The following is a 57,671-nucleotide window of genomic DNA, read 5'->3' on the forward strand; positions in this document are numbered from 1 at the left end:
GTTGGAGTTCGGTTTGCTTTTAAGATTCCCTCTCTGTCCCATCTCTGAAGCGTTTTTACAGAAACACCTAATAATTCCGCAAAATCTTTTGGTTTATAATTTGTGATATTTGATGTGTCCATAATATACCTCCATAAGTATATTTAAACACATTTAATATCTTTTTGCAATATATTTAGTTACTTATATCATCCTCCTCAATATGATGGCGCTTTGCATAGCCGGTAAGCATCAGCGTCAGTGCGCCGTCGCCGGTCACGTTGCATGCAGTTCCGAAGCTGTCCTGCAGTGCAAAGATGGTAAGCATCAATGCAGTGCCGGAGCTGTCGAATTTCAGTATCCCGGTGATGATGCCAAGGGATGCCATGACAGTTCCTCCGGGAACACCGGGAGCTCCGATGGCAAAGATACCCAGAAGAAGGCAGAACAGAACCATGGTACCTGGCGTTGGAACGGAACCGTACAGGATCTTCGAAATCGCCATACAGAAGAAAACCTCTGTCAGGACGGAACCACAGAGATGGATGTTTGCAAACAGAGGAATCCCGAAGCTGACCAGATCCTTGCGGAGAGGTTTTGCTTTGGAGGCACACTGCAGTGCAACGGCCAGGGTGGCTGCAGAGGACATGGTCCCTACGGCAGTCAGATAGGCAGGACCATAATGGCGGACAACCTCCAGAGGATTTTCTCCGGAATAGATTCCTGCAAGGATGTAAAGAAGAGCCATCCAGATAAAATGCCCGGCAAGCACCAGTACGATGATCTTCAGAAAAACAGGCAGCTGTCTGGTGATGGTTCCTTCGTAGGCAAGGCCGCAGAAGGTAGTGCCGATAAATAACGGAAGAATGGGGATGATGATCCGAGCCACCAGAGAAAGAACGATTTTCTGAAATTCATCCAGGAGCCCAGTGATCAGCTTTGCCTTTGTCCAAGTGGCGGCAAGTCCCAGCATCATTGCAAAAACAAGAGCACTCATAACGGACATGATCTGTGGGATCTCCAGCTCAAAGATCACCTCCGGCAGCCGCTTCAGTCCTGCAGCATAGGAATGGATGGACAGATGTGGAATGATGAGAAAGCCAGAGGCTGTGGAAAAAAGCGCTGCGCCAACAGAGGAGCCGTAAGCGAGGACAACCGCAACACCCAGCATCAGCGAAGCATTTTTGCCAAGCCTGGTAATGGACGGAGCGATAAATCCCAGCACGATCAGCGGCACGCAGAAGGTAATGATCTGGCCCAGAATGTACTTGATAGTAACTGTGATATTAAGAACTGCCATGGAGATTCCGTTGGTGCTGTACCGGTTCAGGATAAGCCCGGCTATGATCCCCAGGATTACAGCGACCAGCAGCTTAAATGGCAGACTGTTGAAAAAAGATGTTTTTTTCATTGGAAAACCTCCTCGGATAGTATAAAATAAAGCCAGAGTTTATTATAAAGGTATTTGATAAAAATCACAAGGAGGGTCAAATGATTTATCTGGATAACGCGGCTACAAGCTTTCACAAGCCGGACTGTGTGCCGCGTGCTGTGGTGGAAGCCATGCAGCATGCAGGAAACAGCGGAAGGGGCAGCAGCGGCGAAGCAATGGCAGCCTCAAGGCTTATTTTTAATACAAGATGCCAGATCGCAGAGATGTTTGACGTATGGGGACCGGAATGTGTGGCTTTTACATCCAATGACACGGAAGCGCTCAATATCGCCCTGCAGGGAACACTTCATCCAGAGGAGGGAACTATCCATGCGATCTGTACGGAGATGGATCACAACAGTGTGCTCCGTCCGCTGTACCGCCTGGAAAAAAAAGGCATGAAGCTTACGATCCTGCCGGCAGACCGCAAGGGACGGATCTCCCTTACGGAGCTTGAAGCAGCCATCCGTCCGGAGACGAAGGTGATCGTCTGTACCCACGCCTCCAATCTGACAGGAAATCTCAATGATATCCACGCCATCGGTGAGATCGCACAGAAGCACCAGAAGCTTTTTATTGTGGATGCTGCCCAGACAGCAGGAGTATTTCCGATTTCCATGAAAAAAGATCATATAGATATTCTTTGCTTTTCCGGACATAAGGGCCTTATGGGACCCCAGGGCACAGGCGCCATCTGCGTTCGGCCGGGGGTATCTGTGGAGCCTCTGAAGGTAGGCGGAAGCGGCGTCCTCACCTTTCAGAGAGAGCATCCGCAGGATATGCCGGAGACACTGGAGGCAGGCACCCTGAACAGCCACGGGATCGCAGGTCTTGGCGCAGCCATCAGCTGGATTACCGAAATTGGAACAGAACAGATCCGAAAAAGAGAGCAGCAGCTGATGTGGCGTTTTTATGACCAGGTAAAGGAAATTCCGGGAGTCACCCTGTACGGGGATTTTTCCAGGGAAGAACGCTCCCCTGTGGTGACTCTGAATATTGCAGAGATGGATTCGGCAGAGGTGGCCATGGTCCTTGATGAAGAGTACGGGATCAGTGTAAGAGCCGGCGGCCACTGTGCACCGCTGATGCACAAAGCACTGGGAACCGAAAAAACAGGAGCCGTCCGCTTCAGCTTTTCTTATTTTAATACGGAAGAAGAGGTGGACACTGCTGCCGGGGCGGTAAAGGAGCTTGCCGCGGAATAAACAGCGAAAGACGGACAGAAAGGACACAAAGAATGTATCAGACAATATATGATGTGGTAGAAAAAAGAGGGCGTGTAAAAACAGGGATCCTTCTGAACGGAAAGGATGCCGGGCTGAAATATCTTTTGGAAGAAAGCAGCTTTTTTTATCCGAAGAGAGCAGAAAGAAATAAAGAAGCAGAAGAATTCCTGAAGGCTTCCGTGGAAGCAGCTGTGGAAACCGGCGTTGTGAAAAACGGAGACCGGGAGATATTTGTGGAAACCTACGAGAAGAATCCCAGGCTGATCATACTGGGTGGCGGCCATGTTTCTCTTCCGGTAGCAGAGATCGGCAGGATGCTGGGCTTTCATGTAACAGTCATGGATGATCGGGAGGAATTTGTGACGGATGAAAGATTTCCCATGGCAGATGAGAGGATCTTTGGAGAGTTTGATACCCTGTCCGACAGGATCCCTCCCTATGAAAATGCCTACTATGTAGTGGTGACACGAGGCCATCTGGGAGATTCCGCCTGTGCAAGAGCGATCCTTAAGAGACCCTTTGCATATTTCGGAATGATCGGAAGCAGGACAAAGGTGCGGATCACCAGGGAAAAGCTCCTGAAAGAGGGCTTTACGGAGGAACAGCTGGATCAGATCCATGCCCCCATCGGACTTCCCATCGGAGGACAGATGCCGGCGGAGATCGCCGTGAGCATCATGGCAGAGATCGTGCAGGAAAAGAACCGGCATTTCCGCACCTACTGTGATGAGGAGGTGGAGGCAGCAGTACGCCGCAGGACACCGGGAACCATGGTTACGATCATCGAGAAGAAGGGCTCCTCACCAAGAGGAACCGGGAGCAAGATGTTCGTATTCCGGGACGGAAGCACGGCAGGAAGCATCGGCGGCGGGAAAGTGGAGTTTGAAGCCGGAAAACACGCAGTAAATATCCGAAATACGGAAACAAAGGTTTACGAGCTGGGACAGGGGGCAGGAGATCTGGGGATGATCTGCGGCGGAACTGTCCGGGTGCTTTTTGAGCCGGTAAATATGTGAAAGAACCGGCCAGGACTTGCATAATATTGCAGAATCGTGTATATTGGACGCAGAGAATTTTTTACCGGCGTATAAGGAGGAATCAGATAAAATGAAGAAAAAATGTATTATGGCTTTGATAATAGGCGCGGCTTTCCTTGCACAGGGCTGTGGATATGAGGAAGGAACCGATGCAGTGGTAACAGTAGTAGATTCCACACCGACGCCGGAGCCCACAGAGAAGCCGAAGGCAACTGCAACACCTACACCGGAGGCAGCAGCAGATTCCACAGCAGACGGAGCAGCAGCGGCAGATTCCACCACAGCCGGGGCAGCAGATCCCTCAGCACAGACAGCAGCTACGGAGCAGACCCCAAGCGGCATCAACGTACAGGCTCAGGATGCCACCTACTATGCAGTGGAGGGTGTGAATTTACGTTCTGACGCCAATGCAGAGGCAGAGTTTGTGGCAGGTGTCCTTTCCGGAGAATCCCTGAAGTGTACCGGTGTCTGTGACAATGGATGGATCCGTGTGGATTATAATGGACAGACCTGCTACGCATCCGGTGACTATGTCAGCACAACACCGCCGGTAGGAGCAGTGGCGGCAGATACTACCGCAGAAGATACTACCGCAGAAGCAGCACAGTAGAGCACAGACTACAGGCTTTGACCAGATCAGGGAAATCCTGATCCTGCTTCAATTGCAGATATCTCCTTGATATAATAAAAAACAGGCAGCTGTATCCGATGAAATACATCGATACAGGCAGCCTGTTTTTTTGTTTCGGCATATAGTCCGTTCAGAACACAAGGATCATACCAGCGGATCGTACCCGCAGATCATTCTGGATAAACAAGACGGTCCGGTTTGATATCGTAGAGAACCTCGTTCAGGAATTTCTTTGCCAGATATTTTGCCATGCCAAGGTTCATATCCAGATAATTTCCGCAGTCCTTGGGAGAAGCTCCCGGGATCTCACCCTCAAAATCGCGGATAAATTCAAACATCTCGATCATCAGCGGAACGATATCTCTGGATTCATAATCCCCGTTAAGAAGAAGATAATTTCCGGTACGGCAGCCCATAGGACCCCAGTAAATGACCTTCGGGCCAAACTCCTTATGGTTCCGCAGGAAGGTAGCTGCCAGATGCTCCATGGTGTGAAGCTCGGCTGTGTTCATAACAGGCTCCTCATTGGGAGAAGTCATACGGATATCGAAGGTAGTGATCACCTGATCTCCAACCGGATCCTTACGTGAAACGTATACGCCAGGCTGAAGCTTGATATGGTCAATGGTAAAACTTGTGATCTTTTCCATGTTGATTCCTCACTTTCTTATATGTACGGAGCCCATAATAAGCTCCATACATGATTTTAGCAGAGAACCGGAAGAGATACAAGGCAAAACAAAGGGAATCCTGCACCTGGTTCCGTGCAAAGTTGACTTTATGAAAAGATGATGTTAAACTGAGAAAAGCTTACAGGGGGAGAGTGAAAAGCTCACCTGAAAATGCCGGAACAGGCGTTTTCGGGATCTGATAAGGAGGACTTATAAATATGAAACGTAAGGTTTTAGCCGTATTATTTGCGACAGCTCTTACCGCAGGAATGCTTTCCGGGTGCGGAAGCACAGACAGTACTTCTGACAAAGCAGACCAGAAGGAAGAATCTCTGGAGGAAGAAACCTCAGAAGGACAGACAGGCGTAGATGAAGAGACAGCAGCCAATGCAGTATCCGAAGAGGAGGCTGAGGCGGCAGGCTTTTCAGACCATGAAGAAAGCGCCGATGATCAGGAGACTTCCGGTGATGCAGAGGACACCTCACATGAAACCGAAGCTTCTGCAGACAACTCCGCAGACAGTACAGAGGATACAGACAGCGCAGACGGAGAATTTTCCGATGGTTCCGAGGATGCACAAATGGCAGGAACAACTGTGATCGATACCAGCCAGCAGCTGACAGGAACCCATCATGCTGCCATCACCGTAAAGGATTATGGCGAGATCGATGTAGAGCTGGATGCAGACACCGCACCCATCACAGTCACAAATTTTGTAAAGCTGGTACAGGACAATTTTTATGACGGTCTGACCTTCCACCGGATCATTGACGGATTTATGATCCAGGGCGGAGATCCAAACGGAGACGGAACCGGCGGAGCAGAGGATACCATCAAGGGCGAATTTTCCAGCAATGGAGTGAAAAACGATATTTCTCATGTAAGAGGAACCATTTCCATGGCCCGCAGCACAGATCCGGACAGCGCAAGCTCTCAGTTCTTTATCGTACAGTCCGATTCCACACATCTGGATGGCGACTATGCTGCATTCGGACACGTGACCTCCGGGATGGACATTGTAGATCAGATCTGCAAGGATGCCAAACCGACAGACGGCAACGGAACTATTGCAAAGGATCAGCAGCCGGTGATCGAGAGTATCCGTATGGTTGACTGACAGGAGGGAGAAGGATGCTGAAAGGGAAAACAGTGCTTCTTGGCATCACAGGAAGTATTGCTGCGTACAAGATCGCATATCTGGCAAGTGCATTACATAAGCTTCATGCAGATGTTCATGTACTGATGACAGAGAATGCAACGAACTTTATCAATCCGATCACATTTGAAACACTGACCGGGAATAAATGCCTGGTGGATACCTTTGACCGGAACTTTCAGTTCCAGGTAGAGCACGTATCCATTGCCAAGAAGGCAGATGTTGTGATGATCGCACCAGCCAGTGCAAACGTGATCGGAAAGCTGGCTAATGGCCTTGCGGATGATATGCTCACCACTACGGTAATGGCCTGCAGATGTCAGAAAATTCTTTCACCGGCCATGAATACTGCCATGTATGAGAATCCCGTGGTACAGGACAATATCCGGAAGCTGAAAAACTACGGATATGAGGTGATCACACCGGCCAGCGGCTACCTGGCATGCGGAGACACCGGAGCCGGAAAAATGCCGGAGCCGGAAACCCTTCTGGAATATATCCTGAAGGAAGCCGCCTTCCAGAAAGACCTTGCCGGCAAAAAGCTCCTGGTAACGGCCGGACCTACCCAGGAGGCCATCGACCCGGTCCGCTGTCTCACCAACCATTCATCCGGAAAGATGGGATACGCCATTGCAAAAATGGCCATGCTCAGAGGAGCGGAGGTTACGCTGGTAAGCGGACCTACTGCCATTGAGCCGCCCCTTTTTGTGAAGGTCGTACCTGTGACATCTGCCAGAGATATGTTCGAGGCAGTCACCGGCTTAAGTGATGAACAGGACATCATCATCAAGGCTGCCGCAGTGGCAGACTACCGTCCGAAGCAGGTCAGCGAAGACAAGGTTAAGAAAAAAGACGATCAGGCTTCCATAGAGCTCGAGAGGACAGACGACATTCTGAAATATCTGGGCCAGCACAAAAAGCAGGGCCAGTTCCTCTGCGGATTTTCCATGGAGACCAGAGACATGCTCCGCAATTCCAGAGCCAAGCTTGAGAAGAAAAACCTGGATATGGTGGCAGCCAACAACCTGAAGGTAGAAGGCGCCGGATTCCAGGGAGATACCAATGTCCTGACTCTGATCACACAGGACGAAGAAGTGTCACTCCCGCTTATGAGCAAGGAGGATGCAGCGTTAAAGATCCTGGATAAGATCCTTCTGCTTACCACAAAGGCAGAAGCATAGCTACAGAGCCGGTCAGAGAGCCGGTTTTAACAACGAAAAGCGGAACAAAAAGATCACCGCTTTCCATCACCGTATTGTATCCGCAGAAAACGCCGGGAAATGCTGTATTTCCGGAAATATTCACAGAGCGGAACGGTAACAAGGAGGAGAAGAAATGAAAAACAACAGATTTACAACAGCGCAGCTTACATTACTCGGCCTGATGGCAGCGATCCTTCTGCTGATGGCCTACACACCACTGGGATATCTGAACATCGGGCCACTGGCCATTTCCTTTAACGTGATCCCGGTAGCCATCAGTGCAGTCGTCCTTGGACCTGTAGGAGGAGCCGTGGCAGGTGCGATCTTCGGCCTGACCAGCTTTCTCCAGTGCATCGGAGTAGGCGGCTCCAGTGCAATGGGAGTTGTGCTTTTCGGTATCAATCCGGTATTTGCCTTTATCCAGCGCTTCATCCCACGTCTTCTGGACGGTATCTGCCTCGGATATATTTTTAAAGGCATGCGAAAGGTCAGCAATACCTATGTGGCATGTGCAGTAACCGGATTCTTTTCCGCATTCCTGAATACACTGTTCTTCATGGCAGCACTTGTAGGACTGTTCGGAAATACCGATTATGTAAAAAATCTGATGGGCGGTCATAACATCATCATCGGCTGCTGTCTTATGGTAGGGATCAACGCAGTATGCGAAATGATTTCCTCCACAGTGATCACAGGAGCAGTGGGAGCTGCACTTTCCAAGGCACATCTGATCCCATCTGCACAGATCAGTTGTAAGAAGACAAAAGCATAAAGACGGGGAAAATAAAATTATGATATTAGCAATTGATATTGGAAATACCAACATAGTCGTGGGCTGCATCGATGATCAAAAAACATACTTCATCGAGAGACTTGCTACCGTAAGAACAAAAACAGAACTGGAATATGCCGTAGACCTGAAAACCTTACTGGAAATCTACCACATCAAAAAGGCAGACATAGAAGGCTGTATCATTTCATCTGTAGTCCCGCAGATCACCAACATTGCCAGGCTGGCAGCAGAAAAGATCCTCAAAAAAGAAGTCATGGTCCTGGGACCAGGAGTAAAAACAGGTCTGAACATCATGATGGACAACCCCGGACAGCTGGGCGCGGATCTTGTGGCAGACGCTGTGGCAGGATTAAATGAATATCCGGTTCCGTTTATTGTGATCGATATGGGAACCGCCACTACAGTTTCGGTTGTCAACAGCAAAAAGCAATACATTGGCGGAATGATCCTTCCTGGCATCGGAATATCCCTGGATGCACTGACAGCCAGAGCATCCCAGCTCAGCGGGATCAGCATCGATGCCCCGAAGCATGTGATCGGGCGCAATACCATCGAATGCATGAAAAGCGGCGTGCTCTACAGCAACGCAGCAGCCATCGACGGGATCATAGACCGGGTGGAAGAAGAGCTTGGTGAGAAAACAACCGTGATCGCAACAGGCGGTCTTGCAAAAAAGATCATTTCTCATTGTAAGAAAGAAATCATTCTGGATGAGGACCTTCTGCTCAAAGGACTCCTTGTGATCTACAAAAAAAATAAATAAAAACAAAAAAATCAGCTGCCGGTGCAGGAAACACCTACCGGACAGCTGATTTTTTTATTGTAGAAATGCTCTGCGGAAATCCTCAGGCACAGGTGCCAGGAAACACATAGGCTCCTCGGTGATGGGGTGAGCAAATTCCAGCTGGAAGGAATGCAGGGCCTGGCGTCCGATCCGGTCAAAAACCGGATGATACAGAAAATCCCCCGGCAGCGGACAGCCGATATATTTCATATGCACCCGGATCTGATGAGTCCGCCCCGTATCCAGATGCAGCTCCACAAGAGCATATCCGTTGCTGACTGCAAGACGCTCATAATGAGTCACGGCAGCCTCCCCACGCTCAAAATTAACCTCCCTTGTGATCACAGAAGCATCCATTCTGGCAACAGGGGCGGAGATCGTACCCCTTTCCGGTGGGATCCCGTCAGTAAGTGCAAGATAGGTACGTCGGATCTGACGCTGCTTCATCTGGGCAGAGAGAAGAGCCCCGCTCAGAGGGTTCTTGGCAAGCACCAGCACCCCGGTGGTATCCCTGTCCAGCCGGTTGATGCAACGGTAGACAAAAGCCTTCCCCTGCTGCTTATAATACCAGGCAACACCGTTGGCAAGCGTATTCTCGTAGTTCCCGGCAGAGGGATGCACAGGCATATCAGCAGGCTTGTTTAGCACAAGGATATCCTCATCCTCATACAGGATATCAAGAGGCAGCGGTACCGGAAGGATAGAAGACTCCGATCCCTCCCCGGCTTCCTCCGGAACAAGGATCCGAAGAACATCCCCCTCCCTCAGGACCGTTCTGCCAAAAGCCGGCTGCCCGTTCAGCAGGATCGCCTGCTCCGCCCGCTTCATAGTAGTCAATATATGTTTGGAAAAACCCTTTTTCCGAAGAAACCCAAGAATATTTTCCCCGGACTCCCCGGTTAAGATCGTATAGGTAATAATTCTCTCCATAGAAAAAATCCTTTTCTGAAATTTAGCAGGCCAAAAGCCAGATCAGGCGGCCTGCGGGTATAGTATAGCATTTGGGGAGGAAAATGTCGATTAGGCATAAAAAAAGAGCTGGTACAAGAGGAAACATCCTTGGACAGCTCGTGGATTATGGGAAATGTGTCGCTTATTTATCTTCATTAGTCACAGACCAAAAAAGATATATTTTACAGCCATATATAAGGATACCATTGATATTTTCCTTTGTCAAGGCGTGCCAAAGATATGAAACATGCTAATAATGTCGTTTTTTAAGCATCATATGCAGTCATTTTCTATCAAAAAGTGAATAAACAGTCTGATAATCATCGAAATCTAACATTAGTGGTCACAAAAAGTGGTCACTTTTTTCTTGCGTAAATCCGCGTAAAATCAATACTTTTCAAGCTTTTTTCTTTTTTCTTTTCAATTATTAGTGGTCAAAATCGTGGTCAACTGTGCCGAAAAAAGCAGCATTTAACAGTGTTTCAAGCTCTTTTTCGCTAATGAAGATATTAAGCGATACCTGACAGCAGAAAGAGATGCCATGAAAACAGGATACAGTATCAAAACATGGAAAATGCGGCTCTTTTGTCCGGAAAAGCAGATGATCGAAACAACAGAAGCCCTGTATCGGGAAGCCGTAGCCTTTTACTATGAACTCCTGAAAGAAAGAGAAGAGCTCTGGGCCGAAAATCTGCTGACCATCCAGGGACATCTGGAAAAACTCACTGTTCCCGGAAGAGACGGAAGAGAACCAAAGTACATCCCGCCAGGCGGAAAGCTCCCCGTTTACTTTCGGAGATCTGCCATGAACAAAGCTGCAATGGCAGTAAAGACCGCAGCAAGCGCAGAAAGCTTCCCCGAAAAGATCGATGCTAACATCACCTTTTTCAAGGGAATGTACAGAGACCTGACAGACACCTCCGTAGTGCTGAAGCTCTGGAACGGAAAGAAATGGATCTGGGTACCCTGCGGACTTACAGGACGCCCTTTCCCCAAGGAAGCAGCGATCCTTTCACCGACACTGGTCCATGAGGAAAAATGGCTCATGTTCCATGTCCCTGTCAAGCAGGAAAACTCCGATGCCCGGACAGCAAAGGAACGAATGCAGGAAGGCGCCAGAGTATGCAGCGTCCGCTTTACCAATACGGACAGCTTTGCAGTATGCACAGTTCTGGATGAAGGATCCAGGCAGCTGGCTGTAAAAAACTGCAGAGGCGGAAATGCATACCGACATCATTGCAGAGCTTTGTTGAAAAAAGTAGAAGCATCCAGGGCATTTACCGATAAAGACAACGTCAGTCAGCCAAACAGGAAATATTACATGCATCTCAAGCACCTGAATGAACATTATGCACATCAGGTCAGCAAGGAGATCATAGATTTCTGCAAAGAAAAACACACCGGGATACTGGTACTGCCGGAGTATGATGAAGATTTTTCCAGGATATCCATGTACAGGAGTGGCAACTATTCGCCCCTTCACTTAAGTATCCGCATCCGGAATTATCTGAAATACAAAGCCTGGGCAGAAGGAATCCTGGTACTTGAGCTGCGCGCCGACGGAACAGAAAAGCAATGTTCCATCTGCGGAGCCACCGGAAAAAAACAGGGCAGCATATTCATCTGCCAGAACGGCCATCAGGTCAACCGCTTCCTGAACGGCGCCCGAAATCTGGGCCGCAAATGCCAGGAAAGCTTCCGGAAAAACAACAAACCAAGTTAATAAGCGGCAGGAATGCCTCTTATATATAAATGCTGAGCAATCAGCAAGAGAGGAAGCGCCAGTGACGCCTCCTTTCCGGTTGAATACCGCCAGGCGGCCCAACGCAGGCGTCGCCGAAGAACCACCGGTTTGGAGTGATCCGAAGGATGGGGGTGTATTCGAAGTTATAAGAATTAAGAGTAGTTAAAAATATATTTATGCGTATAACATACGGGTTTGTTGAACTTATATATCTAAAAAGCCTGCAAATGAGAGAGATATTTCTTATATAAATGCTGAGAAGAGAGTTATGAAAAAGAGGTAATACTAAAAAATCTCATTCCGATGTATACATAAATATTTTGAGGGATAAAGGAGCTAGAGAACATGAAAGTATGTTTAGTAGGTTCATCAGGTGGTCATTTAACCCATCTTTATATGTTAAAACCTTTTTGGAAAGATAAAGAGCATTTTTGGGTAACATTTGATAAAGAAGATGCGAGAAGCCTCTTAGAAGGAGAAAAAATGTATCCTTGCTATTATCCAACCAATCGTAGTCTAAGAGCACTTATTAAAAATACAAAAATTGCATGGAAAGTACTTCATAAAGAAAAACCAGATCTAATCATTTCGTGTGGCGCAGCTGTGGCTGTTCCGTTCTTTTATCTTGGAAAGAAGATGGGCGCAAAACTGGTTTACATTGAGGTGTTTGATCGTATTGACAAGCCGACAATGACCGGTAAGATGGTCTATCCCATTGTAGATAAGTTTATTGTGCAGTGGGAAGAACAGAAAAAGGTTTATCCGAAAGCAATTAACCTGGGCAGCATATTTTAGGTAGGGGACGAAAACGATGATTTTTGTGACGGTAGGAACGCATGAACAACCATTTAATCGGTTGCTCCAAAAAATAGACGAATTAAAAAAAGATGGAACGATTCAGGATGATGTGATTATTCAAACGGGATTTAGTACATACAGGCCTCAATATTGCCAGTGGAGTAAATTACTCCCCTATCAGCAGATGGTCAAAAATGTGGCAGATGCTCGTATTGTGATTACCCACGGAGGACCAGCGAGTTTTATTATGCCACTGCAGATTGGCAAGACGCCGATTGTCGTGCCACGGCAGCATCAGTTTAACGAGCATGTCAATGATCACCAAATGGAGTTTGCGCGAAATGTGTCAAAACGTATGGGTACGATTATTGATGTAGAAGATATTGAAACGCTAGGGGATATTATAACAAACTACGACAAGATTGTTGCTGGGATGGGTCATGGCATGATCAGCAATAACGCGAAGTTCAACGAGGAACTGGAAAAGCTGGTAGGTGAAATGTATGGAAGATGAGATGATAGCTAAAGTATTAGTAATAATGGCAACATATAATGGAGAAAAGTATTTACAGGAGCAACTAGATAGCATTTTACGACAGAAAAATATTCAAGTCGATATTCTTGTAAGGGATGATGGTTCGAACGATAAAACAAAAGAAATTCTTGAGTGCTATTCAAAAAACAATAAGTTGAATTGGTATACAGGAGAGCATTTAAATGTTCAAAAAGGTTATTTTGATTTGATGAAAAAATCTGCAAAATTAGAGTGGGATTATATTGCTTTTTCTGATCAAGATGATGTTTGGGATACGGATAAATTATATATTGCAGTGCAATCGTTGAAACCAGTAAATAGAGGAATTCCGGCATTATATTATTGTGGACAACGATTGGTTGATAGAAACTTAAATTTCTTATCAAATCATGAATTGAATGATAAAAGAACATTGATAACCAGATTTATTTTATCTGATTTTGCAGGATGTACAGGTGTTTTTAATAGAGAATTATTGAATGCAGTAATTCAGTATGAGCCACAGTATATGCTAATGCATGATACATGGATTCTTAAAGTGTGTCTTTGCTTGAAAGGAAAAGTATTTGTTGATACGAAACCGCATATGAGCTACCGACAGCATGGAGGAAATACAGTTGGTTTGGGAAGAAGTTTACCTGCGTATTTTAAACAGGTGAATCAATATTTGAACGAATACAATGTTGAAGCGCAGATGCAAGAACTTCTAAAAGGCTATGGAAATATAATGGTACCTGAATATGCGACATTGGCAAAGCAAGTATGTGGATACAAAAAATCATTCAAAGCTAAGAAAAGTTTGTTGAATAAGAAATATATAAATTTTTATAATAAAGGGTTGAATCTGACATACGATATCAAGGTTCTTCTTAATAAATTGTGAGGGAAATTATGTTGTTTAGTATTGTTGTACCAGTATATAACGTTGAAAAATATATTGAAGATTGCCTGGAATCGATAATTTATCAAATCGATAATGAAAAAAACTATGAAATAATTTTAGTGGATGATGGGTCTACAGATAGAAGCGGATTGATTTGTGATGAATATCAGAGAAGACATCCAAACTTTATAATGGTATATCACAACACAAATCATGGCCTTTTATGGACACGACGTTTTGGATTTAAGCAGGCGAAAGGTGATTATGTTATAAATTGTGATTCAGATGATTTGCTTGAGGATGAAGCACTTGTAAAGTTGAAGAAGATTGTAAAAAAATATAAATATCCTGATATCGTCATTTATAATCACAATATTTATGATGGAAAAAATAAAACAATTGCATTTAAAGATATTTTTACTAGTAATAAGGATTGTATTGTAGAGAAAAAAGACGTTTTAAAAGAATTTCTCTGCTACCATAGTATTGTGAGTGTGTGTGGAAAAATGATTAAACGAGACTGCATAGATGCGGAGAAAAAATATCAGCAATTTGGACGAATCAGCACAGGAGAAGATACATTGCAGTCAATTGAATTTTTTAGTAATGCAAAGACTTTTGTATATCTAAATGAGACTATCTATAATTATCGATGTGGATCAGGAATGACGGGTAAGTTTGATGAAAATTATTATTTTACATTTAAGAAAATCTTTGAAGAAATTGAAAAACAGAGTGAAAAGTGGGAAGTTCCAAACTTTGATGAATTGTTTGCTATAAAAGTATTGCAAACGGCTGGGCGGGCAATTACACAGTCGCGCTATAATCACTGGAAATTTATGAGAGAACATATAGAATACTTGGGAAAAATTCGTGAAGATAGGATGCTGCAGGAAAATACAAAGTATTTAGATAAAGTGAAAGATAAATTACAGAAGGATCACTATATCTTGTTGAAACTATTGAAATATAATTTGAATGTGATAATTGTTTTGCTTTTAAATATGAAAAATATGACGGATAAAAGTCGCCAATAGATACAGGAGTTTACAACATGGAAAAAATATTATCTTTAAGTATTGCTGCATATAATGCAGAAAAAGATATTGTAAATTGTTTGGATTCGTTAATTCGCTCCAATGTACTTGAAAAATTGGATATTATTGTGGTAAATGATGGTTCAAAAGATCATACGGCAGAGGTTGTCCAAAAATACGTTGAAAGATACAGAGATTCCATTCGATTGGTAAATAAAAAAAATGGAGGACATGGTTCAACAATCAATACTAGTATTAAATATGCTTGCGGAAAGTATTATAAAATTTTAGATGCTGATGATTGGGTAAATAGTGAAAATTTGAATAGACTTGTAGCATTTTTAGAGAAAACAGATACAGACATGGTATTAAATCCTTATGATGAGATTGAATATAATACCAGAACAAAAAAAAGGCAGATGAATCCTTGGGATAATGAGGTTAGTTATGAAGAAGTTCATGGATTGGAGGAATTGGACAAAGTTATATTATACATGCATTCGCTTACATTTCGTAGAGAAGTAATCCAGAAAATGGGGGCAATTATTGATGAAAATTGTTTTTATGTAGATATGGAATATTGTATATTTCCACTTTTGTATATAAATTCTTTTGCATGTTTAGATTATCCTGTTTATCAGTATTTACTTGGTTCTCAGACACAGAGTATGAATATGGAAAATATGATTAAACGCCGAGATCAGCATCTAAAAGTAACTAAACGACTGGTTTCATTTTATAAAAAACATGAGGATGATTTGAATATCAAGGTGAGAGAAATTGTTATATTGAGAATTAAATATGCGATTTATAATCAGTATGTAATTTATCTACATATGTCTCCTAAAGAAGCTATAAATGAAATTAAAAGATTTGATGAATGGTTAAAAAAACGGAATAAAGAGTTGTATAACGGACCTAAAGGCAAAATTATGGAATTTATTAAAATTAACAGAAAAACTGGCTATAGTTTATTTGTACCAACTACAATTTTGTTTAAGAAGATTGGAATGCTTAAGTAGTCGATTCTTTTTAATCAGAGTTATTGGAAAAAGGTAAATCAGAGTAGGATGATATGAAGAAATTAATAAAGATTAATAAAGAAACTTTATATTTAGTAGGATATTTTCTCATGGGATTATCAGCAGTGGTAATTGGAAATTCATATCTGTTTGGAGTTAATAGATTTCAAATATGTGAAGTGGTACAGTACTTATCGGCTACTATATTTTTATGGTCTTTCTGCATCGATAAATATAAAATCTTTGATTTTGTGAGTGTTTTTTTATTTGGAATTGTAATACTTATATCAGCAATTATCATGCACGATATTACTTTTGCATTATATGGAATATCAATTGTTACATCTCTTCATATTGATGTACGTAAAATTATAAAGAGTAGTGTAATAAATAATGCTATCTTTTTATGCATAGTTATTGTACCAGCTTTGTTGGGATTCATACCGGATGATATTTATTATCATGAAAATATGAAAGCACATTGTTTGGGATTTGCATATTATTCAAATGTTCCATGTGTTATTTTAATGGAAACTTTTGCAATTTATTGGCTTATTCGGTCTAAAAAGATGGAACGATTGTTCTTGATTTTAAGTTTACCTGTACATATCTTGGTATATAAAGTATGCACAGTACGTCTGGAATTCTATGTATATATTATTTTCATGTTGGCTGTTTTGATATTAGGCAGCATAAACGTGAATAAGCAGCATAAGTTTATGACCTGTATTGCTACGTTTATGTATCCACTTGCGGCAGTATCAGTAATTTTAGCATCTTTAAAATATAAGAGTTCTGCAATTATATTTGCGTTCAATGAAATGATTAATTCTAGGTTGAAATTTAATCTGCAAGGTTTTGAGCAATATGGAGTAAATTTGATAGGACAGAGAATAAAGTCTAACCAAGAATATATAGATCAAAATTTTGTTAATCATTATTTTTATATAGATTGTGGATATGTTTATATGCTCATAGGATATGGATTGATTTTATTTGCAATAATAATGTTTTTGTATACTTATCTTTCTCATTATGCTATGAAAACGAATAATATTAAATTAATTAGTTGGTGTTTTGCTATATGTGTTTTTTCAATAATTAATAATATTATGTTTAATACAGCATTGAATCCATTATTAATTTTAGGAATAAAATTATTGTTGTCCAATAAGACTTCGGATGGAAAAAGAAGATGGATGCCAAATAGAGTGGTTACAAAACGAAGACGGATCAAGATAAAACTTTGATAACACTGAGAATATTTAGAAATTAGTTTTTATAAAACACAGATTGAAAGCTAAACTTTAATCTTTAAGAAATTGAAATTTATGAAGGAATCATAATATATGGCAAATCATAAGAAAATGGTGCAAACCAGCATTAAAAAAAATTATATATATAATACGATATATCAAGTGCTCTCTTTAATCACTCCATTGATTACTGCACCATATATTTCCAGAGTATTAGGTTCAAACGGAGTTGGAATTTATAGTTACACAAATTCAATTGTGACGTATTTTACACTATTTGCAGCTTTAGGAACAGCTTCTTATGGACAGCGAGAAATAGCGATGCATCGTGATGATCCAGAAACATCTTCTAAGTTGTTTTGGGAAATTGAAATTCTTTCACTTACGACTACAGCAGTATCATTAATAGTTTGGATAGCATGGATTTTTATTTCAACACAGTATACAGCAATTTATAGTGTACTGACTTTATCTGTTTTGGCGGTTGCGTTTGATATATCCTGGTATTTTGGAGGATTTGAAAAATTTAAATATATTGTTATTCGAAATACTTTGGTGAAAATCACAGGAATTATATTACTGTTTCTTTTTGTAAAAAAAGAAACCGATATATTCTTGTATGTAGGCATTATGGCTGCTACAGGATTGATCGGTAATATTTCTATGTGGACTTATCTTCCTAAATTATTAGCGAAAGTAGAGTTTAAAACGCTTCATCCATTCAAAATCCATTTAAAGCAGACGTTCGCATACTTTATACCTACAGTTGCTACATCTGTTTATACTGTGTTAGATAAAACAATGATTGGCGCAATTACTAAGTCTGAAGAATTAAACGGTTATTATGAGCAGGCGACAAAAATTATCCGTATGATAGAGAGTCTGCTTTTTTCTTTGAATACTGTAATGGTTTCCAGACAATCGTATCTTTTTGCCGAAGGTCGGACAGAAGAAATTAAGGATAAAATTAATAAAAGCTTCGAGTTTATTTTTGCGCTTGCGGTTCCAATTATGTTTGGAATTTGGGGAGCTGCAAGGAATTTTGTTCCATGGTTTTTTGGAAATGGTTATGAACCGGTAGTTACGCTTCTGTATTTAATGAGTCCATTACCGTTGGTGATCTGTATTAGCAATATTATGGGGTCACAATATTTAACCCCTTCAGGTCAGCGTGCCAGAAGCTCCAAAGGAATTATTGCGGGAGCAGTAACCAATTTTTTGCTGAATCTGGCATTGATTTATAAATATGGTGCAAATGGTGCTACGCTTGCAAGTGTTGTGGCAGAGTGTGTCATCAGTGCTATTTATGTTCACATGAGCAAGGGATTTATAAATTGGAAAAAAATCTTGAATGTTCTTTGGAAGAAACTGCTTGCTGGTTTTGTGATGTTTTGGGCAGTATTGTTTATAGGTGGAAATTATCAGGGAAGTATAAGCATTTCTGTATGTCAGGTCATATTTGGCATGGCATTATATGGAATTATGTTAATTGTGTTAAAAGATAATGTTATTTATGATGCTTTGAAAATCATAAGAAGAAGGAAATAATACTTGAAGAATATTTTTACAGCATATTTTATGTCCGGAAGAGTGGAGGAATAAATACTAAAATGGTTGATTTAAATATAGAGTTGCCAGATGGATTTTTAGATGAGGAAGTCAGATGTGGATATACGGTAACATCAAAGATGAAAGAGGTCTGGGCAGTTGAATTAGATATTACTGCGAAAATCATAGAAGTCTGTGAAAAATATAATATAAAGATTTTTAGTGATGGTGGAACAACCCTTGGAGCTGTCCGGCACAAAGGATTTATCCCATGGGATGATGATATTGATTTTGAAATGGACCGTGAAAATTATAATAAACTGTGCGAGGTTGGAATGAAAGAATTTAAATATCCGTATTTTTTTCAGACCGAATATACAGATCCAGGTTCTTTGCGCGGACATGTTCAGATCAGAAGAACTGATACGGCAGCTATATTGGCAAATGATACTAGAAAAAATATAAAGTTTAATCAAGGTATATTTGTAGATATATTTCCATTTGATAATATCCCGGATGATGCAGAAGAAGAAAAAACACTTCGGAAAAAAGTTGCCATGCTGAAGGAAAAAGCTTATAAAACCAGCCTAGTCTGGAGTGATTTTGCATCATCAGATAATAAAATAAAACAGTTGATAAAGACATTATATTATCCACTTTATAAACTAAAAAGCAAGAGTTCTCTGTATTATTATAAAAAAATGGAAGAAGCGGCAGTAAGCTATGATTCAATAATCTGTGAAAAAAAATGTCCCTTATCATTATCTCCATTGAATACAAAGTTTTACAGATATAAAGAGGATTTTGATAAATGTGAAATGATGGATTTTGAATTCTTAAAAATACCAGTACCAGTTAATTATCATGCTATTTTATCGCGGACATATGGTGATTATATGAAATTTGTTATAGGTACTTCGCTACATGGAAACGTTTTCTTTGATACAGATAAATCATATACAGAATATACAAATAGATAGAAAGAGAAAAGGTGAGATAGTGAACAGATATTTGTTTGAAGTTTTATGTTTCATTGAGAAAAATGGGAAAAAGGAATATGGAATCAGAGAAATATCAGATGCGATTCAGATTTCGGGGAATACTGTATCTAAAAGTTTGCAAGAAGCTAAAATTTCTGGGTATATTGAGGGAAAACAGATGCTTTCTATAACTTCAAAAGGTATAGAAGCACTTGAACCCTATAGAGTTAAAAAGGCGGTGATTATGGCAGCGGGGTTTGGAGCAAGAATGATGCCTGCTACAGCTGACAGACCGAAGCCCATGGTAACGGTTAATGGCAAACGAATTATAGACACGTTGCTAGATGCACTGGTGAATGTTGGTATTAAAGATATTGTAATAATAAGGGGATATAAAAAGGAACGGTTTAATGAAATTCTTGAGAAATATCCATTTGTGCGTTTTATAGATAATGACCGGTATGATAAAGAAAATAATATATCTTCAGTGATCTTAGCTTCGAAAGAGATTAATAACGGTTATCTTTGTGAAGCGGATCTATATATTACAAATCCAGAGGTGATTAGAAAATATCAATATGTATCTAATATTTTAGGTTCCTATTCACTGGAGACAGATGATTGGTCATTCAGGATTAAAGATGGCTATATTTCGGAATATCAAAAGGGTAATACCTATTGCTATAATTATTACGGTATTTCCTACTGGACAAAGGAAGATTGTCAGAAATTGAGATCAGACTGGGCTGAAATATATAAGGACAATAAAGGTGTTTTCTGGGAGGAAGTTCCATTAATTCTCAAAAAAGAAAATTATAAAGTAGAGATAAGACAATGCAATAAACAGGATATTATGGAGATAGATAATTATTATGAACTTGCTCAATTGGATGAAACATATAGATAAGGATGATTGATATGAATATAACGATAGTAGGAGCAGGGAATATAGGGACTCAATTTGCTGCTCATTGTGCAGAAAATGGGCACAAGGTTGTAGTTTACGGCTCAAAACCGGAGAAAATAAACAAACTTTTAACAGTTGTAAATGAAGAGAATGAAATTATTCATCGTGGAATCATTGAGAAAGCAACAGATGATGAGAAGGAAGCATTTTCCAATGCTGATCTGATCTTTGTGACCATGCCTGCTACACTAATGCGGCTGAATGCACAGAAAATAGAGCCTTTTGTTAAACCAGGGCTGAAAATATGTATTGTTCCGGGCACTGGTGGTGGAGAGTGTGCATTTTATGGATGTATTAAAAAAGGTGCTACAGTTTTCGGGGTACAAAGAGTGCCAAGTGTTGCCCGCCTTATTGAATATGGAAATACTGTAAAGGCAATTGGATATAGAGATGAAATGTTTGTAGCTGCGATACCACATAAAGAGACGGGAGAATGCTGTAAGATAATTGAAAGTATTATTGGTGTTAAAACAACGCCACTTCCTAATTATTTAAATATTACACTTACTCCTTCGAACCCTATTCTTCATACCACGCGGCTCAGAAATTTGTACGGAGATTGGAAAGAAGGGGTTGTCTACAAAAAAGTTCCCCTTTTTTATGAAAACTGGAATAACGAAACGTCAGAGCTTCTTATCGCCTGTGATACAGAGGTTCAGCAATTATGCAAGACGTTGCCGTTTAACTTATCCTATGTAAAATCATTGTGTGTTCATTATGAAAGCCCGACTGCAGAAGCGATGACAAAGAAGATATCGGGAATTACCGGATTTAAGGGACTGACAAGTCCAACGAAAAAAGTAGAAGGGGGATATATCCCTGATTTTAATTCAAGATATTTTACCGCTGATTTTTCATACGGGCTGGTGATTTTAATACAGATCGCAGAGTATGTAAATATTGATGTGCCAAATATGAGGGAAACCCTTCAATGGTATCATGATCTTGTAGGTGAGAGAAAGGAATATAATTTCAAAGATTACGGGATTAATACATATCAAGATTTTGTGGATTTTTATTCACTCTAATAGTTATGAAAATGTAAATAAAAGAGATGTTACAGTTTCTTACCTTGTTGAGAATAGTATATAACTGAGGAAATAATTAAATTGGGTGAAGATATATTACTTCTTGATTTTGTAAACATATCATCAGCAAATTATTTCTTTTCTGACTTTTATGTAAGACTTAACGTAACAAGTGAAGGCGGTAACGAAAAACTATATTTGAGCAAAGAGCATAAAAGCGGCAGAGAAAATATATTCAAATCAGTTATGCGATGGATATTTTGCGAAATAACGCATGAGAGGAAGAAGAGTTAATGAAAAAAGATGAATTCAATATATTAAATAGTTTTTATAATGGTAACGTTGGACGAATTAATTGTTCTTCTGATTTAGATGTTAAAAAGTCATTACAAAAACAAGAGGTTTTCAATTATTTGATACAGGCGGGACTGATAGCGAAAAATGGATCTAAAATCACTGATACTGGGCTTGAAGCTTTGGAACCATACCGTGTAAATAATGCGGTGATTTTAGCAGCCGGGGCATCTACCCGCTTTATTCCTTTATCGTTGGAACAACCTAAGGGTTTATTTGAAGTAAAAGGAGAGAAGCTGATTGAAAGACAGATTCAGCAACTTCAGGATGCTGGAATAAAGAACATCACGATTGTGCTTGGATACAAAAAAGAAATGTTTTATTATTTGGAAGACAAATATGGAGTAAATTTTATAATTAATGAGTCTTTTAATATAAAGAATAACATAGAGAGTTTGTACCTGGCAAAAGAAAAACTAAGAAACACGTATATATGTGTAAGTGATAGCTATTTTGTTGAAAATCCTTTTAATCAATATGAGTATCAGACATTTAACGCAGGGATAAGTATTAAGAAAAAAACGAATGAGATGTATGTTGATACTGATGAAAATGGAAAAATCATTATGATGGAAAAGTACAGGGATTCAGGAAAAGTATTATTTGGACATTCGTTTTGGAATGAGGATTTCTCGAACGCTTTTATTAAACTTATGGAAGCAGACAGGACTGTCGGAAAGTATAATCAGAGCTTTTGGGAATGGATGGTTAAAGATAATCTGAATAATCTGCCATCATTCTATTTTAAAGAATATGAAGAAGGAAATATTTATGAATTTGACTATTTCGAGGATTTGCGAAGGTTTGACAGCCAGTATCAGGGACATACACATAGTGAAATTATCCACAATATTAAACTTATTTTCAGATGCGATGAAGAAGATATCGTAAATTTTCGTAATGTAAATGAGGGAATGACAAATACATCATTTATTTTTGAAATTAATGGTATGGATTACATATATCGTCATCCCGGGGATGGGACAGACAGCATTATTAGTCGTAAAAATGAAAAAAACTCTCTGATTAAAGCAAAAGAAATAGGGATTGATCCTACTTACATTTATGCTGACATTAATGAAGGATGGAAGATATCAGTATTCATATCAGAATTCAGAGAACCGGATTACAATTCATTTAAAGATTCAAAAAAAATTATAAGTGTACTCAGAAAACTTCATGGTTCGGGTATTAAAGTTGATTATGGGATGGACCCTTGGAAAGATTCTTTGAAGATTGAAAAACTACTTCGAAAAAAAGCTCCGGAATGTTTTGAAAAAAATGAGAAATTAAAAAGAAAGATTGAATTACTTTATAAAAAGACTGCTGGTGATGGGGTCGAAAAATGTTTTTGTCATGGTGATACCTATAAATCTAACTGGATGATCAAGCCAGACGGTAATGTAATACTTATTGACTGGGAATATTCAGGGTATTCTGATCCAGGAATTGATGTTGGATATTATATTGTTGATGCAATGTATGATTTCGATGAAGCAGAACGTTTTATAAAAGAATATTTACAAGATAGTTATACTGAGAAGAGATATTATCATTTTTGGGCATATACGGCTATTATTGCTTATTATTGGTACGTATGGGCATTGTATCGGGAATCCTGTGGAGCAGTTATGGGAGACGCTCTTATTAATTGGCGGGATATGGCAGAAAAGTATGCAGATCATATTTTAGACTGTGAAGGAGAATGATATATGAAGGAGAATAAACTGGTTCGAGTACTTGGATTAAAAGAATCTATCAGCATGACGATAGGAACTGTAGTAGGGGTAGGATTGTTTACCTGTGGCTCAGCACAAATTGGCTTAGTGGGATCGTGGATTATAGGATTTACATTTATAGCATTGCTGATTTCAATTTGGCCATGTCTTATTTATGGAGAGATGTCCGCTGCGTTGCCCTGTGCAGGAGGAACATATAATTACGCGAAACGAGGATTAAACAGGGTTTGGGCCAATATGGCAGGATGGCATTATATCATTTCAGTTGTAGCAATTGGTGCAGGAGAGACACTTGCATTTGCTAATTATTTTAAAATTCTATTGGAACAATTTAATCTTAACATTGCATGGCTGGATTCCCGTGTAATTGCAATTGCTCTTGTAGCTGTTTTTTTAATATTAAATTATCGAGGAATTGAACAATCCGGGAAGGCGCAGATAGCATTTATGTTTTTTTTCTGGGGCTGTTCTGTTTGTTGGTTTTTGTATATGATTCCCAAAATACATATAGAATATTTTGGCGGTATTGCAATGAATAGTCTACCACCTTTTAATGAGATGATGTATATTTTTGGACTTGTATGGTGGTGCTATACAGGATTTGAAACTTGCGTATCTATGGGAGCAGAGACGAAATATCCGCAGTATACGTTACCCAGAGCTCTTAAGATCTCTGTGTTTTTAGTATTTGCGTTAAATGCATTATTCCAGTGGTTTCTTGTTGGACTTGTTCCTAAGAAATTTTATGGTGTTTTGGCAGTGGCAGATGCGCCTTACGCTGAAGGATTAAAGGCTGTTGGACTAGTCGGATTTCCAATTATACTTTTATGTATTGGTATCGCATTTGGCGGAGATTTATCTACAATTAATCCAGGTATCGCGGCACCAGCTAGATATATTTATACAATGGCAGAAGATGGAGCCCTTCCGTCGTTTCTTAGCAAGATTCACCCTAAGTTTAAAACGCCGTATGTGGCTATAACAGGCGTTGGGCTTATTAACTTTATTTTGATCGCAACAGGATCTATAAATTATATTGCTTCTGTTTCATTGATTTCATTAGCTATATGTTATATGATTGGCTGTTTATCTTATATAGGACTTCGTAGAAGTTATCCGGATATGAAAAGGCCATATAAAGCTCCTTTAGGCGTATTAGGTTGTTTGGTTACTATTGTAATATATTGCTTTATGTTACTCTTTGCTGATAAAGTTGCCTTACTTACAGCAGGAATTATTACAATAGTATGTATTGTATTTTATTATGCATATACACATAATAAGGGACATCAGATGCTTTCAATTGAGGAAGAAATTGGTGATATTGAAGAACCAGATGTTTTAACTAAAGAAAAAATGGATAGAGAATATAATATTTGGAAAATTATTACTATAATAGTAACGATAGTTGCCTTGGGAATATATATTATTCCGATGTTGTTTTGATTATTGTGATTTTCTCCAAGTTCTGTCTTTTTTAATTAATATGATTCCAAATGCTATTTTTAAGAAACAACAAAATTTCAGGTATTGAGAATCAAAAATGATTATTATTACAGTTGTCAATGGTGAGATCGTGATGATTTTAGCTTTAAAATTACAAAATATGAGGAGTGAATGATAATGTATGATTATTTGGTAGTGGGTTCCGGCTTATACGGTGCGATTTTCGCTCACGAAGCAAAAAGATCAGGAAAGACAGTTCTTGTAGTGGACAAACGGCCTAATATTGCAGGAAATGTCTATACAGAAAAAATCGAGGGAATCAATGTACATAAATACGGTGCACATATTTTCCATACAAATAATAAAAAAGTATGGAATTATGTCACACAGTTTGCGGAGTTCAACCGTTTTACAAACAGTCCGGTTGCAAACTATAAAGGAGAGTTATACAGTCTTCCTTTTAATATGTATACATTTAATAAAATGTGGGGTGTGGTAACACCGGAGGAAGCTGTAGCGAAGATTGAAGAACAGCGGAAAGAAGCTGGGATTATAGAACCTGAGAATCTGGAGGAGCAGGCAATCTCTCTGGTTGGACGTGATATTTATAAAAAGCTGATTAAAGGCTATACAGAGAAACAGTGGGGCCGTGACTGCAAGGATCTTCCTTCTTTCATTATCAAGCGTCTTCCGGTGCGTCTGACTTTTGATAACAATTATTTTAATGCACTGTATCAGGGAATCCCGGTAGGCGGATATACAAAACTGGTAGCAAATCTTCTGGAAGGAATTGAAGTTCGCCTGAATACAGATTATCTGGAGAACAAAAAAGAGCTGGATGCCATTGCAGATAAGGTGGTTTATACGGGCCCTATTGATGCGTATTTTGGTTATACACTGGGTACTCTGGAATATCGTTCTGTCCGTTTTGAAATAGAGACTTTGGACAAGCCGAATTTCCAGGGAAATGCAGCTGTGAATTATACAGACCGTGAAACTCCGTGGACCAGGATCATCGAACATAAATGGTTTGAGTTTGGAAAGGATGAGGAGGGTAATGACCTTCCGAAGACTGTGATCAGCCGTGAGTTCAGTTCTGAGTGGAAGCCAGGAGATGAACCTTATTATCCTGTAAATGATGAGAAGAATAGTGCTCTTTATGGAAAATATAAGGAACTGACAGAAAAGGAAGAGAAGGTGATCTTTGGCGGCCGTCTGGGTGAGTATAAGTATTATGATATGGATCAAGTGATTGCGGCGGCATTGCATTGCTGTGACCAGGAATTACATTAATTGATATTCCGTAAGTGCCTCAAAACATGGCGTAGTGACCATCGGAGATTTTCCTGATATATTTTATTCGTAAAAAGTATATCGAAGGAGACTGCACATATGGCAAGAACAAATCAGGAAGCTGTTATAGCTTTTGGTGAAATCCTGTGTTCAACGAATACTGCTTATTCTCATAATGCGCAGAACAGGATTATGTCCACAAATAACCGTCTGATGATCTATTTTCAGAGTATGAAATTTTATATTCCAGAGGGTTTTCAGCCTGATACACTTCTGAAGCTTCTACAGACAATGAAAAAGCTATGATGAAGCGTATTGCGGAAGGGGTATCCCGCATATTCCTTGCTTGTGGCTTATCCAAATATTCGGATAATGTGGCAGAACAGATATGCGCAAATCTATCGATGGATTATGTGCAAGTATACGTAAGTGCCTCAAAAAATGATGTAGATATCATAACAGAAAATCTGTTATTTTACACTACGCCATGTTTTGAGGCATTTACGTATATTAGACGAGAGATTTAAATAACGGGAGGGATAAACCTATGTGTGGAATCGTTGGTTTTACAGGAAAGCGTCCGGCAGCACCGATCCTGCTGGACGGTCTGTCGAAACTGGAATATAGAGGATATGACTCAGCTGGACTGGCTGTCCGTGATGGAGAGGCGCTGGCAGAGGTCGTGAAGGCAAAGGGCCGTCTGACGAATCTGGTCGAGAAAACAGATGCGGGCAAAGCGTTAAAAGGAGCCTGTGGTATTGGACATACCCGCTGGGCTACCCATGGTGAGCCCAGCCAGATCAATGCACATCCTCATGTTTCTGGTAACTGCAGTAAATCAGGTTCCGGTGCTGTGGAGTCTGAGGTCGTTGGTGTGCATAACGGTATCATTGAGAATTACACAGAATTGAAAGAGAAGCTGCTGAAGCACGGTTATACTTTTTACAGTCAGACAGATACAGAGGTGGTTGTTAAGCTGGTTGATTACTATTATAAAAAGTACAGCCTTGGTCCTATCGATGCCATTGCGAAGACAATGGTCCGTGTCCGCGGTTCTTATGCTCTTGAGCTGATGTTCCGTGATTATCCGGGCGAGATTTGGGTGGCTCGTAAGGACAGTCCGATGATCATTGGTATTGCAGATGGCGAGACTTATGTGGCTTCTGATGTCCCGGCAATCCTGAAATATACGAGAAATGTATATTATATCGGGAATCTTGAGTTTGCAAAGCTGACACCGGGCGAGGCTCATTTTTATGATCTGAACGGTGACGAGATCGAGAAGCAGACTACAGAAATCAAGTGGGATGCTGAGGCTGCTGAAAAGGGCGGCTTTGAACATTTCATGATGAAAGAAATCCACGAGCAGCCGAAGGCTGTCCAGGATACCCTTAATTCCGTGATCAGGAATGGTGCTATTGATCTGTCCAACGTGGAGATCAATGAGGACGAGATTAAAAACTTTGAGCAGATTTATATTGTTGCCTGCGGTTCTGCATGGCATGTTGGTATGGCTGCTCAATATGTACTGGAGGATATGGCAGATATCCCGGTACGTGTGGAACTTGCGTCAGAGTTCCGCTATCGTAAAATGCCAGTTAATCAGAAAGCCCTGGTGATCGTTGTCAGCCAGTCTGGTGAAACAGCGGATACACTGGCAGCGTTGCGGCTTGCTAAGGAAAAGGGTATCGCCACGATGGCGATTGTCAATGTGGTTGGCAGCAGTATTGCCCGTGAAGCAGATAAGGTGTTCTACACACTTGCTGGTCCGGAGATCTCTGTTGCTACGACCAAGGCATACAGCGCACAGCTTGTGGCTATGTACTGTCTGGCTGTTCAGTTTGCAAAAGTCAGAGGAAAGATCACAGACGAGCAGTATGGCTACTATATTTCTGAGCTGCAGACTATTCCGGAGAAGATGCAGAAGGTCCTGGAAGATAAAGAACGTATCCAGTGGTTTGCTGCTAAGTATGCCAATGCCCATGATGTATTCTTTGTGGGCCGTGGTATTGACTATGCAGTTTGTCTGGAGGGCAGTTTGAAGTTGAAGGAAATCAGCTATATCCATTCTGAAGCATATGCAGCAGGTGAGCTGAAACATGGCACGATCAGTCTGATCGAGCAGGGAACGTTGGTCATTGGTGTATTGACTCAGAGCGGACTGTATGAGAAGACTGTAAGCAATATGTTAGAGTGCAAGAGCCGCGGATCCTACCTGATGGGGCTGACTACATATGGCAAATACGAGATCGAGGATCAGGTGAACTTCACTGTGTATGTGCCGAAGGTAGATGAGCATTTCGTGGGCAGCCTGGCAGTGATTCCTCTGCAGCTTCTGGGCTATTATGTTTCTGTTGCAAAGGGTCTGGATGTCGATAAGCCGAGAAATCTTGCAAAGAGTGTTACAGTGGAGTAAAAAATACGTGTATAAGGCTGGTTTATTTGCAGATTTGTGATATACTAAAATGCAAGTGAAAGGCTGAAATAAAAATAATGCCGTGTGTGATACATGTGCTCCTTCAGAGCTAAAGCACACACGGTATATTTTAAAAACCGCTATATAGTTTATAACGAAAATAAGACAAACTAAAAAGGAGCACACCAAAATGAACCTATCAAAAATACACCACATCGCCATCATCGTATCCAACTACGAATCCGCAAAGGATTTCTACGTAAACAAGCTTGGCTTCTCCGTCATCAGAGAAAACTACCGTCCGGAGCGTAAGGACTGGAAGCTGGATCTGCGTGTGGATGAGCACACGGAGCTGGAGATTTTTGCAGAACCAAATCCACCGAAACGGGTGAGCCGTCCGGAGGCTTGTGGTTTGCGTCATCTTGCTTTCTGTGTGGAGAGTGTGGAGCAGACGGTGAAAGAGCTGGCGGAGGTTGGGATTGAATGTGAGCCGATCCGTGTGGATGATTTTACCGGCAAGAAGATGACATTTTTTCATGACCCGGACGGACTGCCGCTGGAGCTGCATGAGTAAGGGGATTGGAACAAATGATATTTCGTAAGGCAGTAAAAGATGATTTTGACAACATAAAATCTCTGTACTGGGAGCTGATCGATCAGGAGCAGGGTGATCCATTGTTTCCACATTGGAAGAAGGGTAGCCATCCTTCTGATGAAATGCTGCATAACAGTATTGATAAGAAGGAACTGTATATTCTGACAGATGGCGGCGAGATGACTTTCAAAATGTATGAGCTGGTTTTGTAATCTATGGGTGAGAAAAGAGCGTATAAACCAAGAAGGCCCGGAGGTGGCCGCAGGAAATCTAAGCCGGAGTATGATGCCGGGAAGATCCTTAAGGAGTTGATGGATTCGTCTGTTGTGCTTTATGATGCCGGGATGTCTTTGCAGGCCATTGCAGATGAGCTGGGGCTGAACCCGATCAAGGTTCGGAAGCTGCTTATCACGGCCGGTGTGTATGCATCGGATGTGGCGGAGAAGGTGCAGGTGACCTTTGATGATTTCAGAAAAACACAGGATCATAAAGCTGCTGTCCTTTCAACTGCAAATGCTCTTGGCCTGTCCAGGTCCTCTGTTACTTCATATCTTCCGTACAAAAAGGGTGTGTATTTTCCATGCACAGCACCGGCAGATAAGATCAGTGTTGGAGCTGAGCGGCAGCGGAGGTACAGAGCGATGAAGCGGTGTAGGGATGAATGGGATGCCATTACTTAAAGGCGGCTTGTTATGTCGAATTTTTCTTCTTTATAATTTATCTGTATTGTGCTATATTAAAAACATCTGTAGAGGAACGAAAAAAGAAAGCGACAGTGTAGCAAGCTGGCGAAAGGAATGAATATAAAAAATGATAAATAAATTTTCCTGCCATAATTTTAGAAATATTCAGGCAGAGGATCTTGAGTTTGAGAAAATAAATATTCTGATCGGACCTAATAATTCGGGAAAGAGTAACTTCATAAAGGCATTAACTTTTTTTTCTGAAATGTTAAGAACTGGAAAAGAGGATAATTTGAAATCAGCTTTTTTAAATACAATTTCCAGAAATGGCTGGGATCATATGCGGAATAAGCAGGTTTCAGATTCAGAAGCAATTAACTTTTCCTGGGAGATTAATTTAAATGGCCAGCCGGTCAGATATCAGTTTTCTTTTAATGTGGGTGATTCCATTGAGAAATGCAACATTGTTTTGGAAGAATTGAATGCAGCGGAAAGAACTTCTAAATATACAGATGAGTTCAATTATTTCAGGTGTCATGATGATAAAATCGGAAAAGGGCGTTTTTCTACGGCTATCAGAAAAGGCCAAAAGAATCGAAGACTGGCATTTGATGTAGATAGTAAAGAGACGATCATCATGCAGTTTAAAGATATTCTGTTGAATAATAAGAGTATTTATGGAAGTGAGCTGGTAAGAGTTAATATTGCTCAGCTGTTATATGATCTGCAGAAATACTTTGATGGATTCAGCGTATATACAAGTGCTCAGTTTAATACCCGCAAGATGCGTGAGCCTGTAACCATCAAAAATCTGGATGATTTTCTGAATTATGATGCCGGTAATTTTACAAATGTGTTTAATCGTTATACTTCAGAGGATATGTTATGGAGAAGTTTGTTTGAAGACCGAATGAAAGAACTTATTCCGAATTTGAAAATGATCGATGCGGCAACAGCATATGATAAGTTGATTTTCAGAATGCTCTATAGCAGTGGTGAACAGTATGATCTGTCCGATGTTTCGGAAGGAACATTAAAGGGACTCATTCTTAATATGCTGATCAATATGCCGATGAACAGAGAACGAGCATTGCTTGCGATTGATGAACCGGAAACGAATTTACATCCTGCCTGGCAGAAGGTGGTTGGAAACTGGATTCAGACGGCGGGTACTTTTAAGCAGTGTTTTATAAGTACGCATTCACCGGATTTTTTGGATGTATTTACAGAAGAATTCATACATGGAAATGTTGCAGTATTTGTATTTCGTGATAAAGAAAAAATAAAAAAAATAACATATGCTGATATAGCGGAGGACCTTGGTGACTGGGAACTGGGAGATCTATACAGGACGAATGATCCGGCACTTGGAGGATGGCCATGGTAGATGTAATAGTGTGTTTTCTGACATGTGGATATACAGAAGCGGGAGCTATGCAGTTTTTTTTGAAAAAAATTAATGATAGATATGAATATAGACAGTGCCTTCCTAATAAGACCATAAAGAAAAAGGGAATGCCAAAGAAAATAGACGATAAAATGAGTGGACGGACAGGTGAGGCATTGCTGGAAAAGGTTTATGAGCTTATAGAAAAACACAGAGATGAGTATTCTCAATGCAGAGCAATTTTGGTGGAAGATGATCTTGATGGTAGATTTGCCGGATATTCGCAGAAAGAGGTTGGAGAATATAACCGGAAGATCATAGAGAAGATTCAAGATAAACTGGGGAAGAAATTGCCTGTTTTTGTGTTGTATGCTTCACCGGAGGCGGAGAGCTGGTTTATTGCCGACTGGGAGAACGGATATAAATATTTGTATTGCGATAGAGGTATCGTAGATGATGTAGAAAATGATGCCAGACAGTTTTTTGTATATCATCTGAAAGAATATATAGATAATGAGATTCTAAAGGAATATAAAGATAACATTGAAGAGTATGGCTATTTTGATGGTAAATATATCAAAATCAGTGATGAAATCATTGATGCAGTTCAGAGTGGTGTAAAAGAAAAAATCGGACAGCTTCCCAGAGCAAATAAAAATTATGTGGATCAGATCCGGAATTCAAGAAAGCTTTATTATTCCAAGAAACTTCATGGTCAGCGGATGCTGAAAAATATTCATCCGGATATTGTTGCTGACAAATGCAAACGCTTTTTCGGTGATACATATAAAGATTTATCCGAATTCTAAGAAGTCTGGATGCTACATAAAAAACACAAAATACAAAGACTGCCGCAGGTTTCGCGCCTGCGGCATTTTGCAGTTTGTACAAAAAACACAGAAAATATATTGGAAAAAGAGCGGGAAAAGGGTATAATATCAGAGAAAGTGTGATTGATAAAATACAGACGATTTTTTTCTGCTTTGTCAGGTCATAAATAAGTGAGGCGGAGGATGTAACAATGGAACAGCAGCATATGTTTACCAACCGGATGATCCGTAATCTTCTGGTGCCGGTAGTGCTGGAACAGATTTTGAATTCGATAATGGGAACCGCAGATACCATGATGGTCAGCAATGTGGGATCTGCGGCTCTTTCTGCGGTATCGCTGGTGGATTCCATCAATGTGCTTCTGATCCAGGCTTTTTCGGCGCTGGCAGCGGGAGGCGCTATTGTCTGCGCCCAGTATATCGGACAGAGGAATTATGAGAAGGCGAATATGTCTGCCAGGCAGGTGCTTTTTATCATCACAGCGATCTCTGTAGTGGTATCTGCAGTCTGTCTGATCTTTCAGAAGCCGCTTTTGAGGCTGATCTTCGGTGCGGTGGATGCGGATGTTATGCGTGCATCGGAAACCTATTTCTTTTTCACGGCACTGTCATTCCCCTTTATTGCGGCTTATGATTCTGCGGCTTCGATCTTTCGTGCCCAGGAGAATACCAAGGGGCCTATGACCATCTCCATGATCTCCAATATCATGAACATTGGCGGAAACGCGGTTCTGATCTGGGTTTTCCACCTTGGTGTTGCAGGAGCGGCGATCTCCACACTGGTTTCCCGTATTTTCTGTGCAGTGGTTGTTCTCTGGCAGCTGCGTAAGGATCGTCAGCCTGTCGTTGTGAAAGATTACCTGAAGATCCGTCCGGACTGGAGCATGATCGGACGTATCCTGGGACTTGGGATCCCTTCGGGAATTGAGAACAGTATGTTTCAGCTTGGAAAGCTTGCCATCCAGTCTACGGTTTCCACACTGGGAACAGCAGCCATCGCAGCGCAGGCAATGACCAATATCCTTGAGAACCTGAATGGTATCGCGGCCATCGGAGTAGGTGTGGGCCTGATGACCATCGTAGGCCAGTGTCTTGGTGCCGGCCGCAAGGATGAGGCGGTCTATTACATAAAAAAACTCTGCGTCATTGCAGAGGCAGTTATTATCGTAAGCTGTCTGATCGTGTATATTTTGGTCAGACCGGTGACGATCCTTGGCGGAATGGAGAGTACCAGTGCGGAAATGTGCATCCACATGATCACATGGATCACCATCGTAAAGCCTGTGGTATGGACAATGGCGTTCGTGCCGGGGTATGGTCTTCGTGCAGCCGGTGACGTGAAGTTTTCCATGATCACCTCCTGCTGTACCATGTGGGCGTGCAGGTTCTGTCTCTGTGTTTTCCTGATCCGTGTCCTGGGCTTCGGGCCTATGGGTGTCTGGATCGGAATGTTTGCAGACTGGACTGTCCGTGGGATCATTTTTACCTGGCGTTTCCACAGCCGCAAATGGCTGGAGCACAAGGTAATCTGAAAAGGAGGGCATCGTATATATGAAGAATGGACTGGAAGACCAGTATGTCATAAAAAACAACAAGCGCCTCCGTTATGGCTACACAACAGGCTCCTGTGCAGCCGGGGCAGCCAGGGGTGCAGTCCGGATGCTGCTTTCGGGAGAGACTCTTTCCGAGGTAGAGCTTGATACCCCAAAGGGGATCACCCTCACATTACAGCTTCACGATATTACCCGGGGCGAAACCTATGTCTCCTGTGCGGTACAGAAGGATGCAGGGGATGATCCGGATACCACCAACGGGATCCTGGTCTATGTAAAAGCGGAGAAGTTTTCTATCTCAGCGGCAGAACAGGCCGGGCAGCAGCAGAAAGCAGAGAAATCCCGGCCTCAGATCATCCTGGACGGTGGGATCGGTGTGGGGCGTGTCACCAAGCCGGGACTTTCCCAGAACGTGGGCGAGGCGGCGATCAATCCGGTTCCCAGAGCCATGATCCTGCGGGAAGCCGAAGAGGCGGCCCAGGAATATGACTACGAGGGCGGTCTGAAGCTTACCGTATCCGTCCCTCAGGGGGAGGAGATTGCGAAGAAAACCTTTAATCCCCGTCTTGGCATTCTTGGCGGGATCTCCATACTTGGAACCAGTGGGATCGTAGAGCCCATGAGTGAGAAGGCTCTGATCGAAAGCATCCATGTGGAGATGAAGCAGCATTTCTGCCAGGGAGAAGATTTTATCCTGGTGACACCGGGGAATTACGGTGCGGATTATCTCAGGGAGCATATGTCCATTCCCTTTGAGAACAATATCAAGTGCAGCAATTATGTAGGAGAGACCATTGACATGGCCATTGATATGGGCGTAAAGGGCATTCTTTTTGTGGCTCATATCGGTAAGTTTGTAAAGGTTGCCGCCGGGATCATGAATACCCATTCCCACTGTGCTGATGGAAGGATGGAGGTTCTCTGTGCAAGTGCCATCCGTGCAGGGGGCTCTCTGGAATGTGCCAGAGAGATCCTGGAGGCGGGGACTACCGATGAGGCGCTGGCTGTTCTTGACAGCTATGGTATCCTGAAAGAGACTATGGCTGTGGTCATGGAGAAAATCCAGTTTTATCTGGACCACAGATCCTATGAGCAGATCCTTCTGGGTGCTGTGGTGTTTTCCAATGTATACGGACTGCTGGGGCAGACCCGGGATGCAGAGGAGCTGATCCATAAGATACAGGAGCAGGCAGTCGGGGTGGATGATATTTCATGCGTGAAACCCTGATCCGGATGGAGATTTTTGATCCGGGGACAAAATTTGATATAAATAACAGACAGGTTTTATCCTGTCTGTAAAATATAGTTAGGAGGAAAGAAATATGGTAGGTAAATTATATGGTGTAGGTGTAGGACCGGGAGATCCGGAGCTTCTTACCTTAAAAGCACTTCGTCTTGTAAAGGAGGCAGAGGTGATCGCACTTCCGGGACAGGTTCCGGAGGATACGGTAGCGTTTAAGATCGTGGAGGGGGCTTATCCGGAGCTTGGAAAGAAGGAGCTTCTTGCAGTTCCTTTTCCAATGTCCAAGGATCCTGAGGTGCTGAAGAGCTATCACGATGCAGGAGCAGAAAAAGTCAAGGCTGTCCTGGACCAGGGGAAAGATGTGGTATTTCTCACACTGGGAGATCCTACCGTGTATTCCACATATCTCTATATCCATCACAGACTTGTGGCTCAGGGCTGTGAGACGGAGATCGTCTGTGGCATCACATCCTTCTGTGCAGTTTCCGCCCGTCTGAACACCGGACTTGTGGAGAAGGCAGAGCCTCTTCACGTGATCCCGGCTTCCTATCAGATCGAGGATGCGCTGAAGCTTTCCGGTACCAAGGTCCTTATGAAGGCCGGAAAGAAAATGAAGGATGTGAAGGCGGAGCTTCTTTCTCAGGGGGCAGAGGCCATGATGATCGAAAACTGCGGAATGCCGGATGAAAAGATCTACCGGACCGTGGAGGAGATCCCTGAGGATGCAGGATATTATTCCCTGATCATTATCAAAGAAAACAAAGACAGAAGAGAGGAATAGATTATGGTACATTTTGTAGGAGCAGGTCCGGGAGCACCGGATCTTATCACAGTAAGAGGTAAACAGTATCTGGAAGAGGCAGATGTGATCATCTATGCGGGATCTCTTGTAAATCCCCAGCTTCTGGAGTATTCCAAGGATGTGTGCACCATCCATAACAGTGCAAAGATGACCCTTGAGGAAGTGATCTCTGTTATGGAGCGAGCAGAGGCTGAGGGTAAGATGACCGTTCGTCTCCACACCGGCGATCCATGTATCTATGGTGCGATCCGTGAGCAGATGGATATCCTGGATGAAAAGGGAATCCCCTATGATTCCTGCCCGGGTGTCAGTGCCTTCTGCGGAGCTGCATCTGCACTGAACCTGGAGTATACACTTCCGGATATTTCCCAGAGTGTGATCATCACAAGAATGGAAGGAAGGACACCGGTGCCGGCAAAAGAGAGCATTCAGTCCTTTGCCGCTCATAATGCCACTATGGTTATTTTCCTCAGTACAGGTATGCTGGAGGAGCTGAGCCGCAGACTGGTGGAGGGCGGATACCGTGAGGATACACCGGCTGCCATCGTCTACAAGGCAACCTGGCCCGATGAGAAGAAGTTTATCTGTACAGTGGGTACTCTGGCCCAGACAGCAAAAGAGAACAAGATCACAAAAACAGCGCTTATGCTGGTAGGTGATGCGGTCAATGCTGCAAGCTATGACAGATCCAAGCTGTATGATCCGGGCTTTACCACAGAATTCCGTGAGGCTACGAAATAAAATATGAACATTTCCATCATTTGCTTCAGTATGACAGGGCTGGAGACAGGGGAAAGGCTTCAGAGGGCTCTGGAAAAAGAGGGTGAGAGTGTCACCCTTGCAAAAAAGAGCCGGTACCTTCCGGATCCGATCTCTGTTTCCACCTCCCAGTGGGCAGGGGAACAGTTCCGGACAGGAAAAGAGGGTGTGATCTTTATTGGCGCCTGCGGGATCGCAGTGCGCAGTATCGCACCTTACATTGCCGGAAAAAAGACGGATCCGGCTGTGCTGGTGATCGATGAGTGTGGAAAATTTGTCATTGCTCTTCTTTCCGGACATCTGGGCGGAGCCAATGAGCTGGCTCTTCGCTGTGCCGGATATCTTAAGGCGGTGCCGGTTGTGACAACAGCCACAGATCTTCACAGCCGTTTTGCAGTGGATGTTTTTGCAAAAAAGAATGGCTGTGCTATTTTTCATATGAAGGCTGCAAAGGAGGCTTCTGCGGCCCTTCTTGCGGGAGAGAGCATTGGCTTTTACAGTGAGTTTCCATGGGACGGAGAGCTGCCGGAGGGTCTGGTGCTTTGCGGGAAGGACGGAAGGCCCTCAGCTGCAGCGGATCCGGAGAAGGGTGAGATAGCCGGTGAGGCACCGGAAACAGGTATTGCGGTGACGATCCACAGAGGCTGCCTGCCCTTTAAAAATACAGTCCATGTGGTGCCGCCCGCTGCAGTTCTGGGAATGGGCTGCCGCAGGGGAAAGGATGCAGCCTCCATCCGGAAGGCGGCAGAGGAATGTCTGAGAGAATCGGATGTTTACAGAGAAGCGCTGAGCGCTATTGCCAGTATCGATCTGAAGAAGGAAGAGGTGGGACTTCTTTCTCTGGCAGAAGCCTGGCAGCTTCCGTTTCTGACCTTTACAGAGGAAGAGCTGAAGGCAGTGCAGGGTGAATTTACCCCGTCACAATTTGTAAAAAAGATAACAGGTGTAGAGAATGTCTGTGAGAGAAGTGCGGTTCTGGGTTGCGGACAGGGTACACTGATCAGAAAAAAAACAGGCCGGGACGGTGTGACCACCGCCCTTGCAGCCGGAAATCGGAGGATACGTTTTGAGTAAGATTTATGTTGTAGGAATTGGCCCGGGTGCGTATGACCAGATGACTGGAAGAGCGATCCGTGCATTAAATGAAAGTGATGTGATCATCGGTTACACGGTGTATGTGGATCTTGTAAAGGAGTATTTTGCTGGTAAAGAGTTCATGACCACACCGATGAAAAAAGAGGTAGACCGCTGTGTACTTGCTTTTGACGAGGCAAAAAAAGGAAAAACCGTTTCCATGATCTGCAGTGGTGACGCCGGTGTCTATGGCATGGCAGGTCTGATGTATGAGGTGGGAGAAAACTATCCGGATGTGGAGCTGACCATTATCCCGGGTGTGACAGCAGCCACAGGCGGCGCCGCAGTGCTGGGTGCACCGCTGATCCATGACTTCTGCCTGATCAGCTTAAGTGATCTTCTGACTCCGTGGGAGAAGATCGAGGCAAGGCTTCTGGCAGCAGCACAGGCGGATTTTGTGGTATGCCTTTACAATCCGTCCAGCAGAAAACGTAAGGATTATCTTCAGAAGGCCTGTGATCTGATGATGAAATACAAGTCTCCGGATACTGTCTGCGGCACGGTTGCCCAGATCGCACGTGACGGCGAGACTGCACAGGTCATGACACTGAAAGAGCTCCGTGATACAGAAGTGGATATGTTTACTACCGTATTTGTGGGAAATTCACAGACTAAGAATGTAAACGGCAAGATGGTAACACCAAGGGGATATAAGAATGTATAAAGCCATTGTTTTTGCAGGGACCACCGAGGGCTATGCGCTCTGTGAGTTCCTTGCGGAAAATCATGTTCCGGTCTATGCCTGTGCAGCCACGGAATATGGCGGCTCCCTTCTGAAGGAAAATGAATTTCTCCATGTCAGCGCCGGAAGGCTGAAAACCGAAGATATGGAGGAGCTTTTCCGAAGGGAAGCGCCGGAGATCGTTCTGGACGCCACTCATCCCTATGCAGCAGAGGTGACAAAAAATATCCGGACTGCCTGTGAGAACGGAAGCATCTGCTATCAGCGTGTCCTTCGCCCGGAGGGGGAGAAGAACAGGGAAGCCATCTATGTGGAAAGCACGGAGAAGGCGGCAGAGCTTCTTTCCGGCACAGAGGGGAACATTTTTCTTACCACAGGAAGCAAGGAGCTGTCTAAATTTACAGTGATCCCGGATTACCAGGAGAGGCTTTTTGCCCGGGTGCTGTCCATCCCTTCCGTGATCAGTTCCTGTGCAGAGCTGGGGATCGAAGGAAAGCATCTCATCGGTATGCAGGGGCCATTTTCCACAGAGATCAACGAAGCCATGCTTCGACAGTTTCAGTGCAGCTATCTGGTCACCAAGGATACCGGTCTGGCAGGTGGATTCCCGGAAAAGATGGAGGCTTGTCAGCGTTGCGGCGTCACACCTGTGATCATCGGAAGACCATTGCAGGAGGAGGGGCTGTCCTTGCCGGAAGCAAGGGTATTTCTGGCAAAGCTGTTCGGCCTTACCCTGTCACAGAGGGTTTCTCTTGTAGGCATCGGCATGGGTGCGGAAAAAACACTGACTTTGGAAGGAAAGAAGGCCTTTGATGAGGCGGAGCTTCTGATCGGTGCAAAGCGTATGACAGATGCCGTACAGAGGCCGAGGCAGATGGTTCTCCATGAGTACCGCAGTGATAAGATCGTGGAGTATATTAAGACACATCCACAGTACCGTACCGTAGCCATTGCCCTTTCCGGCGATGTGGGCTTCTACAGCGGCGCAAGGAAGCTGATGGATCTTCTGGATGGTGATGTCCAGGTGATCTGCGGGATTTCTTCCGTGGTTTATTTTATGGCGAAGATCGGTCTTTCGTGGGATGATGCCAGAATCGTCAGCGCTCATGGAAGAGACTGCAATCTGATTGCCCTGATCCGGCATAACCCCAAGGTTTTTTCCATTCTGGGAACAGAGGATGGGGTAGCTCGTCTGGCTTCTCGTCTGGTTGCATATGGAATGGGTGATGTGACCCTTTATGTGGGCGAAAATCTTTCCTACGAAAATGAAAAGATCTTTCATGCCAGTGCGGCAGAGCTTACAGAATACCGGGGAGATGCGTTAAGCGTGGTAACTGCGTGCAATGAAAAGGCAGTACCTTTGCCCGCAGTTCACGGGATCTGTGATGAGGAATTTCTTCGTGGGAAGGCGCCTATGACAAAGGAAGAGGTGCGTACGGTTTCTCTGTCCAAGCTTCGTCTTCAGGAGGATTCTGTCTGCTATGATGTGGGAGCGGGCACAGGCTCGGTTTCTGTTGAGATGGCGCTTCGTGCCTGGAAGGGGCAGGTCTATGCCATCGAGAAAAAGGAAGATGCCCTTGCTCTTCTGAAGGAGAACAGGCAGAAATTTGCCACAGACAATCTGGAGATCGTGCCGGGTACTGCACCGGAAGCAATGGTGGAACTGCCTGTTCCAACACATGCCTTTATCGGCGGGTCCTCCGGAAACATGAACGAGATCATCCGGCTTCTTCTGGACAAAAATCCGGGAGTACGGATCGTGATCAACTGCATCACACTGGAGACTGTGACGGAAGCCATGAATGCCATCCGAGATTTCAGCCTGACGGATGTGGATATCGTACAGCTGTCTGCGGCAAGATCCAAATCTATCGGAAGGTATCATATGATGATGGGTGAGAATCCGATCTATATCATTTCCTGCAGCGGAAGAGGGGAGGAGATTTAGGTGAAGATCCCGAGAATACTTCTTGCGGCAGGTGCCAGCGGAAGCGGAAAAACCCTGATCACCTGCGGGCTTCTTCAGGCGCTGGTGAACCGTGGCCTTAAGGTGGCTTCTTTTAAATGCGGCCCGGATTACATAGATCCTATGTTCCACAGCCGTGTGATCGGTACAAGATCCCGAAACCTGGATACGTTTTTTACAGATGGAGACAGAACCCGGTATCTTCTGGCAAAGAACGCATCGGACTGTGAGATCGCAGTGATGGAGGGAGTCATGGGGTATTATGATGGTGTAGGAGGGATCACCTCCAGAGCCAGCGCCTATGATCTGGCCTCCACCACAGATACACCGGTGATCCTGATCGTAAACAGCCGTGGCATGAGTGTTTCCCTGGCTGCCTATGTAAAGGGCTTTCTGGAATACAAAAAGGACAGTCATATCTGCGGCGTGATCTTTAACCAGATGTCTCCCATGCTGTATCCCAGGATGAAGAAGCTTCTGGAAGAGGAGCTTTCCGTAAAGGTGTTGGGATATGTTCCGAAGGTGGAGGACTGTGTGATCGAAAGCCGTCATCTGGGGCTGGTGCTTCCGGAGGAGATCCCGGAGCTGAAAAGCCGTCTGCAGAAGCTTTCCGAGGTACTGGAGAAAACCCTGGATATCGATGGGATCCTGGAGCTTGCAGGGGAAGCACCGGAGCTTGCGGCACCGGAGACGGAAATGCTGATACAGAAGGATACTGCCTTCGGATACCGTACAGAGGAAAAGGTGCGGATCGGTGTGGCGGATGATGAAGCCTTCTGCTTTTTCTATGCGGATAATTTAAATCTTCTGGAGCAGATGGGAGCGGAGCTGGTACGTTTTTCACCCATTCATGACAGAGAGCTTCCGGAGAATCTGGACGGGCTTCTTTTAAGCGGCGGTTACCCGGAATTAAACGGGGAGGCGCTGGAAGAAAATCAGGAAATGTGCACCCGGATCCGGGAAGTCATCCTGGACGGAATGCCTTGTCTGGCAGAATGTGGCGGATTCATGTATCTTCATCAGGAGATGGAAGATATGGAAGGAAAGCAGCGCAGAGTCTGCGGGGTGATCCCTGGAAGGGCTTACCGGACACCGAAGCTGAACCGGTTTGGCTATATCACCCTTACGGAAAAACAGGATACCGGACTTGGTGAGATCCCGGCTCATGAATTTCATTACTTTGAGTCCACAGATTGCGGAGAGGATTTTCATGCGGCAAAGCCGGCATCCAAAAGAGGATGGGATTGTATCCATGACCGGGGCAGGCTGATGGCAGGATTTCCGCATCTTTATTATTACGGAAATCCCAGGGTTCCGGCACGCTTTCTGAAGAACGCACTGGAATATAAGAAAGAACGGAGGCAGAAAAAAGATGCTGAAATATAGTCTTCCTGCACTGGTCATAGGATTTGTGCTGGATCTTCTGATCGGAGATCCCAGATGGCTTTATCATCCGATCTGTGTCATCGGCAATCTGATTGCAGTGCTGGAAAAGGTGATCCGGAAGATTTTTCCGAAAAATCACGGCGGTGAGCTGACAGGAGGCTTTCTGATCGTAGTGTTTGTTTGTCTGTTCAGCGGCGGGGTGCCGCTTCTGGTGCTTTATTATCTTTACCGGTATCTGCCGGTGGCCGGATTTGTGCTGGAGGTTTTCTGGTGCTATCAGCTTCTTGCCACCCGTTCCCTGAAGGATGAGAGTATGAAGGTTTATGACCGGCTGAAAAACGGAACTCTGGACGAGGCACGCTATGCGGTGTCCATGATCGTAGGCCGTGATACCAGAGAGCTTACGGAAACCGGCGTGACAAAGGCTGCCGTGGAAACCGTTGCGGAAAATGCATCCGACGGCGTGATCGCCCCCATGCTATATATGGCTATCGGTGGGGTGCCGCTGATGTTTTTGTACAAGGGAATCAATACCATGGATTCCATGCTTGGATATAAAAATGACAAATATCTTTATTTCGGCCGTATTGCGGCAAAGCTGGATGATGTGGCCAATTATATCCCTGCCAGGATTTCCGGATGGCTGATGGTGGCAGGAACTGTTTTTACAGGAATGGATACAAAAAATGCGGCAAAGATCTACAAACGTGACCGGAGAAATCATGCAAGCCCCAACTCTGCTCAGACAGAGGCTGCCATGGCCGGAGCGTTGGATGTACAGCTTGCGGGAAATGCATATTATTTCGGGAAATTATATGAAAAACCCACGATCGGGGATCCGATCCGCCCGGTGGAGCCGGAGGATATCAAAAGAGCTAACCGGCTGATGTACGCGGCATCCATACTGGGTGTGGTTGTATTTGGACTGCTCAGCGCGGGGATCCGGTTCGGGTTATTAAGGTAACAATAAATACAGACAGGAGAATGACCAATGACAAAACACATACATGGAGGAGACGTATATAAACATAAAGACTGCCTGGATTTTTCGGCAAATCTGAATCCTTTGGGAACACCGGAAAGTGTGAAGCAGGCCATTATCCACAGTCTGGATCATATTGCACAGTATCCCCAGGTGGGATGCGGCGTTCTCAGGGAAAGGATCGCAGAATCAGAAGGGGTAAAAGCGGAAGAGGTAATATGCGGTAACGGAGCAGCAGAAGTGATCTTTACGCTCTGTCATGCAGTAAAGCCAAAGCGGGCTCTGATCCCGGCGCCTACTTTTGCGGAATACGGACAGGCTCTGGCCAGCACTGGCTGTGAGCTGGAATATTACATGCTGACGGAAAATGACGGTTTTGTGCTCAGTGAAGCATATCTGGATATCCTCCATAAGGGACTGGATATGGCTTTCTTATGTAACCCCAACAATCCTACCGGCATGCTGATCCCCCACAGGCTTCTGAAAAGGATCCTGGAAAAATGCAGAAAGCTGGATATCCTGCTGGTGGTAGATGAGTGTTTCCTTGATTTTGTAAAGGAACCGGAAGAGTATTCTCTGAAGCATTCTCTTTCCGGGTTTAATAATCTTTTTATCCTGAAAGCATTTACAAAAAGATATGCCATGGCCGGTGTGCGGCTGGGCTATGGCCTCTGTTCTGACAGAAAGCTGATGGAAAGGATGGAGCTCTGCGTTCAGCCATGGAATGTTTCCACCATGGCCCAGGCAGCCGGGATCCAGGCACTTACAGAGACGGAATATGTAGAGGAGGGAAGACAGCTTGTTTTTCGGGAGGCACAGTGGCTGAAGGATGAGCTGGTCCGCATTGGGTATAAAGTATTTCCGTCGGAAGCAAATTATATTTTCTTTAAAGGACCGGAGGAGCTCTTTGACTTCTGTCTGCGCAAGCGGATCCTGATCCGTGACTGCAGCAATTATCCGGGTCTTACAAAGGGATATTACCGGATCGCGGTAAAGCGCCATGAAGAAAATGTAAAACTGATCGAAGTACTTGAGGGAGGTATATTATGGCAAAAGCAATAATGGTACAGGGAACCATGTCCAATGCCGGAAAAAGCCTGCTGGCTGCGGGACTTTGCAGGATCTTTAAGCAGGATGGATATCGTGTGGCTCCTTTTAAATCACAAAATATGGCACTGAATTCCTTTATCACAGAGGATGGTCTTGAAATGGGACGGGCTCAGGTCATGCAGGCAGAGGCAGCCGGGATCCGGCCGTCTGTCCTGATGAATCCCATCCTTCTGAAGCCTACCAATGATGTAGGCTCCCAGGTGATCGTAAACGGAGAGGTTCTTGGAACCATGAGTGCCAGGGATTATTTCAAATATAAGAAGACCCTGGTTCCGGATGTGATGAAGGCGTACAACGCTCTTGCAGCGGAAAACGATATCATTGTCATCGAAGGTGCGGGAAGTCCTGCCGAGATCAATCTCAAGGATGAGGATATTGTAAATATGGGTATGGCAAAGATGGCCAAGGCACCGGTCCTTCTTGTGGGAGATATTGACCGTGGAGGTGTTTTTGCCCAGCTGATCGGTACGGTGGAGCTTCTGGAGGACGATGAGAAGGCTATGGTAAAGGGGCTGATCATCAACAAATTCCGCGGAGATAAGACTATTCTGGACCCTGGTGTTGTCATGCTTGAGGAAAGAAGCGGGATCCCGGTGGTGGGTGTGGCGCCTTATCTGGATATCCAGGTGGAGGATGAGGACAGCCTGACGGAGCGTTTTGACCGGAAGCAGGAAGCCGGCGTCATTGATATCGCAGTGGTCCGTACACCAAGGATCTCCAACTTTACGGATTTTAATCCTTTTGAGAGCATTCCCGGAGTTTCTCTCCGCTATGTAAAACACCCGAGAGATCTTCACTCTCCGGACATGATCATCCTTCCTGGAACCAAGAACACTATGGGTGATTTGATCTGGATGCGGGAAAGCGGAATGGAGGCAGCAGTTCTTAAGGAAGCCTCCAGAGGCAAGCTGATCTTTGGTGTCTGCGGCGGCTATCAGATGCTGGGTGAAACCTTAAGCGATCCTCATGGCGTTGAAAATGGCGGTTCCATGAAAGGAATGGGACTTCTTCCCATGGAAACGGTATTTGCCGAAAAGAAAACCAGGACCAGGGTGCAGGGGCATTTCGGTCAGCTGTCCGGTGTGTTTGCTCCTCTTTCCGGTGTGGAGATCGAGGGCTATGAGATCCATATGGGCGAAAGCATCCTGAAGGACAATGCAGGAACAGCCACGAAGATCACAGACAGCGTCAGCGGTAAGAAAAAAGAAGAGGGTGCTTTTGCGGGAAATGTGTGCGGAACCTATATCCACGGCGTTTTCGATAAGGAAGCATCTGCAGAGGCGATCATCCGCGTGATCGGCGAGAAAAAAGGTATTGATGTGGAAAATATGACAGGCGTGGATTTTGCGGCATTTAAGGAACAGCAGTATGATATCCTGGCTGCAGAGCTGCGGAAGCATCTGGATATGAAAAAAATCTATGAGATACTGGAAAACGGGATTACGGAGGAAGAATAGAAATGAAAGTTGAGCTTGAAAATGTAAAACCCATGGAGATCGAAAAAAGAAGCTTTGAGATCATCACAGAAGAGCTGGGGGATACTCCCCTGATTCCGGGAACAGAGCTGATCGTAAAACGCTGCATCCACACAAGCGCAGATTTTGATTATGCAAAAAATCTCTGCTTCTCGGAGGGGGCAGTGGAGATGGCCATCGACGCCATCCGCAACGGTGCCTGTATCGTCACAGATACCCAGATGGCAAAGGCCGGGATCAACAAGCGTGCACTTGCCCGCTACGGCGGTGAGGCTTACTGTTTCATGTCCGATGAAGATGTGGCAGCCCTTGCAAAAAAGAACGGGACTACCAGAGCCACAGCCAGCATGGACAAGGCAGCAGAGATGGATAAAAAGCTGATCTTTGCCATTGGAAACGCACCTACCGCACTGGTACGTCTTTATGAGCTTATTGAGAACGGAAAGCTTTCTCCTGAGCTGATCATCGGTGTGCCGGTAGGCTTTGTGAATGTTGTGCAGTCCAAGGAGCTGATCATGCACGCAGATGTGCCTTATATTGTGGCAAAAGGACGCAAGGGTGGAAGCAATATTGCTGCGTGCATTGTAAATGCCCTGCTCTACATGATCGATAACCGGAGAGATTAGGAGCCGGTAACCTCCTTCAGAAGCTGACAGGCAGGCAGAAAATCCTTGGATGGAATAGAGGAGCAGGAGAGGACCAGGGTGACCTCGGCTCCGTTTTCTCTGAGAACCTCCAGTCCCAGACCACGGTTCCGGGCTCTGTCTGTCAGTTCACTGCCTGTGAGAGAACAGGGAAGAGTAAGGGCAAGGCTGGTTCCTGCGGCTCCTGTTTGGATCTGGCAGTCCTGGCCAAAGGTTTCCCGGACAGCCTGGGAAAGAGCCTTCAGCTTTTGGGAATAAAGGCGGCGGAGCTTTCTAGTCTGGGAAGCCAGATGCCCGTCGCGGATAAACTGGCAGAGCGCGATCTGTTCTGCCTTGGAAGCAGTCTGATTATAAAAGGCTGCTTTTTTTGTATATTTTTCCCGGAGAGAGCGCGGCAGTACCATGAAGCTGACACGGATGGAGGGCAGCAGCAGCCTGGAAAAGGAACCGATATAGACAACGTTTTCACCACCTGCAAGACCGAAAAGAGAAGGCGTCGGCTTCTGGAAATAAACAAATTCGTTTTCGAAATCATCCTCAATGATCAGATGGTCATCGATCTCCGCATGACGGATCAGCTCCAGGCGTCGTTTTACCGGCATGATCTCGCCCCATTTCGTCATGTGAGCAGGAGAAACATAGATCACATCGCAGCTTTTGTCCCGGTAATGGACATCAAAGCCGTAATCCTGAAAGATGGTGCTGCATGTGGTGAAGGACGGTGTGGGGAACGAAACGGTTTTCCGTTCATGGATCAGAGGGCAGAGGATCTGGAGAAGGGGCTGGAGACCGGCCCCTACTACAATGTCATCCGGGGAGCAGATCACATTTCTGCGTTCTCGGATATAGTCTGCGAGAACCTCCCGGAAATCGCTTTCGCCCTGTGGTTCGCCATAAGAAAGCATACGGTCGCCCTGGCGGAGGGCACTTTTGATGTAACGCTGCCACAGATCAAAACGGAAGCTTTCCCGGTCAACACCGGAAGAGGCAAAATCATAAAGGCAGGGCGTGATATCCTTATCCTGTTTTTCGGGGGTAAGCAGATGCTGCTTGGAAGCAATGCCGGTGACATAATAGCCGCTCTGTGCCCTGGCGATGATATAGCCGTCTGCTGCCAGCAGAAGATAGGCATTTTCGATGGTGGTACGGCTCAGCTTCAGCTCCTGGGCGCATTTGCGGAGGGAGGGCATTTTGCTTCCGGGAAGGAGACGGCCTTCCAGAATCAGCTTCCGGTAATAGTGATAAACCTCCAGATAAAGGTGTTCTTTTTTGTGTTCAGCGGATATATTTAACATAAGTATGATGATTTCCTTCCAAAAATGATTGCGTAAACCTGACAGTTCATTCTATAATATTACAGAAAAAAACTCAAGACTGGAGAATTACCATGAAAAAAATAGCAGTGATCAATGATCTTTCCGGGCTGGGGAAATGTTCACTGACAGCAGCGATCCCGGTGATCTCGGTGATGGGAGTCCAGGCGTGTCCACTTCCCACCGCTGTTTTAAGCAACCAGACCGGTTATGAAAGTTATTTCTGTGAGGATTTCACAGAGCATATGGAACCATATATGGAGCAGTGGAAAAAAAGAGGATTTTTCCCGGATGGGATCTATACAGGATTTCTTTCTGATGATAAGCAGGCAGACAGGATTCTGAAATTTATGGACGCGTTTGCAGGAAAGGATACGCTGATCCTTACAGATCCGGTGATGGGGGATGACGGCGCGGTTTATCCGATCTATACAGAAGAACTCCGCAGCCGGTTCTGCGAACTGACACGTCGTTCCTATGTGATCACACCGAACCTTACGGAAGCCCTTCTTCTTCTCTACGGAAAAGAAAAAATGGAGGAGATCTGGAAGAAACTGCAAAAGGCATCAGAGGCCCGGCGGATGGAAGAGATCCGGGAGATCGGGTGCGGACTTGCCCGGGAATTTTCACTTCCTGCCGTTGTGATCACTGGAGTGGATCACAGGGAGGAGGGGCAGCCTCTGAAAATGGGGAATCTTGTCCTGGAAAACGGAAACAGCTCCTGGGTATTTGCAGAGAAATCCGGCGGAAGCTATTCCGGGACAGGAGATCTTTTTGCATCCGTGCTCAGTGCAGGGCTGGTAAAAAGATATTCCATGAAAACCTGTGCAGAACTGGCCGTGGACTTTATCTCGGCATCGATCCGGGATGCGGTGGAGGAAGGAACAGACCGTAACGATGGTGTATGCTTTGAACAGCATCTCGGCATGCTGCTTCCATAAAAACATAAGGGGATAAAAAGAGCTGACCGTCAGGCCAGCTCTTCCCATTTTTCATAAAGTTCTTCCAGTTCTTCAGCGATGGCTGCTTTTTCGCGGCTCAGCTTTGTACATTCCGCTACATTGGTGCAGACATCCGGAAGGACCATGGTTTCGTCGATCTCGCTGTCTCTTGTTTCCAGCTCTTCGATACGGGCTTCGACTTTTTTCAGCTCGGCTTCCCGTTTTCGTTTCTTTGCCTGTTCTTCCTTCATCTGCTGCCAGGAAAGCTTGTTCTCGGAAACCGCTTTTTCTTCGGCAGGTGCCTCCGGAGAAGTGCTTCCCGGTGCATAGGTACTGGTCAGCTCCTCCTTCTTTTCCAGATAGTAATCATAATCACCGATGTAATTTACCACTGCCTGGTTTGTCAGCTCCATGATCCTGGTCGCAGTCTGATTGATAAAGTAACGGTCATGGGATACATAAAGGACTGTACCGGTGTAGCTGACCAGTGCTTCCTCCAGGATCTCCTTGGAGGCAATATCCAGATGGTTGGTAGGCTCGTCAAGGATCAGGAAGTTGGCTTCGGAAAGCATCAGCTTTGCAAGGGAAACACGGCCTCTTTCTCCACCGGAAAGTGCGGAGATCTCCTTGAAAACATCATCTCCGGTAAAGAGAAATGCGGCAAGCATATTTCGGATCTCGGTCTCTGTGAGAGTCGGATAAGTATCGGAGATCTCCTGGAAAATTGTCTTGTCCATATGCAGAACATGATGTTCCTGATCGTAATAACCGATCTGCACCTTGGAACCAAGGGAAAATTTGCCGGCATCTGCCTCAATAAGACCGTTGATGATCTTTAGCATGGTGGTCTTTCCGGTTCCGTTGTTTCCGATCAGTGCCACACGCTCGCCGCGTTTGATATCAAAGGAGATATCGGAGAACAGGGTCTGTCCCGGAAAGGCCTTGGAAAGCGCTTCCACGTGGAGCACATCGTTTCCGCTTAACACCCGTGGTTCCAGCGAGATACGCATCCGGTCCTGGAGCTCAAGAGGCTTTTCAATCCTCTGTACACGGTCCAGCATTTTTTCACGGCTTTCCGCACGCTTGATGGATTTTTCACGGTTAAAGGATTTCAGCTTGGCGATAACGGCTTCCTGATGCTTGATATCCCGCTGCTGATTTAAGTATGCCTTGTACTGTGCGTCACGAAGCTGAGCCTTCTTGAGAGCATAGGCAGAGTAGTTGCCGCTGTATACGCGGGTCTGTCCGGCTTCGATCTCAATGACCTTGGTGACCACCTTATCCAGAAAATAACGGTCATGGGAGACGATAAAAACAGCTCCCGGATAATTCAGAAGATAAGTTTCCAGCCAGGAGATGCTTTCCATATCCAGGTGATTGGTTGGCTCATCCAGAAGCAGGATATCCGGCTTGGAAAGAAGCATCTTGCCCAGCGCCACACGGGTTTTCTGACCGCCGGAAAGAGTTTCGATCTGCTTGTCATAATCTTCCTCCGTGAAGCCGAGACCCTTTAAGACACCGGTCAGCTCACTTTTGTAAGCGTATCCGTTCTCCAGCTCAAACTGATGGGTCAGGCGGGTATAGGTTTCCATCAGACGGTTCAGCTCATCACCGGTCACCGTGTTCATTTCCTGTTCCATATTGCGGATACGGCGCTCCATATCGATGATGTGCTGCTTGGTGGTAAGAAGCTCCTCGTAGATGGTATGATGTCCGTGGATATCCTGGTACTGGGCAAGATAGCCGATATTTTTATCCCGGGCAAGCACCACGGTACCGGAATCAGCAGAAAGCTCCTGCATGATGATCCGCAGTAGTGTGGTCTTTCCTGCACCGTTGCAGCCGATCAGAGCAGCCTTTTCACGATCTTCAATGTGAAAGGATGCATCATTTAAAATTACTTTTTCGCCAAAGGCCTTGCATATATTCTGACATGATAAAATCATAAAAACTGTCCTCCTGTATAAAGAATCACCCCTGTTTATGCCTGAACAAGGAAAAATCCTCCACCTATTATAACGGAAACTGCCGGGATTTCAAAGAAAAAATCAATTATTAGAAAAATTATAAAGAAATTTGTACAGAATAGACAACTTTAATTGACAGGAAAATGTCAATTCGTTATAATTAACCTAGTGTAAGGTAAGGAGGAAAACTATCGTGGAGACAAAACAAATCTCGAAAGCGGTGATTAAGCGTCTGCCACGCTATTACCGCTACTTAGGAGAGCTGATGGAAGACAATGTAGAACGTATTTCTTCCAATGAGTTAAGTAAGAAGATGCATACCACAGCTTCTCAGATCCGTCAGGATCTTAATAATTTCGGCGGTTTTGGGCAGCAGGGGTATGGCTATAATGTACATTATCTTTATACAGAGATTGGTAAGATCCTGGGACTGGATACCGTTCATCCGATGATCATTCTGGGTGCCGGTAATCTGGGACAGGCACTTGCCAATTATGTGGATTTTGAGAAGCGCGGTTTCAGGCTGGTTGGTATCTTTGACGTAAATCCTGTGCTTGAGGGCATCGCAGTCCGTGGACTTGAGATCCAAATGCTCAGTGAGCTTCCGTTTTTCCTGAGAGAGAATAACGTGGAGATCGCGATTCTGACACTTCCCAAGAATAAAGCCAAGGAAATGGCAGATATCCTGGTGGAGAACGGGATCAAGGCAATCTGGAATTTTGCACATCTCGATCTTGAGACACCGGATGATGTGATCGTAGAGAACGTTCATCTTTCCGAGAGTCTGATGACACTGTCTTATAATCTCAGCAAATACAGGCAGGAACATGTGGATAAGTAAGAATTGTTAAGCTGCCGGAAACGGCAGCTTTCTCTATGACAGAGGGGAGGCAGAAGACAGAATGAAGAAGCTTGTTACCTGCAAAGAAATGAAGGATCTGGACTCCACAACGATCCGTGAGATCGGAGTTCCCTCCGAGGTTCTGATGGAGCGGGCAGCACTGAAGGTGGTAGAGGAAACAGAAAAGTATCTCCAGAAGGACGAAAGGATCCTGGTAGTCTGCGGAAGCGGAAATAATGGCGGTGACGGTATCGCTGTTGCCAGATTGTTCCATCTGAAGGGGATCCGGGTTGAGTTTTATATGGTCGGAAACAAAGATAAAATGACCAGAGAGACCGCTCTTCAGTATAAGATCGCTTCCGGTTATCGAGTCCCGGAGGTGAATAACCCGCAGTGGAGTGAATATACTACTATAGTAGATGCCGTGTTTGGGGTAGGCCTGACGCGTCCGATCGAGGGACATTATGCTGATATCATCCATGAGATGAACAGTGCGAGGGCCAAAAAGATCGCAGTTGACATCCCGTCAGGAGTGAACGGAGATACTGGCCTGGAAATGGGAATTGCCTTCAGCGCCGATCTGACTGTCACATTTGCCTACCGGAAAAGAGGTCTTTGCTTTTATCCGGGAAGACTGTATGCAGGAAGGATCGTTACCGCCGATATCGGGATCTATGAGCAGGAAGCTGTGACTGCATCTGCCGCCTGTCTGGAAAATAAAGATCTGAAGCTGTTTCCGGAACGTGATCCCGGCGGAAACAAGGGTACCTTCGGAAAAGTGCTCTTTGTGACCGGAAGTGAGGGAATGTGCGGAGCCGCTTATTTAAGCGCCAGTGCAGCACTTCGTGCCGGTGCGGGAATGGTAAAGATCCAGACTGTGGAAGCCAACAGGATCCCACTGCAGATACTCCTTCCGGAGGCTATGGTCTGCAGCCGCTTTGATCAGGAATCCAATGAACAGCTTCTATCCTGGTGTGATGTGATCGTGATCGGACCGGGACTTGGAACATCAGTGGCCAGCCGTGAGAGAGAACAGTGGTTTCTCACGGCGGCTGCCCGGGAGAAAAAGCCGCTGATCCTGGATGCGGACGGCCTGAACCTTCTGGCTGCACATCCACAGTGGTACCAGTATCTGGGAGAGCATGTAGTCCTGACACCGCATATCGGAGAAATGAGCCGGCTCAGTGGCAGAACGATCCAGGAGATCCAGCATGAGATCGCAGATACTGCACTGAAATCTGCTGCGGAAACAGGCTCTGTGTGCGTATTGAAGGATGCATGTACGGTGATCGCAGATGAAAAAGGCCAGATGTATCTGAATCTTTCCGGTAATTCCGGAATGGCAACTGCAGGAAGCGGAGATGTGCTTTCCGGGATCCTGGCAGCAGTGTTATGTATGTATCTGAAAACGGAGGAACAGCCTCCCATGGTTTTAAAGGCCGCGTTAGGTGTTTATCTTCACGGACTTTGCGGTGATCTTGCAGCCGCTGAAAAAGGAAAGCGCAGTATGCTGGCAGGAGATATCATAGAATATCTGCCCAAGGCATTAGCTATAGGTGAAGAGGAGTCGGGATTATGAAAAAATACGAGAGAGTAAAAGCACTGGTATCACTGGATGCCATTGCCCACAATTTTGAGGAAATGTATAAAAATGTCAAAGAAGGGACAAAGATCATCGCTGTGATCAAGGCAGACGGTTATGGCCATGGTGCCAGAGCTATTGCCCGTCTGATCCAGGACTATGACTATATCTGGGGATTTGCAACAGCTACGGCAGAGGAGGCACTGGAGCTTCGGCATGCAGGGATCACCAAGCCTGTCCTGATCCTTGGCCTTGTATTTGAGGAATATTATGAGGAGCTTGCAGCCAATGATATCCGGATCACCATATCGGATCTTAATACAGCGGCAGAATATGCAAAAGCAGGTGCACGCATTGGAAAAAATGTACATATTCATCTGGCTCTGGATACGGGAATGACAAGGATCGGATATGCGGATATTCCGGAAAATGCGATAAAGATCGAAAAAATCTCAAAAATCCCGAATCTGGTGATCGAGGGAATGTTTACCCATTTTGCCAGGGCGGATGAGACCGACCGTTCTCCTGCACTGGTGCAGCTGGACCGTTATCTCCGTTTTGCAGAGCTTCTGGAAAAAAGAGGTGTTCATATTCCGGTACGTCACTGCTCCAACAGTGCAGGTATCATCCGTGTTCCGGAAGCAAATCTCAATGTCGTTCGTGCCGGCATCACCATTTACGGTATTTATCCGTCAGAGGAGGTAGAACGTGATATTGTGAAGCTGACACCTGCAATGGAGCTGAAAAGTCATGTATCCTATGTGAAAAACGTGGAACGTGGAACAGCGGTAAGCTATGGAGGAACGTTTGTTACAGAACGCTTTACCAGAATGGCAACGATCCCCGTAGGTTATGCAGATGGCTATCCGAGACAGCTTTCCAATAAGGGCTGGGTCCTGATCCGGGGCAAAAAAGCTCCGATCCTCGGACGTGTCTGCATGGATCAGTTTATGGTTGATGTCACAGATATCCCGGAGGTGAAGGCCGGGGACGAGGTCACCCTGATGGGAAGAGATGGAGAGGAATTTATCAGTGTGGAGACACTGGGAGATCTTTCCGGAAGATTTTCCTATGAATTTGTCTGCGGGATCAGTAAACGTGTTCCGCGGGTTTATATCAAAGACGGTAAGGAATGCGGAGAAGAGGAGAGCTTTTTCCAGTAGATCCGTAAATACCCGGATCCGGAAAACGCCGGGTCAGACATAAGGCCGGTAAAAAAGTACCACGCATGGTATACACAAAGAAATTGTGGAAATACTTATCTGTAAAAAGGAATACGGCTTGCAAATAAGCCGGACCAGAATCGGAGTGTGAATTGTGTGGTTATAAAAAGAGGGGATATTTTTTACGCGGACTTAAGACCTGTAGTGGGCAGTGAACAGGGCGGCATCCGTCCGGTGCTGATCATCCAGAACGATGTGGGTAACCGTCACAGTCCCACAGTGATCTGTGCGGCAATTACATCAAAAATGAATAAGGCAAAGCTGCCGACACATATTGAGATCGATGCATCCGCCTACGGGATCGAAAAGGATTCCGTGATCCTTCTGGAACAGCTCCGCACCATCGACAAGCGGCGTCTGAAGGATAAGGTGTGTCATCTGGACAGTGCTATGCTTGATAAGGTGAATCATGCGCTTGAGATCAGTCTGGAACTGACTTTTTAGGGGAACATGAGGAATTTTGACCGGTTTGTTTTCTGATTCTTGACGAAATCTTTCATAAGTGCTATATTAAACCGAGTTGCAATTATGTAAAACGGTACCCAAAATGAGCAGGGCACGAAAGAAAATATACGGTAACAAGGAGAGGAAGATACCATGTCAGGACATTCAAAATTTGCCAACATCAAACATAAGAAAGAGAAAAATGATGCCAAGAAGGGTAAGATCTTCACAGTCATCGGCCGTGAGATCGTTATGGCAGTAAAGGCCGGCGGCCCGGATCCTGCAAACAACAGCAAGCTTCGTGATGTCATCGCAAAAGCAAAAGCGAACAACATGCCGAACGATACGATCGATCGTGGAATCAAGAAGGCAGCAGGTGCGGATTCTGCAGACAGCTACGAGAAGGCTGTATATGAGGGATATGGTCCGAACGGTGTTGCTATTATCGTAGAGACTCTTACAGATAACAAGAACCGTACTGCAGGTAATGTACGTAACGCGTTTACCAAGGGTAACGGAAGCATCGGAACACAGGGATGTGTATCCTTTATGTTCGACCAGAAGGGCCAGATCATCATCGACAAGGAAGAGCTTGAGGATGAGTGCGGTGAGATGGATGCGGACGAGCTGATGATGACAGCTCTGGATGCAGGTGCTGAGGACTTCAACGAGGAAGAGGACAGCTTTGAGATCATCACAGCACCGGACGATTTCAGTGCTGTACGTGAGGCTCTTGAGAAAGCCGGAATCCCGCTTGTAGAAGCACAGATTGCCATGATCCCGCAGACCTATGTGGAGCTGACGGATGATCAGGCTATCAAAGATCTTCACAGAACACTGGATCTTCTTGATGATGACGACGACGTTACTGACGTATGGACAAACTGGGACGAATGATCTCTGAATAGAAAGTAATATTTTGCATATAATACCTCCAGAATTTCAGATTCCGGAGGTATTTTTTTATGGAAAAACAGAGCGAAGAGAGAAAACAGAAGGAACTGGACCGGGAAGCGAGCCAGAACGAACAGATCCGGGAAACCGGGCAGGCAGTGCTCGATGGAAATTCCCGGAAGCATAAAGTGGAGCTTCTGACGGTGATCGGGGAAATTGAAGGTCATGAATCCGCGCCGTCTCACAGCAAAACAACCAAGTATGAGCATGTACTGCCAAAGCTGGCTCTCATTGAGGACGATGAGGAGATCGAGGGGCTTCTGATCCTTTTAAATACGGTAGGAGGAGATGTGGAGGCAGGGCTTGCCATTGCAGAGATGATCGCGTCTCTGAGTATCCCTACGGTTTCCCTGGTGCTGGGCGGGGGACATTCCATAGGTGTACCCATGGCGGTATCAGCAGATTATTCCTTTATCGTGCCAAGTGCTACCATGGTGGTCCATCCGGTACGCCAGAACGGAATGTTCATTGGCGTAGCGCAGTCCTACCGCAATATGGAAAAGATCCAGGACCGGATCATTGCCTTTGTATCCGGACATTCACATATCACGGCAGAACGGATGGAGGAGCTGATGTTGGATACCTCCCAGCTTGTAAAAGATGTGGGGACTATGCTGGAGGGTGAGGAAGCGGTAAAGGAAGGACTCATCGATGAAGTAGGAGGGATTCGGGAGGCACTGGACCGATTGTATACCCTTATCGAAAGGAAAAAAACACAGAAATAACCAGTTTTGTATGTGGCTTTTGATAATGTTAGTTGCATAAGACTAATATGGTTGCGCTGTGCTGTGGTAAAGAATTTTGACAGAAATTGTAAATCTACTCTTGTCATATGCTGATTTTTAGCGTATTATTAATAAAGGTTTATAATTTGCGCGAGGAGGAAGACCATGTATAAGGTTTTAAAAGCTGAAACGCTGGCAGCTAAGATCCATCTTATGGTTGTGCATGCACCACGTGTGGCAAGCCACTGTCTGCCAGGACAATTTATCATTGTGAAACTTGACGAAAAGGGAGAGAGGATCCCGCTTACCATCTGCGATTACGATCGCGAGGCCGGTACAGTTACCATCGTATTCCAGGAGATCGGAGCATCTACCATTAAGATGTCCGCACTGAAGGCGGGAGATTCATTCCGTGATTTCGTAGGACCTCTGGGATGTCCGTCTGAGTTCGTCCATGAGGATATCGAAGAACTTAAGAAGAAAAAAATGGTATTCGTAGCCGGTGGTGTCGGTACCGCACCTGTTTATCCGCAGGTTAAATGGCTCCATGAGCACGGCATCACAGCGGATGTTATCCTTGGTTCCAAGACTAAGGATATGGTTATCCTTGAGAAAGAGCTTGGCGCTGTTTCCAATCTTTATGTTACAACAGATGACGGTTCCTATGGCCGTTCCGGTATGGTAACAAAGACTCTTGAGGATCTTGTGACAAACGAGGGCAAGCATTATGACGTCTGTGTAGCGATCGGACCGATGATCATGATGAAATTTGTCTGTCTTCTTACCAAGAAGCTTGGTATCCACACAATTGTCAGCATGAACCCGATCATGGTTGACGGAACCGGTATGTGCGGCGCTTGTCGTCTCCAGGTCGGTGATGAGATCAAATTTGCCTGCGTAGACGGACCGGAGTTCGACGGACATCTCGTTGATTTCGATCAGGCTATGAAGAGAAGCCAGATGTATAAGACCCAGGAGGGCCGTGCATTACTGAAGCTTCAGGAAGGCGATACCCACCACGGTGGATGCGGACATTGCGGAGGTGACAACTAATGGCAGATGCAAAAATGTTAAAAAAAGTTCCTGTAAGAGAGCAGGATCCGAAGGTACGTGCGACAAACTTCGAGGAAGTATGTCTTGGATATAATCAGGAAGAAGCAATGGAAGAGGCACAGAGATGCCTTGGCTGTAAGAAACCGAAATGTGTAGAGGGATGTCCGGTATCCATCAATATTCCGGGATTTATCGAGCACATCAAAGAAGGCAACATGGAAGAGGCTTACAAGGTGATCGGTTTATCTTCCGCACTTCCGGCTATCTGTGGTCGTGTATGTCCGCAGGAATCCCAGTGTGAGGGACAGTGTATCCGCGGTAAGAAGGGTGAGGCTGTTTCTATCGGTAAGCTGGAGAGATTCGTTGCAGACTATGCTCTGGAGCATGATATCAAACCTGCAGGAGCAGAGGTTAAGAACGGACATAAGGTTGCAGTGATCGGTTCCGGTCCATCCGGACTTACCTGTGCAGGTGACCTTGCAAAGGCA

General features: G+C 44.6%; 56 protein-coding genes (1 of these 56 running past the window's edge). 50 read left to right on the plus strand and 6 right to left on the minus strand.

Features of this window, described 5'->3' with window-relative positions:
• Positions 1-107 (minus strand): MerR family DNA-binding transcriptional regulator (locus AB5026_RS06405; RefSeq protein ID WP_129974604.1); only part of this gene is annotated, 107 nt, incomplete at its 3' end.
• 68 nt (positions 108-175) lie between these two features.
• Positions 176-1,390 carry a dicarboxylate/amino acid:cation symporter gene (locus AB5026_RS06410; protein ID WP_215638463.1) on the minus strand — a complete coding sequence of 405 codons (1,215 nt, stop codon included), beginning with the start codon at positions 1,388-1,390 and terminating at the stop codon, positions 176-178.
• 80 nt (positions 1,391-1,470) lie between these two features.
• On the opposite strand from AB5026_RS06410, the gene AB5026_RS06415 reads away from it, so the two are divergent.
• The 3 genes from AB5026_RS06415 to AB5026_RS06425 all read left to right on the plus strand — a co-directional run bounded on the left by AB5026_RS06415 (position 1,471) and on the right by AB5026_RS06425 (position 4,284).
• Entirely contained in the window at positions 1,471-2,616 is a 1,146-nt protein-coding gene (locus AB5026_RS06415) for an aminotransferase class V-fold PLP-dependent enzyme (protein WP_195273487.1), read from the plus strand.
• Positions 2,617-2,648: 32 nt separating this feature from the next.
• Positions 2,649-3,653 carry an XdhC/CoxI family protein gene (locus AB5026_RS06420; RefSeq protein WP_195273485.1) on the plus strand — a complete coding sequence of 335 codons (1,005 nt, stop codon included), beginning with the start codon at positions 2,649-2,651 and terminating at the stop codon, positions 3,651-3,653.
• 91 nt (positions 3,654-3,744) lie between these two features.
• Positions 3,745-4,284 carry an SH3 domain-containing protein gene (locus AB5026_RS06425; protein WP_110102218.1) on the plus strand — a complete coding sequence of 180 codons (540 nt, stop codon included), beginning with the start codon at positions 3,745-3,747 and terminating at the stop codon, positions 4,282-4,284.
• 191 nt (positions 4,285-4,475) lie between these two features.
• Here the strand turns inward: AB5026_RS06425 and AB5026_RS06430 are convergent, their stop codons facing one another.
• A complete protein-coding gene (locus tag AB5026_RS06430; RefSeq protein ID WP_110102220.1) occupies positions 4,476-4,955 on the minus strand; it encodes an S-ribosylhomocysteine lyase in 480 nt (159 codons plus the stop codon).
• A gap of 290 nt (positions 4,956-5,245) precedes the next feature.
• Between AB5026_RS06430 and AB5026_RS06435 the strand changes: the two genes are divergently transcribed.
• The 4 genes from AB5026_RS06435 to AB5026_RS06450 all read left to right on the plus strand — a co-directional run bounded on the left by AB5026_RS06435 (position 5,246) and on the right by AB5026_RS06450 (position 8,891).
• Positions 5,246-6,094, plus strand: a complete 849-nt coding sequence (locus tag AB5026_RS06435; RefSeq protein ID WP_368213008.1) for a peptidylprolyl isomerase — start codon at positions 5,246-5,248, stop codon at positions 6,092-6,094.
• Positions 6,095-6,108: 14 nt separating this feature from the next.
• Positions 6,109-7,314, plus strand: coding sequence for a bifunctional phosphopantothenoylcysteine decarboxylase/phosphopantothenate--cysteine ligase CoaBC (coaBC, locus tag AB5026_RS06440; protein ID WP_118608801.1), 1,206 nt, complete (start codon positions 6,109-6,111; stop codon positions 7,312-7,314).
• Positions 7,315-7,468: 154 nt separating this feature from the next.
• Positions 7,469-8,107, plus strand: a complete 639-nt coding sequence (locus AB5026_RS06445; RefSeq protein ID WP_118608802.1) for an ECF transporter S component — start codon at positions 7,469-7,471, stop codon at positions 8,105-8,107.
• Between the two features lie 19 nt (positions 8,108-8,126).
• A complete protein-coding gene (locus tag AB5026_RS06450; protein WP_092069061.1) occupies positions 8,127-8,891 on the plus strand; it encodes a type III pantothenate kinase in 765 nt (254 codons plus the stop codon).
• A gap of 54 nt (positions 8,892-8,945) precedes the next feature.
• On the opposite strand, the gene AB5026_RS06455 is transcribed toward AB5026_RS06450, so the two are convergent.
• The gene (locus AB5026_RS06455) at positions 8,946-9,842 is read right to left on the minus strand and encodes an RluA family pseudouridine synthase (RefSeq protein ID WP_118608803.1); all 897 of its coding nucleotides are present in this window, start codon (positions 9,840-9,842) and stop codon (positions 8,946-8,948) included.
• Positions 9,843-10,464: 622 nt separating this feature from the next.
• Here AB5026_RS06455 and AB5026_RS06460 point away from each other — a divergent pair.
• The 34 genes from AB5026_RS06460 (at position 10,465) to AB5026_RS06625 (ending at position 46,122) form a co-directional block, all read left to right on the plus strand.
• Positions 10,465-11,586 carry a transposase gene (locus tag AB5026_RS06460; RefSeq protein ID WP_302746980.1) on the plus strand — a complete coding sequence of 374 codons (1,122 nt, stop codon included), beginning with the start codon at positions 10,465-10,467 and terminating at the stop codon, positions 11,584-11,586.
• Positions 11,587-11,952: 366 nt separating this feature from the next.
• A complete protein-coding gene (gene pssD, locus AB5026_RS06465) occupies positions 11,953-12,402 on the plus strand; it encodes a PssD/Cps14F family polysaccharide biosynthesis glycosyltransferase (protein WP_118753112.1) in 450 nt (149 codons plus the stop codon).
• 16 nt (positions 12,403-12,418) lie between these two features.
• Positions 12,419-12,919: a glycosyltransferase gene (locus AB5026_RS06470; RefSeq protein ID WP_118753111.1), complete on the plus strand. Its 501-nt coding sequence runs from the start codon at positions 12,419-12,421 to the stop codon at positions 12,917-12,919.
• Positions 12,909-13,823, plus strand: a complete 915-nt coding sequence (locus tag AB5026_RS06475; RefSeq protein WP_180214125.1) for a glycosyltransferase — start codon at positions 12,909-12,911, stop codon at positions 13,821-13,823. The genes AB5026_RS06470 and AB5026_RS06475 overlap by 11 nt, the downstream gene beginning before the upstream one ends.
• 8 nt (positions 13,824-13,831) lie before the next feature.
• Positions 13,832-14,860: a glycosyltransferase family 2 protein gene (locus tag AB5026_RS06480; protein WP_118753110.1), complete on the plus strand. Its 1,029-nt coding sequence runs from the start codon at positions 13,832-13,834 to the stop codon at positions 14,858-14,860.
• A gap of 17 nt (positions 14,861-14,877) precedes the next feature.
• Positions 14,878-15,882, plus strand: a complete 1,005-nt coding sequence (locus AB5026_RS06485; RefSeq protein ID WP_118753109.1) for a glycosyltransferase family 2 protein — start codon at positions 14,878-14,880, stop codon at positions 15,880-15,882.
• Between the two features lie 53 nt (positions 15,883-15,935).
• Complete coding sequence (locus tag AB5026_RS06490; RefSeq protein ID WP_118753108.1) at positions 15,936-17,132, plus strand: hypothetical protein; 1,197 nt, start codon at positions 15,936-15,938, stop codon at positions 17,130-17,132.
• 99 nt (positions 17,133-17,231) lie between these two features.
• Positions 17,232-18,686 carry a flippase gene (locus AB5026_RS06495; RefSeq protein ID WP_237971258.1) on the plus strand — a complete coding sequence of 485 codons (1,455 nt, stop codon included), beginning with the start codon at positions 17,232-17,234 and terminating at the stop codon, positions 18,684-18,686.
• Between the two features lie 62 nt (positions 18,687-18,748).
• The gene (locus AB5026_RS06500) at positions 18,749-19,666 is read left to right on the plus strand and encodes a phosphorylcholine transferase LicD (protein ID WP_118753107.1); all 918 of its coding nucleotides are present in this window, start codon (positions 18,749-18,751) and stop codon (positions 19,664-19,666) included.
• Positions 19,667-19,685: 19 nt separating this feature from the next.
• Positions 19,686-20,573: a sugar phosphate nucleotidyltransferase gene (locus AB5026_RS06505; RefSeq protein ID WP_177968467.1), complete on the plus strand. Its 888-nt coding sequence runs from the start codon at positions 19,686-19,688 to the stop codon at positions 20,571-20,573.
• A gap of 11 nt (positions 20,574-20,584) precedes the next feature.
• Complete coding sequence (locus tag AB5026_RS06510; RefSeq protein WP_173741300.1) at positions 20,585-21,661, plus strand: NAD/NADP-dependent octopine/nopaline dehydrogenase family protein; 1,077 nt, start codon at positions 20,585-20,587, stop codon at positions 21,659-21,661.
• An 81-nt stretch (positions 21,662-21,742) separates the two neighbouring features.
• Entirely contained in the window at positions 21,743-21,955 is a 213-nt protein-coding gene (locus AB5026_RS06515) for a hypothetical protein (RefSeq protein WP_118753104.1), read from the plus strand.
• Entirely contained in the window at positions 21,955-23,724 is a 1,770-nt protein-coding gene (locus tag AB5026_RS06520; protein ID WP_118753103.1) for a phosphotransferase, read from the plus strand. Before AB5026_RS06515 ends, AB5026_RS06520 begins: the two co-directional genes overlap by 1 nt.
• 3 nt (positions 23,725-23,727) lie before the next feature.
• A complete protein-coding gene (locus tag AB5026_RS06525; protein ID WP_118753102.1) occupies positions 23,728-25,200 on the plus strand; it encodes an APC family permease in 1,473 nt (490 codons plus the stop codon).
• A gap of 177 nt (positions 25,201-25,377) precedes the next feature.
• Positions 25,378-26,493 carry a UDP-galactopyranose mutase gene (gene glf / locus AB5026_RS06530; protein WP_330490048.1) on the plus strand — a complete coding sequence of 372 codons (1,116 nt, stop codon included), beginning with the start codon at positions 25,378-25,380 and terminating at the stop codon, positions 26,491-26,493.
• A gap of 99 nt (positions 26,494-26,592) precedes the next feature.
• Positions 26,593-26,799, plus strand: a complete 207-nt coding sequence (locus tag AB5026_RS06535; protein WP_118753101.1) for a hypothetical protein — start codon at positions 26,593-26,595, stop codon at positions 26,797-26,799.
• Between the two features lie 241 nt (positions 26,800-27,040).
• On the plus strand, positions 27,041-28,909 hold the full coding sequence (gene glmS, locus AB5026_RS06540; protein ID WP_118623856.1) for a glutamine--fructose-6-phosphate transaminase (isomerizing): 1,869 nt from the start codon (positions 27,041-27,043) through the stop codon (positions 28,907-28,909).
• Positions 28,910-29,099: 190 nt separating this feature from the next.
• Positions 29,100-29,483: a VOC family protein gene (locus tag AB5026_RS06545; RefSeq protein ID WP_114002406.1), complete on the plus strand. Its 384-nt coding sequence runs from the start codon at positions 29,100-29,102 to the stop codon at positions 29,481-29,483.
• 14 nt (positions 29,484-29,497) lie between these two features.
• A complete protein-coding gene (locus tag AB5026_RS06550) occupies positions 29,498-29,716 on the plus strand; it encodes a hypothetical protein (RefSeq protein WP_118753100.1) in 219 nt (72 codons plus the stop codon).
• Between the two features lie 3 nt (positions 29,717-29,719).
• Entirely contained in the window at positions 29,720-30,184 is a 465-nt protein-coding gene (locus AB5026_RS06555; protein ID WP_118753099.1) for a hypothetical protein, read from the plus strand.
• A 130-nt stretch (positions 30,185-30,314) separates the two neighbouring features.
• Positions 30,315-31,574, plus strand: coding sequence for an AAA family ATPase (locus AB5026_RS06560; RefSeq protein WP_118753098.1), 1,260 nt, complete (start codon positions 30,315-30,317; stop codon positions 31,572-31,574).
• A complete protein-coding gene (locus AB5026_RS06565; protein ID WP_118753097.1) occupies positions 31,568-32,383 on the plus strand; it encodes a hypothetical protein in 816 nt (271 codons plus the stop codon). The genes AB5026_RS06560 and AB5026_RS06565 overlap by 7 nt, the downstream gene beginning before the upstream one ends.
• Positions 32,384-32,595: 212 nt before the next feature.
• Positions 32,596-33,936 carry an MATE family efflux transporter gene (locus AB5026_RS06570; RefSeq protein ID WP_173758176.1) on the plus strand — a complete coding sequence of 447 codons (1,341 nt, stop codon included), beginning with the start codon at positions 32,596-32,598 and terminating at the stop codon, positions 33,934-33,936.
• A 19-nt stretch (positions 33,937-33,955) separates the two neighbouring features.
• A complete protein-coding gene (cbiD, locus tag AB5026_RS06575; RefSeq protein WP_265190797.1) occupies positions 33,956-35,185 on the plus strand; it encodes a cobalt-precorrin-5B (C(1))-methyltransferase CbiD in 1,230 nt (409 codons plus the stop codon).
• Between the two features lie 94 nt (positions 35,186-35,279).
• Positions 35,280-35,981, plus strand: a complete 702-nt coding sequence (cobI, locus tag AB5026_RS06580) for a precorrin-2 C(20)-methyltransferase (protein ID WP_368212987.1) — start codon at positions 35,280-35,282, stop codon at positions 35,979-35,981.
• 3 nt (positions 35,982-35,984) lie between these two features.
• Positions 35,985-36,743: a precorrin-4 C(11)-methyltransferase gene (cobM, locus tag AB5026_RS06585; RefSeq protein WP_015524810.1), complete on the plus strand. Its 759-nt coding sequence runs from the start codon at positions 35,985-35,987 to the stop codon at positions 36,741-36,743.
• A gap of 3 nt (positions 36,744-36,746) precedes the next feature.
• Positions 36,747-37,835 carry a cobalt-precorrin 5A hydrolase gene (locus AB5026_RS06590; RefSeq protein WP_368212988.1) on the plus strand — a complete coding sequence of 363 codons (1,089 nt, stop codon included), beginning with the start codon at positions 36,747-36,749 and terminating at the stop codon, positions 37,833-37,835.
• Positions 37,828-38,559 carry a precorrin-3B C(17)-methyltransferase gene (gene cobJ / locus AB5026_RS06595; protein ID WP_021650567.1) on the plus strand — a complete coding sequence of 244 codons (732 nt, stop codon included), beginning with the start codon at positions 37,828-37,830 and terminating at the stop codon, positions 38,557-38,559. The genes AB5026_RS06590 and cobJ overlap by 8 nt, the downstream gene beginning before the upstream one ends.
• Entirely contained in the window at positions 38,552-40,525 is a 1,974-nt protein-coding gene (gene cobK, locus AB5026_RS06600) for a precorrin-6A reductase (protein ID WP_368212989.1), read from the plus strand. The genes cobJ and cobK overlap by 8 nt, the downstream gene beginning before the upstream one ends.
• Positions 40,526-41,929 carry a cobyrinate a,c-diamide synthase gene (locus tag AB5026_RS06605; protein WP_368212990.1) on the plus strand — a complete coding sequence of 468 codons (1,404 nt, stop codon included), beginning with the start codon at positions 40,526-40,528 and terminating at the stop codon, positions 41,927-41,929. It begins immediately after the preceding gene.
• A complete protein-coding gene (gene cbiB / locus AB5026_RS06610; protein ID WP_368212992.1) occupies positions 41,916-42,893 on the plus strand; it encodes an adenosylcobinamide-phosphate synthase CbiB in 978 nt (325 codons plus the stop codon). Before AB5026_RS06605 ends, cbiB begins: the two co-directional genes overlap by 14 nt.
• 27 nt (positions 42,894-42,920) lie before the next feature.
• Complete coding sequence (gene cobD, locus AB5026_RS06615; RefSeq protein ID WP_227588711.1) at positions 42,921-43,973, plus strand: threonine-phosphate decarboxylase CobD; 1,053 nt, start codon at positions 42,921-42,923, stop codon at positions 43,971-43,973.
• Complete coding sequence (locus AB5026_RS06620; RefSeq protein ID WP_368212994.1) at positions 43,958-45,478, plus strand: cobyric acid synthase; 1,521 nt, start codon at positions 43,958-43,960, stop codon at positions 45,476-45,478. The genes cobD and AB5026_RS06620 overlap by 16 nt, the downstream gene beginning before the upstream one ends.
• A gap of 2 nt (positions 45,479-45,480) precedes the next feature.
• On the plus strand, positions 45,481-46,122 hold the full coding sequence (locus AB5026_RS06625; RefSeq protein WP_368212995.1) for a precorrin-8X methylmutase: 642 nt from the start codon (positions 45,481-45,483) through the stop codon (positions 46,120-46,122).
• On the opposite strand, the gene AB5026_RS06630 is transcribed toward AB5026_RS06625, so the two are convergent.
• The gene (locus AB5026_RS06630) at positions 46,119-47,435 is read right to left on the minus strand and encodes a PLP-dependent aminotransferase family protein (RefSeq protein ID WP_059085642.1); all 1,317 of its coding nucleotides are present in this window, start codon (positions 47,433-47,435) and stop codon (positions 46,119-46,121) included. The genes AB5026_RS06625 and AB5026_RS06630 overlap by 4 nt on opposite strands.
• Positions 47,436-47,527: 92 nt before the next feature.
• On the opposite strand from AB5026_RS06630, the gene AB5026_RS06635 reads away from it, so the two are divergent.
• Complete coding sequence (locus AB5026_RS06635) at positions 47,528-48,394, plus strand: pyridoxamine kinase (protein WP_368212997.1); 867 nt, start codon at positions 47,528-47,530, stop codon at positions 48,392-48,394.
• 29 nt (positions 48,395-48,423) lie between these two features.
• Here AB5026_RS06635 and AB5026_RS06640 read toward each other — a convergent pair whose 3' ends face one another.
• Positions 48,424-50,340: an ABC-F family ATP-binding cassette domain-containing protein gene (locus AB5026_RS06640; protein WP_092069135.1), complete on the minus strand. Its 1,917-nt coding sequence runs from the start codon at positions 50,338-50,340 to the stop codon at positions 48,424-48,426.
• Between the two features lie 214 nt (positions 50,341-50,554).
• Here AB5026_RS06640 and AB5026_RS06645 point away from each other — a divergent pair, with 214 nt between their 5' ends.
• The 8 genes from AB5026_RS06645 to gltA form a co-directional block, all read left to right on the plus strand.
• Positions 50,555-51,202, plus strand: a complete 648-nt coding sequence (locus AB5026_RS06645; protein ID WP_021650558.1) for a redox-sensing transcriptional repressor Rex — start codon at positions 50,555-50,557, stop codon at positions 51,200-51,202.
• Between the two features lie 61 nt (positions 51,203-51,263).
• Positions 51,264-52,781, plus strand: a complete 1,518-nt coding sequence (locus AB5026_RS06650; protein WP_265190791.1) for an NAD(P)H-hydrate dehydratase — start codon at positions 51,264-51,266, stop codon at positions 52,779-52,781.
• A complete protein-coding gene (gene alr / locus AB5026_RS06655) occupies positions 52,778-53,947 on the plus strand; it encodes an alanine racemase (RefSeq protein ID WP_114002418.1) in 1,170 nt (389 codons plus the stop codon). The genes AB5026_RS06650 and alr overlap by 4 nt, the downstream gene beginning before the upstream one ends.
• 156 nt (positions 53,948-54,103) lie before the next feature.
• The gene (locus tag AB5026_RS06660) at positions 54,104-54,451 is read left to right on the plus strand and encodes a type II toxin-antitoxin system PemK/MazF family toxin (protein ID WP_021650556.1); all 348 of its coding nucleotides are present in this window, start codon (positions 54,104-54,106) and stop codon (positions 54,449-54,451) included.
• A gap of 153 nt (positions 54,452-54,604) precedes the next feature.
• Positions 54,605-55,348 carry a YebC/PmpR family DNA-binding transcriptional regulator gene (locus tag AB5026_RS06665; RefSeq protein ID WP_015524823.1) on the plus strand — a complete coding sequence of 248 codons (744 nt, stop codon included), beginning with the start codon at positions 54,605-54,607 and terminating at the stop codon, positions 55,346-55,348.
• A 68-nt stretch (positions 55,349-55,416) separates the two neighbouring features.
• On the plus strand, positions 55,417-56,130 hold the full coding sequence (locus AB5026_RS06670; RefSeq protein WP_015524824.1) for a ClpP family protease: 714 nt from the start codon (positions 55,417-55,419) through the stop codon (positions 56,128-56,130).
• 165 nt (positions 56,131-56,295) lie between these two features.
• Entirely contained in the window at positions 56,296-57,183 is an 888-nt protein-coding gene (locus AB5026_RS06675) for a sulfide/dihydroorotate dehydrogenase-like FAD/NAD-binding protein (protein WP_015524825.1), read from the plus strand.
• On the plus strand, positions 57,183-57,671 hold the beginning of the coding sequence (gltA, locus tag AB5026_RS06680) for an NADPH-dependent glutamate synthase (protein WP_021650554.1). The gene runs 906 nt beyond the window's last position; the window shows 489 of its 1,395 coding nt (coding positions 1-489); the start codon lies at positions 57,183-57,185; its stop codon lies beyond the right edge, outside the window. Before AB5026_RS06675 ends, gltA begins: the two co-directional genes overlap by 1 nt.

Source organism: Blautia sp. RTP21359st1_E11_RTP21359_211015, assembly GCF_040910705.1.
Taxonomy (GTDB): domain Bacteria; phylum Bacillota; class Clostridia; order Lachnospirales; family Lachnospiraceae; genus Blautia_A; species Blautia_A fusiformis.

Excerpts from the sequence above, each read along its gene's own strand:
- AB5026_RS06555 (WP_118753099.1), top strand. The coding sequence starts at position 29,720 with ATGGGTGAGAAAAGAGCGTATAAACCAAGAAGGCCCGGAGGTGGCCGC.
- AB5026_RS06590 (WP_368212988.1), top strand. The coding sequence starts at position 36,747 with ATGAACATTTCCATCATTTGCTTCAGTATGACAGGGCTGGAGACAGGG.
- AB5026_RS06570 (WP_173758176.1), top strand. The coding sequence starts at position 32,596 with ATGGAACAGCAGCATATGTTTACCAACCGGATGATCCGTAATCTTCTG.
- AB5026_RS06495 (WP_237971258.1), top strand. The coding sequence starts at position 17,232 with ATGGCAAATCATAAGAAAATGGTGCAAACCAGCATTAAAAAAAATTAT.
- AB5026_RS06450 (WP_092069061.1), top strand. The coding sequence starts at position 8,127 with ATGATATTAGCAATTGATATTGGAAATACCAACATAGTCGTGGGCTGC.
- AB5026_RS06650 (WP_265190791.1), top strand. The coding sequence starts at position 51,264 with ATGAAGAAGCTTGTTACCTGCAAAGAAATGAAGGATCTGGACTCCACA.
- AB5026_RS06485 (WP_118753109.1), top strand. The coding sequence starts at position 14,878 with ATGGAAAAAATATTATCTTTAAGTATTGCTGCATATAATGCAGAAAAA.
- AB5026_RS06545 (WP_114002406.1), top strand. The coding sequence starts at position 29,100 with ATGAACCTATCAAAAATACACCACATCGCCATCATCGTATCCAACTAC.
- AB5026_RS06510 (WP_173741300.1), top strand. The coding sequence starts at position 20,585 with ATGAATATAACGATAGTAGGAGCAGGGAATATAGGGACTCAATTTGCT.
- AB5026_RS06460 (WP_302746980.1), top strand. The coding sequence starts at position 10,465 with ATGATCGAAACAACAGAAGCCCTGTATCGGGAAGCCGTAGCCTTTTAC.
- AB5026_RS06640 (WP_092069135.1), bottom strand. The coding sequence starts at position 50,340 with ATGATTTTATCATGTCAGAATATATGCAAGGCCTTTGGCGAAAAAGTA.
- AB5026_RS06565 (WP_118753097.1), top strand. The coding sequence starts at position 31,568 with ATGGTAGATGTAATAGTGTGTTTTCTGACATGTGGATATACAGAAGCG.
- AB5026_RS06410 (WP_215638463.1), bottom strand. The coding sequence starts at position 1,390 with ATGAAAAAAACATCTTTTTTCAACAGTCTGCCATTTAAGCTGCTGGTC.
- cobK (WP_368212989.1), top strand. The coding sequence starts at position 38,552 with ATGTATAAAGCCATTGTTTTTGCAGGGACCACCGAGGGCTATGCGCTC.
- AB5026_RS06475 (WP_180214125.1), top strand. The coding sequence starts at position 12,909 with ATGGAAGATGAGATGATAGCTAAAGTATTAGTAATAATGGCAACATAT.
- AB5026_RS06625 (WP_368212995.1), top strand. The coding sequence starts at position 45,481 with ATGAAAGTTGAGCTTGAAAATGTAAAACCCATGGAGATCGAAAAAAGA.
- AB5026_RS06520 (WP_118753103.1), top strand. The coding sequence starts at position 21,955 with ATGAAAAAAGATGAATTCAATATATTAAATAGTTTTTATAATGGTAAC.
- AB5026_RS06425 (WP_110102218.1), top strand. The coding sequence starts at position 3,745 with ATGAAGAAAAAATGTATTATGGCTTTGATAATAGGCGCGGCTTTCCTT.
- AB5026_RS06415 (WP_195273487.1), top strand. The coding sequence starts at position 1,471 with ATGATTTATCTGGATAACGCGGCTACAAGCTTTCACAAGCCGGACTGT.
- AB5026_RS06675 (WP_015524825.1), top strand. The coding sequence starts at position 56,296 with ATGTATAAGGTTTTAAAAGCTGAAACGCTGGCAGCTAAGATCCATCTT.
- alr (WP_114002418.1), top strand. The coding sequence starts at position 52,778 with ATGAAAAAATACGAGAGAGTAAAAGCACTGGTATCACTGGATGCCATT.
- AB5026_RS06455 (WP_118608803.1), bottom strand. The coding sequence starts at position 9,842 with ATGGAGAGAATTATTACCTATACGATCTTAACCGGGGAGTCCGGGGAA.
- AB5026_RS06670 (WP_015524824.1), top strand. The coding sequence starts at position 55,417 with ATGGAAAAACAGAGCGAAGAGAGAAAACAGAAGGAACTGGACCGGGAA.
- cobI (WP_368212987.1), top strand. The coding sequence starts at position 35,280 with ATGGTAGGTAAATTATATGGTGTAGGTGTAGGACCGGGAGATCCGGAG.
- cobM (WP_015524810.1), top strand. The coding sequence starts at position 35,985 with ATGGTACATTTTGTAGGAGCAGGTCCGGGAGCACCGGATCTTATCACA.
- AB5026_RS06635 (WP_368212997.1), top strand. The coding sequence starts at position 47,528 with ATGAAAAAAATAGCAGTGATCAATGATCTTTCCGGGCTGGGGAAATGT.
- cobD (WP_227588711.1), top strand. The coding sequence starts at position 42,921 with ATGACAAAACACATACATGGAGGAGACGTATATAAACATAAAGACTGC.
- AB5026_RS06445 (WP_118608802.1), top strand. The coding sequence starts at position 7,469 with ATGAAAAACAACAGATTTACAACAGCGCAGCTTACATTACTCGGCCTG.
- AB5026_RS06500 (WP_118753107.1), top strand. The coding sequence starts at position 18,749 with ATGGTTGATTTAAATATAGAGTTGCCAGATGGATTTTTAGATGAGGAA.
- AB5026_RS06620 (WP_368212994.1), top strand. The coding sequence starts at position 43,958 with ATGGCAAAAGCAATAATGGTACAGGGAACCATGTCCAATGCCGGAAAA.
- AB5026_RS06420 (WP_195273485.1), top strand. The coding sequence starts at position 2,649 with ATGTATCAGACAATATATGATGTGGTAGAAAAAAGAGGGCGTGTAAAA.
- AB5026_RS06470 (WP_118753111.1), top strand. The coding sequence starts at position 12,419 with ATGATTTTTGTGACGGTAGGAACGCATGAACAACCATTTAATCGGTTG.
- AB5026_RS06430 (WP_110102220.1), bottom strand. The coding sequence starts at position 4,955 with ATGGAAAAGATCACAAGTTTTACCATTGACCATATCAAGCTTCAGCCT.
- AB5026_RS06665 (WP_015524823.1), top strand. The coding sequence starts at position 54,605 with ATGTCAGGACATTCAAAATTTGCCAACATCAAACATAAGAAAGAGAAA.
- AB5026_RS06560 (WP_118753098.1), top strand. The coding sequence starts at position 30,315 with ATGATAAATAAATTTTCCTGCCATAATTTTAGAAATATTCAGGCAGAG.
- cbiD (WP_265190797.1), top strand. The coding sequence starts at position 33,956 with ATGAAGAATGGACTGGAAGACCAGTATGTCATAAAAAACAACAAGCGC.
- glf (WP_330490048.1), top strand. The coding sequence starts at position 25,378 with ATGTATGATTATTTGGTAGTGGGTTCCGGCTTATACGGTGCGATTTTC.
- AB5026_RS06490 (WP_118753108.1), top strand. The coding sequence starts at position 15,936 with ATGAAGAAATTAATAAAGATTAATAAAGAAACTTTATATTTAGTAGGA.
- AB5026_RS06525 (WP_118753102.1), top strand. The coding sequence starts at position 23,728 with ATGAAGGAGAATAAACTGGTTCGAGTACTTGGATTAAAAGAATCTATC.
- AB5026_RS06630 (WP_059085642.1), bottom strand. The coding sequence starts at position 47,435 with ATGTTAAATATATCCGCTGAACACAAAAAAGAACACCTTTATCTGGAG.
- cbiB (WP_368212992.1), top strand. The coding sequence starts at position 41,916 with ATGCTGAAATATAGTCTTCCTGCACTGGTCATAGGATTTGTGCTGGAT.
- AB5026_RS06535 (WP_118753101.1), top strand. The coding sequence starts at position 26,593 with ATGGCAAGAACAAATCAGGAAGCTGTTATAGCTTTTGGTGAAATCCTG.
- glmS (WP_118623856.1), top strand. The coding sequence starts at position 27,041 with ATGTGTGGAATCGTTGGTTTTACAGGAAAGCGTCCGGCAGCACCGATC.
- pssD (WP_118753112.1), top strand. The coding sequence starts at position 11,953 with ATGAAAGTATGTTTAGTAGGTTCATCAGGTGGTCATTTAACCCATCTT.
- AB5026_RS06435 (WP_368213008.1), top strand. The coding sequence starts at position 5,246 with ATGCTTTCCGGGTGCGGAAGCACAGACAGTACTTCTGACAAAGCAGAC.
- AB5026_RS06480 (WP_118753110.1), top strand. The coding sequence starts at position 13,832 with ATGTTGTTTAGTATTGTTGTACCAGTATATAACGTTGAAAAATATATT.
- coaBC (WP_118608801.1), top strand. The coding sequence starts at position 6,109 with ATGCTGAAAGGGAAAACAGTGCTTCTTGGCATCACAGGAAGTATTGCT.
- AB5026_RS06550 (WP_118753100.1), top strand. The coding sequence starts at position 29,498 with ATGATATTTCGTAAGGCAGTAAAAGATGATTTTGACAACATAAAATCT.